41 protein-coding genes, 2 tRNA genes and 1 pseudogene are annotated in these 45,432 nt (G+C 68.0%); 17 read left to right on the top strand and 27 right to left on the bottom strand.

What is annotated here, in order from left to right; genetic code table 11:
* From VKG81_RS07305 to VKG81_RS07290, 4 genes are all read right to left on the bottom strand, one after another.
* A partial coding sequence (locus VKG81_RS07305) for a pyruvate carboxylase (protein WP_324395162.1) occupies positions 1–3,278 on the bottom strand: 3,278 nt, incomplete at its 3' end.
* Positions 3,278–3,919, bottom strand: coding sequence for a vitamin K epoxide reductase family protein (locus tag VKG81_RS07300; protein ID WP_324395161.1), 642 nt, complete (start codon positions 3,917–3,919; stop codon positions 3,278–3,280). The genes VKG81_RS07305 and VKG81_RS07300, both read right to left, overlap by 1 nt.
* Positions 3,916–4,671, bottom strand: a complete 756-nt coding sequence (locus VKG81_RS07295; RefSeq protein ID WP_324395160.1) for a DsbA family protein — start codon at positions 4,669–4,671, stop codon at positions 3,916–3,918. Before VKG81_RS07295 ends, VKG81_RS07300 begins: the two co-directional genes overlap by 4 nt.
* Positions 4,672–4,770: 99 nt before the next feature.
* Positions 4,771–5,844, bottom strand: a complete 1,074-nt coding sequence (locus VKG81_RS07290) for an alpha/beta hydrolase (RefSeq protein WP_324395159.1) — start codon at positions 5,842–5,844, stop codon at positions 4,771–4,773.
* 89 nt (positions 5,845–5,933) lie between these two features.
* Here VKG81_RS07290 and VKG81_RS07285 point away from each other — a divergent pair, with 89 nt between their 5' ends.
* Together VKG81_RS07285 and VKG81_RS07280 are read left to right on the top strand one after the other, a co-directional pair.
* Positions 5,934–6,779 (top strand): aldo/keto reductase, encoded by an 846-nt coding sequence (locus VKG81_RS07285; protein ID WP_324395158.1) that lies wholly within the window; start codon positions 5,934–5,936, stop codon positions 6,777–6,779.
* Between the two features lies 1 nt (position 6,780).
* Positions 6,781–7,632, top strand: coding sequence for an aldo/keto reductase (locus VKG81_RS07280; RefSeq protein WP_324395157.1), 852 nt, complete (start codon positions 6,781–6,783; stop codon positions 7,630–7,632).
* Positions 7,633–7,654: 22 nt separating this feature from the next.
* Here the strand turns inward: VKG81_RS07280 and recG are convergent, their stop codons facing one another.
* Positions 7,655–9,910 (bottom strand): ATP-dependent DNA helicase RecG, encoded by a 2,256-nt coding sequence (gene recG / locus VKG81_RS07275; RefSeq protein ID WP_324395156.1) that lies wholly within the window; start codon positions 9,908–9,910, stop codon positions 7,655–7,657.
* A 2-nt stretch (positions 9,911–9,912) separates the two neighbouring features.
* Positions 9,913–11,559: a DAK2 domain-containing protein gene (locus VKG81_RS07270; RefSeq protein WP_324395155.1), complete on the bottom strand. Its 1,647-nt coding sequence runs from the start codon at positions 11,557–11,559 to the stop codon at positions 9,913–9,915.
* A 201-nt stretch (positions 11,560–11,760) separates the two neighbouring features.
* Between VKG81_RS07270 and rpmB the strand changes: the two genes are divergently transcribed.
* Positions 11,761–11,955, top strand: a complete 195-nt coding sequence (gene rpmB, locus VKG81_RS07265; RefSeq protein WP_324395154.1) for a 50S ribosomal protein L28 — start codon at positions 11,761–11,763, stop codon at positions 11,953–11,955.
* A 21-nt stretch (positions 11,956–11,976) separates the two neighbouring features.
* On the opposite strand, the gene VKG81_RS07260 is transcribed toward rpmB, so the two are convergent.
* Positions 11,977–12,666, bottom strand: a complete 690-nt coding sequence (locus VKG81_RS07260; protein ID WP_324395153.1) for a uracil-DNA glycosylase — start codon at positions 12,664–12,666, stop codon at positions 11,977–11,979.
* Between the two features lie 51 nt (positions 12,667–12,717).
* Positions 12,718–13,677: a thiamine-phosphate kinase gene (locus tag VKG81_RS07255; RefSeq protein WP_324395152.1), complete on the bottom strand. Its 960-nt coding sequence runs from the start codon at positions 13,675–13,677 to the stop codon at positions 12,718–12,720.
* Positions 13,678–13,855: 178 nt separating this feature from the next.
* On the opposite strand from VKG81_RS07255, the gene VKG81_RS07250 reads away from it, so the two are divergent.
* Complete coding sequence (locus VKG81_RS07250; protein WP_324395151.1) at positions 13,856–14,098, top strand: Lrp/AsnC ligand binding domain-containing protein; 243 nt, start codon at positions 13,856–13,858, stop codon at positions 14,096–14,098.
* Positions 14,068–14,625, top strand: coding sequence for a DUF3515 domain-containing protein (locus VKG81_RS07245; protein ID WP_324395167.1), 558 nt, complete (start codon positions 14,068–14,070; stop codon positions 14,623–14,625). The genes VKG81_RS07250 and VKG81_RS07245 overlap by 31 nt, the downstream gene beginning before the upstream one ends.
* On the opposite strand, the gene VKG81_RS07240 is transcribed toward VKG81_RS07245, so the two are convergent.
* Both VKG81_RS07240 and VKG81_RS07235 read right to left on the bottom strand, forming a co-directional pair.
* A complete protein-coding gene (locus VKG81_RS07240) occupies positions 14,622–15,728 on the bottom strand; it encodes a D-alanine--D-alanine ligase family protein (RefSeq protein ID WP_324395150.1) in 1,107 nt (368 codons plus the stop codon). The two genes, VKG81_RS07245 and VKG81_RS07240, sit on opposite strands and share 4 nt — an antisense overlap.
* Positions 15,729–15,981: 253 nt before the next feature.
* Positions 15,982–16,962 (bottom strand): NAD(P)H-dependent glycerol-3-phosphate dehydrogenase, encoded by a 981-nt coding sequence (locus VKG81_RS07235; protein ID WP_324395166.1) that lies wholly within the window; start codon positions 16,960–16,962, stop codon positions 15,982–15,984.
* Positions 16,963–17,024: 62 nt separating this feature from the next.
* Between VKG81_RS07235 and cofC the strand changes: the two genes are divergently transcribed.
* The 3 genes from cofC (at position 17,025) to VKG81_RS07220 (ending at position 20,951) form a co-directional block, all read left to right on the top strand.
* Positions 17,025–17,684, top strand: a complete 660-nt coding sequence (gene cofC / locus VKG81_RS07230) for a 2-phospho-L-lactate guanylyltransferase (RefSeq protein ID WP_324395165.1) — start codon at positions 17,025–17,027, stop codon at positions 17,682–17,684.
* 63 nt (positions 17,685–17,747) lie between these two features.
* Positions 17,748–19,934: an RNA degradosome polyphosphate kinase gene (locus VKG81_RS07225; protein ID WP_414685190.1), complete on the top strand. Its 2,187-nt coding sequence runs from the start codon at positions 17,748–17,750 to the stop codon at positions 19,932–19,934.
* Between the two features lie 132 nt (positions 19,935–20,066).
* Positions 20,067–20,951 (top strand): NUDIX hydrolase, encoded by an 885-nt coding sequence (locus VKG81_RS07220; RefSeq protein ID WP_414685189.1) that lies wholly within the window; start codon positions 20,067–20,069, stop codon positions 20,949–20,951.
* A 38-nt stretch (positions 20,952–20,989) separates the two neighbouring features.
* Here the strand turns inward: VKG81_RS07220 and VKG81_RS07215 are convergent, their stop codons facing one another.
* The 3 genes from VKG81_RS07215 to leuC all read right to left on the bottom strand — a co-directional run bounded on the left by VKG81_RS07215 (position 20,990) and on the right by leuC (position 23,859).
* On the bottom strand, positions 20,990–21,619 hold the full coding sequence (locus tag VKG81_RS07215; protein ID WP_324395147.1) for an HU family DNA-binding protein: 630 nt from the start codon (positions 21,617–21,619) through the stop codon (positions 20,990–20,992).
* Between the two features lie 202 nt (positions 21,620–21,821).
* Positions 21,822–22,418 carry a 3-isopropylmalate dehydratase small subunit gene (leuD, locus tag VKG81_RS07210; RefSeq protein ID WP_324395146.1) on the bottom strand — a complete coding sequence of 199 codons (597 nt, stop codon included), beginning with the start codon at positions 22,416–22,418 and terminating at the stop codon, positions 21,822–21,824.
* A 10-nt stretch (positions 22,419–22,428) separates the two neighbouring features.
* A complete protein-coding gene (gene leuC, locus VKG81_RS07205) occupies positions 22,429–23,859 on the bottom strand; it encodes a 3-isopropylmalate dehydratase large subunit (RefSeq protein WP_324395145.1) in 1,431 nt (476 codons plus the stop codon).
* Positions 23,860–23,898: 39 nt separating this feature from the next.
* Here leuC and VKG81_RS07200 point away from each other — a divergent pair, with 39 nt between their 5' ends.
* On the top strand, positions 23,899–24,600 hold the full coding sequence (locus VKG81_RS07200; protein ID WP_324395144.1) for an IclR family transcriptional regulator: 702 nt from the start codon (positions 23,899–23,901) through the stop codon (positions 24,598–24,600).
* 20 nt (positions 24,601–24,620) lie between these two features.
* Complete coding sequence (locus VKG81_RS07195; RefSeq protein ID WP_324395143.1) at positions 24,621–25,136, top strand: PPOX class F420-dependent oxidoreductase; 516 nt, start codon at positions 24,621–24,623, stop codon at positions 25,134–25,136.
* Here the strand turns inward: VKG81_RS07195 and VKG81_RS07190 are convergent.
* The 4 genes from VKG81_RS07190 to VKG81_RS07175 form a co-directional block, all read right to left on the bottom strand.
* Positions 25,134–25,206 (bottom strand) — tRNA-Glu (locus VKG81_RS07190). The genes VKG81_RS07195 and VKG81_RS07190 overlap by 3 nt on opposite strands.
* Positions 25,207–25,262: 56 nt before the next feature.
* Positions 25,263–25,334 (bottom strand) — tRNA-Gln (locus VKG81_RS07185).
* Between the two features lie 96 nt (positions 25,335–25,430).
* A complete protein-coding gene (gltX, locus tag VKG81_RS07180; protein ID WP_324395142.1) occupies positions 25,431–26,900 on the bottom strand; it encodes a glutamate--tRNA ligase in 1,470 nt (489 codons plus the stop codon).
* Positions 26,897–27,688 carry a fumarylacetoacetate hydrolase family protein gene (locus VKG81_RS07175; protein ID WP_324395141.1) on the bottom strand — a complete coding sequence of 264 codons (792 nt, stop codon included), beginning with the start codon at positions 27,686–27,688 and terminating at the stop codon, positions 26,897–26,899. Before VKG81_RS07175 ends, gltX begins: the two co-directional genes overlap by 4 nt.
* Before the next feature lie 104 nt (positions 27,689–27,792).
* Here VKG81_RS07175 and VKG81_RS07170 point away from each other — a divergent pair, with 104 nt between their 5' ends.
* Positions 27,793–28,980, top strand: a complete 1,188-nt coding sequence (locus tag VKG81_RS07170; protein ID WP_324395140.1) for an MFS transporter — start codon at positions 27,793–27,795, stop codon at positions 28,978–28,980.
* Here the strand turns inward: VKG81_RS07170 and VKG81_RS07165 are convergent.
* Complete coding sequence (locus tag VKG81_RS07165; RefSeq protein WP_324395139.1) at positions 28,977–29,990, bottom strand: 3-isopropylmalate dehydrogenase; 1,014 nt, start codon at positions 29,988–29,990, stop codon at positions 28,977–28,979. The genes VKG81_RS07170 and VKG81_RS07165 overlap by 4 nt on opposite strands.
* Positions 29,987–31,573: a phosphoglycerate dehydrogenase gene (serA, locus tag VKG81_RS07160; protein WP_324395138.1), complete on the bottom strand. Its 1,587-nt coding sequence runs from the start codon at positions 31,571–31,573 to the stop codon at positions 29,987–29,989. The genes VKG81_RS07165 and serA overlap by 4 nt, the downstream gene beginning before the upstream one ends.
* A gap of 30 nt (positions 31,574–31,603) precedes the next feature.
* Between serA and VKG81_RS07155 the strand changes: the two genes are divergently transcribed.
* Positions 31,604–33,037 carry an NAD(P)/FAD-dependent oxidoreductase gene (locus tag VKG81_RS07155; RefSeq protein ID WP_324395164.1) on the top strand — a complete coding sequence of 478 codons (1,434 nt, stop codon included), beginning with the start codon at positions 31,604–31,606 and terminating at the stop codon, positions 33,035–33,037.
* A 134-nt stretch (positions 33,038–33,171) separates the two neighbouring features.
* On the opposite strand, the gene ilvC is transcribed toward VKG81_RS07155, so the two are convergent.
* Genes ilvC through VKG81_RS07140 form a run of 3 tightly spaced genes read right to left on the bottom strand, consistent with a single transcriptional unit; the run spans position 33,172 to position 36,563 of the window.
* Positions 33,172–34,173: a ketol-acid reductoisomerase gene (ilvC, locus tag VKG81_RS07150; protein WP_324395163.1), complete on the bottom strand. Its 1,002-nt coding sequence runs from the start codon at positions 34,171–34,173 to the stop codon at positions 33,172–33,174.
* A gap of 57 nt (positions 34,174–34,230) precedes the next feature.
* Positions 34,231–34,734, bottom strand: coding sequence for an acetolactate synthase small subunit (gene ilvN / locus VKG81_RS07145; RefSeq protein ID WP_324395137.1), 504 nt, complete (start codon positions 34,732–34,734; stop codon positions 34,231–34,233).
* The gene (locus tag VKG81_RS07140; RefSeq protein WP_324395136.1) at positions 34,734–36,563 is read right to left on the bottom strand and encodes an acetolactate synthase large subunit; all 1,830 of its coding nucleotides are present in this window, start codon (positions 36,561–36,563) and stop codon (positions 34,734–34,736) included. The genes ilvN and VKG81_RS07140 overlap by 1 nt, the downstream gene beginning before the upstream one ends.
* A gap of 238 nt (positions 36,564–36,801) precedes the next feature.
* On the opposite strand from VKG81_RS07140, the gene VKG81_RS07135 reads away from it, so the two are divergent.
* Positions 36,802–37,197 (top strand): PH domain-containing protein, encoded by a 396-nt coding sequence (locus VKG81_RS07135; protein WP_324395135.1) that lies wholly within the window; start codon positions 36,802–36,804, stop codon positions 37,195–37,197.
* A gap of 7 nt (positions 37,198–37,204) precedes the next feature.
* Here VKG81_RS07135 and VKG81_RS07130 read toward each other — a convergent pair whose 3' ends face one another.
* The gene (locus VKG81_RS07130; protein ID WP_324395134.1) at positions 37,205–38,020 is read right to left on the bottom strand and encodes a DoxX family protein; all 816 of its coding nucleotides are present in this window, start codon (positions 38,018–38,020) and stop codon (positions 37,205–37,207) included.
* Between the two features lie 148 nt (positions 38,021–38,168).
* On the opposite strand from VKG81_RS07130, the gene VKG81_RS07125 reads away from it, so the two are divergent.
* Positions 38,169–39,290, top strand: coding sequence for a PQQ-dependent sugar dehydrogenase (locus tag VKG81_RS07125; RefSeq protein WP_324395133.1), 1,122 nt, complete (start codon positions 38,169–38,171; stop codon positions 39,288–39,290).
* Positions 39,291–39,352: 62 nt separating this feature from the next.
* Here VKG81_RS07125 and gatB read toward each other — a convergent pair whose 3' ends face one another.
* The 4 genes from gatB to gatC are packed head-to-tail and all read right to left on the bottom strand — an operon-like array spanning position 39,353 to position 43,731.
* Positions 39,353–40,858, bottom strand: coding sequence for an Asp-tRNA(Asn)/Glu-tRNA(Gln) amidotransferase subunit GatB (gatB, locus tag VKG81_RS07120; protein ID WP_324395132.1), 1,506 nt, complete (start codon positions 40,856–40,858; stop codon positions 39,353–39,355).
* Between the two features lie 23 nt (positions 40,859–40,881).
* Entirely contained in the window at positions 40,882–41,913 is a 1,032-nt protein-coding gene (locus VKG81_RS07115) for an ATP-dependent 6-phosphofructokinase (protein ID WP_324395131.1), read from the bottom strand.
* A 43-nt stretch (positions 41,914–41,956) separates the two neighbouring features.
* Positions 41,957–43,435 (bottom strand): Asp-tRNA(Asn)/Glu-tRNA(Gln) amidotransferase subunit GatA, encoded by a 1,479-nt coding sequence (gatA, locus tag VKG81_RS07110; RefSeq protein ID WP_324395130.1) that lies wholly within the window; start codon positions 43,433–43,435, stop codon positions 41,957–41,959.
* Positions 43,432–43,731 carry an Asp-tRNA(Asn)/Glu-tRNA(Gln) amidotransferase subunit GatC gene (gatC, locus tag VKG81_RS07105; protein WP_324395129.1) on the bottom strand — a complete coding sequence of 100 codons (300 nt, stop codon included), beginning with the start codon at positions 43,729–43,731 and terminating at the stop codon, positions 43,432–43,434. The genes gatA and gatC overlap by 4 nt, the downstream gene beginning before the upstream one ends.
* 68 nt (positions 43,732–43,799) lie before the next feature.
* On the opposite strand from gatC, the gene VKG81_RS07100 reads away from it, so the two are divergent.
* From VKG81_RS07100 to VKG81_RS07090, 3 genes and pseudogenes are all read left to right on the top strand, one after another.
* Positions 43,800–44,459, top strand: coding sequence for an amino acid-binding protein (locus VKG81_RS07100; RefSeq protein ID WP_324395128.1), 660 nt, complete (start codon positions 43,800–43,802; stop codon positions 44,457–44,459).
* Between the two features lie 58 nt (positions 44,460–44,517).
* A complete protein-coding gene (locus VKG81_RS07095; RefSeq protein ID WP_324395127.1) occupies positions 44,518–45,159 on the top strand; it encodes a hypothetical protein in 642 nt (213 codons plus the stop codon).
* Positions 45,125–45,432, top strand: a pseudogene (locus VKG81_RS07090) (molecular chaperone); the annotation flags it as partial. The gene VKG81_RS07095 and the pseudogene VKG81_RS07090, both read left to right, overlap by 35 nt.

Below are 45,432 nucleotides of genomic sequence, written 5' to 3'. Positions count from 1 at the left end.
TTCATCGCCTCGATCGTGGCCACGGTCTGACCCGCGGTCACCGTGTCCCCTTCGCCGACGCCGATCGTGACGACACCCGCGAATGGCGCACCGATGTGATCGGGGTTGCTGCGGTCCGCGGTCTCCGCCGCGGGCACGCTGGGTGCGATGCTGCGGTCGCGGACCAGCACTGGCCGTAGTTGGCCGTTGAGGATGCACATCACGGTGCGCATCCCGCGCTCGTCGGGATCCGATATCGCCTCCAGGCCGATGAGCAGCTCAACGCCGCGCTCGAGCGTGACGCGGTGCTCGTCGCCGTGTCGCAACCCGTAGAAGAACTGGTTGGCCGACAGCCGTGAAGTGTCACCGAACTGCTCCCGGTGATCCTCGAATTCCTTTGTGGGAGCAGGGAATAGCAGTCGATTCAGTGTCGCTTGTCGGCGCGGGCCCGCAACGTTCAGCGTCGCCTCGTCCTCGACGGCCAATTCCGTTTGCCGTTTAGCCGGGGGCCTGCCGTGGAGCGCCTTCGTGCGCAACGGCTCCGGCCAGCCGCCCGGGGGGTCGCCGAGTTCACCGCGCAGGAACCCGATCACCGACTCGGGGATGTCCAGCCGTGCAGGGTCGGCGGCGAATTCGTCGGCGGTGATGCCGGCGCCCACCAGCGCGAGTGCGAGGTCACCGACCACCTTTGACGATGGCGTGACCTTGACCAGCCGGCCCAGGATCCGGTCGGCGGCTGCGTAGTTGGTCTCGATTTCCTCGAAACGGTCGGCGAAGCCCAACGCGATGGCCTGCTGTCGCAGATTCGACAGCTGGCCACCCGGGATCTCGTGGCTGTACACCCGCCCGGTGGGGGCGGGCAGCCCGGATTCGAAGGGAGCGTACACCTTTCGCAGTGCCTCCCAATACGGTTCGAGGTCGCAGACCGCCCTGAGCGAAAGCCCGGTTTCGTACTCGGTGTGCGCGGCCGCCGCCACGATCGACGAGAGAGCCGGCTGGCTGGTGGTACCCGCCAGCGGCGCGGCGGCGCCGTCGACGGCGTTGGCGCCCGCCTGCCAGGCCGCCACGTATGTGGCCAGCTGACCGCCGGGTGTGTCGTGGGTGTGCACATGCACCGGGAGGTCGAACCGGCTGCGCAGCGCGCCCACGAGCGCGCTGGCTGCCGGCGGCCGCAGAAGGCCGGCCATGTCCTTGATGGCCAGCACATGCGCGCCCGCGTCGACGATCTGTTCGGCGAGCTTGAGGTAATAGTCCAGCGTGTAGAGGTTTTCGCTCGGGTCGGAGAGATCACCGGTGTAGCTCATCGCGACTTCCGCTATCGCGGTCCCGGTTTGGCGTACAGAGTCGATCGCGGGCCGCATCGATTCGACGTTGTTCAGCGCGTCGAAGATCCGATAGATGTCGATGCCCGTCGCGGTGGCTTCCTCGATGAACGCATTGGTCACGAGGTCCGGGTAGGGGGTGTAGCCGACGGTATTTCGCCCGCGCAGCAGCATCTGCAGGCAGATGTTGGGCACGGCTTCACGGATGGCGGCCAGCCGCTCCCACGGGTCTTCCTTCAAGAAACGCAACGCCACGTCGTAAGTCGCGCCGCCCCAGCATTCGATCGACAGCAGTTGCGGCGTCAACCGGGCGATGTAGGGCGCCACCCCCAGCAGGCCGTTGGTGCGCACCCTGGTCGCCAGCAGCGACTGATGGGCGTCGCGAAATGTGGTGTCGGTGACACCCACTGCCCCCGATTCGCGCAGCCGGCGCGCGAAGCCCTCCGGGCCGAGAGCGGCCAGCCGCTGTTTCGAACCGGGCGGCGGCGGCTCGTCGAGGTCGGCCGGCGGCAGCTTGTCGTGCGGGTACACCGACGAGGGCCGCGGGCCGTGCGGCTGGTTGACGGTGACCTCGGCGAGGTAGTTCAGGATCTTCGTGCCACGGTCGGCCGACGACCTCGCGGTGAGCAGCTGCGGACGGTCGTCGATGAACGACGTGGAGATCCGGGCCGCCAAGAAGTCCGGATCGTCGAGAACGGCCTGCAGGAACGGGATGTTCGTCGACACCCCGCGGATCCTGAACTCGGCGAGGCCCCGGCGGGCGCGGCGCACCGCGGTGGGAAGGTCCCTTCCGCGGCACGTCATCTTGACCAGCATCGAGTCGAAGTGGGCGCTGATCTCCGCACCCAGGTTGGTGCCCCCGTCGAGTCGGATGCCCGCCCCGCCCGGCGTCCGGTACGCGGTGATGCGGCCCGTGTCGGGCCGGAAGCCGTTGGCGGGGTCTTCGGTCGTGATCCGGCATTGCAGCGCGGCGCCGCGTGGGCGCAGCGAATCCTGGCTCAGCCCGAGGTCGTCGAGCGATTCGCCTGCCGCGATGCGCATTTGGCTGGCGACCAGGTCCACGTCGGTGATCTCTTCGGTGACCGTGTGCTCGACCTGGATCCGTGGGTTCATCTCGATGAACACATGGCGCCCGCGCCGGTCCAGCAGGAATTCGACGGTACCGGCGCAGGTGTAACCGATGTGGCGGGCGAACGCGACCGCGTCGGAACAGATTCGGTTGCGCAACTCCTCGGGCAGGTTGGGCGCGGGCGCGAGTTCGATGACCTTCTGGTGGCGGCGCTGCACGCTGCAGTCCCGCTCGAATAGGTGCATCACGTTGCCGTGGGTGTCGGCCAGGACCTGGACCTCGATGTGACGGGGGCCCCGCACGGCCTGCTCGAGGAACACCGCCGGGTCACCGAACGCCGACTCGGCCTCGCGGCTGGCCGCCTCGATCGCGTCGCGAAGCGCGCCGGGTTCGCCGACGCGGCGCATGCCACGCCCGCCACCGCCTGCGACGGCCTTGACGAACAGCGGAAACTCCATCGTCGATGCCGCGGCCACCAGCTCGTCGGTCGACGACGACGGCGTTGACGAGTTCAGCACCGGCAGCCCCGCCTGCCGTGCGGCGGCGATCGCGCGCGCCTTGTTCCCGGTCAGCTCGAGAATGTCGGCGCTGGGTCCGACGAAGGTGATCCCCGCGGCGGCGCAGGCCGCGGCCAGCTCAGGGTTCTCCGACAGGAAGCCGTACCCGGGGTAGACCGCGTCGGCGCCGCACCGCTGCGCGGTGGCAACGATCTCGTCGACCGCCAGATACGCCCGCACCGGGTGGCCGGCCTCGCCGATCTGGTACGACTCGTCGGCCTTGAGTCGGTGCACCGAGTTACGGTCCTCGAACGCATACACCGCAACGGTGCCGATGCCCATCTCGTAGGCGGCGCGGAATGCACGTATCGCGATCTCACCGCGGTTGGCGACCAGGACTTTGGAGATCACTAGACAAGGGTCGACCAGTAGCCCCAGAACTGCACCAGGATCAGCAGAATCAGCGCGGTGAACCACAGCACGACCAGCGACCACCTGAAGCGATGAAGCGTCCGTGTCACTGGATTGCTGGCAAGCGCCTGCAGCGCGATCGACGAGGTGACCACCAGAAGCGGGATCGTGATCGCCCACACGACCATGCAGTACGGGCACAGTGCGTTGATGCGGTAGAGGCTCTGGACGATCAGCCAGTGGATGAACACGACCCCTAACAGGCTGCCGGTGGCCAACCCGGCCCAGTACCAGCGCGGCAGCGGCACCTTGGCCACGGCCAGCACGCCGGTGACCACGACGACGGTGAAGGCGACGATCCCGATCAGCGGGTTGGGGAAGCCGAGCACCTGTGCCTGCCAGTGCGACATCACCGAACCGCAGGACAGCACGGGGTTGAGGCTGCACGTCGGCACATAGTTCGGGTTGGCGAGCAGCTTGACCTTTTCGATCGTCAGAGCCAACGCGGCGGCCAAGCCGAGCACACCCGCGATCAGCACCCACCACGCGCTCGCCCGGCGGACCGCCAAACCGGAGGGCTGCGGGTTTGATCCGGACGGCGGTTCGGCCGGCGCAACGGAGGTGGGCGCGGCGACGGTCATGAGGGCGTGTTGGCCGGGACGCCGGCGGTCAATCCGGGCACGTTGCCGACGATCGACTCGATCTTGTTGATCATGTCCTGTGGAGTGGTCGGGTTGTAGTCCTCGCCGTTGATCCGGATTGTCGGCGTGGCCTGGATCTTCGCCGCCGCGGCGATGCCCTTCACCATCGGGATGTACTTCCCGCTGTTGATGCAGTCTGCGACGTTGCCCCCGGCACCGGCTTGCCGGGCGAGCTCGATCAGCTGGTTGTTGTCCGGGAAGCTGCTGGCGTCTTCCTTGGGCTGGATCTGTGGGCTGTACAGCGCGGCGTGGAAGCGCCGGAACGCGTCGATGGACACGTCGGCCACGCAGTAGGCGGCGTTGCCGGCGCGTGACGAGTAGTTCTGGGTCTGCGGCCGGTCGAGGATGGCGACCATGTGGTAGTCGGCCGCCACCGCGCCGGTGTCGATGAGGTTGTTGACGGTGGACCCGAAGTTCTTCTCGAAGTTCGCGCAGGCCGGGCACAGGAAGTCCTCGTAGAGCGACAGCACCGCTTTGGGCTCGCTCGTGCCTGGCTTGGTGATCAGCTTGCTCGACGTCACCCGGATCGCCTTGTCCTCGCCCGGGCCGGCCTTCTTCTCGTGTGACGTGACGATGTAGAGCACCAGCGCGACCGCGAAGATCACCACCACCGCGGTCAGCCCGCCCTGAATCAGCAGGTTGCGTTTGCGGTCGGCTGCCTTCAGGTCATAGCGCTTCGGTTTGGTGGCCACAGCTGTGCTGATCCCGTTCTCTCGTCATCGGGCGGGGCTCCGGCGGCCGCCGGGCGCCGGAGGTGCGCTACCAGACTACCGACGCCGCCTTGTGACGCTTCACCGATAGCACAGATGCGCCTGCAGCGCCGAGATGACCTCCGCCAGCGCGAGGGCGCTGCCGCCGCCGAGGGGAGCGAGACTGGCGAAGCCGTGAGTCAGCGATGGCATCCGGCGCAGGTCCACGATCACACCTGCCTGGCGCATCGCCTCCGCGTACTGCTCGCCCTCGTCGCGCAGCGGGTCGAAGCCGGCGGTGATCACCAGCGCGCGCGAAAGGCCCGACAGATTCCCGAGCGTCGGCGAAACCCGGGGATCGCTTACATCCAGCCCGGACCCGTCCAGGTAATGGCCCTGGAAAACGTCCATGTCCCTCTGGGTGAGCACGAAGCCGTCGGCGAACAGAGCCCGGGAACGGGTGCCCCCGCGCAGGTCGGTCGCCGGGTAGAGCAGGAACTGCAGCAGCGGCGGGGCGCCGTCGTCGCGGCCACGGTGTGAAACCTCTGTCGACAGGTTGCCGCCCGCGCTGTCCCCGCCCACGGCGACCAGGCCCGGCTCGGTGCCGAAATCGGCGCCGTGCTCGAGCGCCCACCGGTACGCGGCGTAGGCGTCGTCGACGCCCGCGGGCGCGGGATGCTCCGGGGCGAGCCGGTAATCGACCGACAGCACGTTCACACCGGCGCCGCGGCAGATCGTCCGGCACAGCCGGTCGTAGGTGTCGAGGTCTCCGAGCACCCATCCGCCGCCGTGGAAGAAGACCAGCAGCGGGCCGCAATGCTCGCCGTGAGGCCGGTAGTGGCGGGCGGGGATCGGCCCGGCCGGACCGGGGATGGTCAGGTTGGTCACGGCGCCGACCACCACGGGATCACGGTCGAGGATCAACAGGTCCTCTCGGAAAAGCTCACGCGAGATCGCCGGAACGTTGCCGTCCGACAAGCCGGATCGGCCGGCCAGCTTGCGCGCGACCAGAAACAGCCGCAGCGTCGGATCCAGCGTGTTGCCGTCGATCGTCACCGCACGTGCCATCAGCCGTTTGGCCACTTCCGGCACGACGGGCATCACGCCGGCGCCGAGGCGGTTCGCGGCGGTGACGGCGGCATTTTTCAGGCCCGAATGGGTCGCACTGTGACTCACGCTGAAGGACCGTAATTCGATTCCGAGGTCAGTGGAAGCCACCTCTGCCGCCAGGCGGAGGATTCAAGCCGCGCTGGCAGACTGTGCCCATGACCGCTCCTTCGATCAGGCTCAACGACGGCAATACGATTCCCAGCGTTGGCCTGGGGGTGTGGCAGACCCCACCCGAGGCGACCGAAGAAGCCGTCGGTGCGGCGTTGAAGGCCGGCTACCGGCACATCGACACCGCCGCCGGGTATGGCAACGAACAAGAAGTGGGCCGTGCGGTCGCGAAGTCCGGTATTCCGCGTGAGGAGATATTCCTCGTCACCAAGCTCTGGAATGCCGACCAGGGCTACGACAAGACGATGGGCGCGTTCGAGCAGAGCACCGAACGGCTCGGCCTCGACCACCGGGGCGGCTACCTCGACCTCTACCTGATTCACTGGCCGGTGCCCGCGATCGGCGAGTTCGTCGACACCTTCCGGGCGTTCGCTGCGATGCGCGACCTCGGGCGGATCCGCTCGATCGGGGTGTCGAACTTCGAGCCGGAACACCTCAACACCCTGATCGACGCGACCGGGATCGTGCCGGTGGTCAACCAGATCGAGCTGCATCCGCTGCTGACCCAAGGTGAGCTGCGCGACGTGCACGCCAAGCTCGGCATCGCCACCGAGGCATGGAGCCCGCTGGGCCAGGGTAGGTTGCTGGACCACCCGACGATCACCCGCGTCGCCGAGGAGCACGGCAAGACCACGGCGCAGGTGATTATTCGCTGGCATTTACAACTGGGTAACATCGTGATCCCCAAGTCGGTGAACCCCGATCGGATAGTGAGCAACTTCGACGTGTTCGACTTCGAATTGAGCGACGACGACATGGCGTCGATATCCTCGCTCGACAACGGCACCCGGCTGGGTCCCGACCCCCGCACCTTCAACTTCACGGGCAGGTGAGATGACGCCGACCGACTCGTCGAGCCAGACTGTTCCAACCATCACGCTCAACGACGAGCACAGCATCCCTGTCGTCGGCCTTGGCGTCGCCGAGCTGTCGGACGAGGAAACCCAACGCGCGGTCACCACGGCGCTGGAGGCCGGCTACCGCCTGATCGACACGGCCGCCGCATACGGCAACGAGGAAGCCGTGGGTCGCGCGATCGCCGCGTCCGGTATACCGCGTGAAGAATTGTTCGTCACCACCAAGGTGGCCACCCAAGACCAGGGTTACGGCGCCTCCAAGGAGGCGTTCCGGCGCAGCCTGGAGCGGCTCGGTCTCGGCTACGTCGACATGTACATGATTCATTGGCCGGCGGCGCAGCTGGGCAAGTACGTAGACACCTACGGCGCGCTGCAGATCCTGCAGCAGGACGAGCTGATCCGCTCGATCGGGGTGTGCAACTTCCTGGAGGAGCACCTGCGCACCATCGTCGAGCTCACGTACACGTCACCCGCCGTCAACCAGGTCGAACTCCACCCGCTGCTCAATCAGGCCGAACTGCGGCGCTTTCACGCCGACAACGGGATCGTGACGGAGGCTTACAGTCCGTTGGGCGTCGGCAATGTGCTCGACAACCCTACGATCGGATCCATCGCGCAGGCCCACCGCAAGTCGCCGGCGCAGGTCTGCATCCGGTGGAGCATCCAGTTGGGCAACGTGGTGATCCCACGGTCGGCCAACCCGGAACGCATCAAGAGCAACATCGACGTGTTTGACTTCGAGCTGACCGACGACCAGATGAAGGCGGTCAACGGGCTCGACAACGGCACACGTTTCCGTCAGGATCCGGCCACTTATACGGGCACCTGACGAGTCGGCCAGGTGCGCCAAGTCACGACTTGTCCAGGTATTCGATGCGGTCGGTCTCGGTGAAACGCGCCGCGAGGGTTGCTAATCCGCGATGTTGCGTCAGGGCGGGATCCTCGGCGTCGACGAGCTCACAGAATCCGCGCGCCGACTCGAGCAGGTCACGGTGCTCTGCCAGCGACAACAACTTCAGCCCGATGGCACGACCGGACTGGTTGCGGCCCAGCACATCTCCCTCGCGTCGCTCTGCGAGATCGAGATCGGCCAGCTTGAACCCGTCGAGCGTGGCGGACACCGCGGTGAGGCGCTCACCGGCGCGGGACCCGGACGCCATCCGGGTGTGGAGCAGGCAGAGGCTGGGGTGGGTGCCGCGACCGATGCGGCCACGCAGCTGATGCAGCTGGCTGATTCCGAACCGGTCGGCGTCCATCACCAACATCACTGTGGCGTTGGGGACGTCGACACCCACCTCGATCACGGTGGTGCAGACGAGCACGTCGGTCTCGCCGGCGCGGAACGCGTTCATCACCGCGTCCTTCTCGTCTGCGGGCAGCCGGCCATGCATCAGGCCGAGCCGCAGCCCGGCTAGTTCGCGTGAGCGCAGGCGGTCGAACAGTTGCACGACGGTGATCGATGGCGGGACACCCTCGGCGTTACCCGGCTCGTCGGTTTCGTCGATCCGCGGCGCCACGACGTACCCCTGCCGGCCCGCCCGCACTTCGTCGATGATGCGTCGCCAGGCGCGGTCGATCCAGGTGCTGTGCTCGGCGACGAAAATCGTGTTGGTGGTGATCGGTTGTCGTCCGCGTGGCAGCTCGCGAAGTGTCGACGTCTGCAGGTCGCCGTAGAAGGTCAGCGCCAGCGATCGAGGAATCGGCGTCGCTGTCATCACCAGCAGGTGTGGCGTGATACCAACAGGAGCCTTGGCGCGCAATCGATCTCGCTGTTCGACGCCGAATCGGTGTTGTTCGTCCACGACGACCATGCCGAGCCGGTTGAACTCCACCGCTTCTTGCAGCAGCGCGTGCGTGCCGATCACGATGCCCGCTTGGCCGTCGGCCACCTCGGCCCTGACCTCCCGCTTCTGCGCCTGCGACATCGAGCCGGTGAGCAACGCGACCCGTGTCGCGCCGTCGACACCGCCGAGCTGACCGCCCAGCGCCAGTGGGCCCAGGATTTCGCGAATCGAGCGGGCATGCTGGGCGGCCAGAACTTCGGTGGGCGCCATCAGCGCGCACTGGTAGTCGGCGTCGATCAGCTGCATCATCGCCAGCAGCGCCACGATGGTTTTACCGGAGCCCACCTCGCCTTGCAGCAGCCGGTTCATCGGGCGCGTCGCCGCGAGTTCGGCCGACAGCTCCGCCAGCACGCCGCGCTGGCCTTCGGTGAGCTCGAATGGCAATTGCCCCAACAGCGCGTTCATCAATCCGTCGGTTCGCCGCGGCGCAGGGGGCCCGGACTCGGCTTGCTCTCCGTGCCGACGTTGCACGAGCGCCCACTGCAGCCCGACGGCCTCGTCGAAGGTCAGCCGGTCGCGGGCCCGCCTCCGCTCGGCGTCGGTCTCTGCGAGATGTACCGCGCGTAGCGCCTCGTCCTCGGATGTCAGATCGTGTCGGCGCAGCAGGGACTCCGGCAGCGGGTCCGCGACGGGGTCGAGCACGTCGAGGACCTGCCGCACGCAAGCGTAGATATCCCAGCTTTGGACCTTGGCGCAGGCCGGATAGATCGGGAAGTAGGGCCGCTCGAACGCCGACAGCTGCACCTCACCATGTGTCCGCTTGGACGCGTCGGCGATGATGGCCAACGACTTGGTGCCGACGTTCTTGGCGCGGGTAGGGTCGAGAATCAAGAACGCCGGATGGGTTAATTGCATTTTCCCCCTGAAGAATTCAACTTCCCCGGACAACATGACGCGAGTGCCCCTGGTCAAATCCTTCTTGAGCAACTTCGCGTGGAAAAACGTGGCAGTCACCGGCGGCCGCTGCTTGCCCAGCGTGATCCTCAGCCATTCGTTGTTGTGATTCTTCTTCTTGGAGTTCTTCTGGGCGGCCCGCTGCCGCATCGGGCCGGACTCGGTCTCGGTGATCACGCCGACGAGCGTGATGTGCTCTCCCGCCTGGGGCAGCTCGTCGTACATCCCGCGCACCGTCATGCCCTCGTCGTAGCCGCGGGGATAGTGGCGTAGCAGGTCGTCGACCGTGCGCATGCCGAAATACTCGTCGAGCTGTTGGGCCGCCTTGCGACCGAGCACGCGGTCCAGCCGGTCGTCGAGCGTCGCCACCGCTACTCCACTCCGATCAGAAGCGCATCCCCGCGGTGGCCGGTGCGATACGTCACCAGTTCGGTGCCGAGGTGATGGCGACGCACATGCGCCTCGAGTTTGGTGCCGACCCGTTGGTCGACGCCCTCACCGAGCAGGACGGTGACCAGCTCGCCGCCGGCCGCCAACAACAGGTCGAGCAGCCGGCGGGCCGTCGCACCGACATCTCGGCGAACGACCAGCACCTCGTCACCGGCGATACCGAGCCCGTCGCCCGGCTCGCAGGGTCCCGCGAAGGTCAATGCCCGCTCGGTGGCGACCCGCACCGACGCGTGCCGGGTTCCGCCGGCGGCGCGGGCCATGGAGTAGCCGTCGTCGACTGCCGGCCGATCGGGCTCGTGTACGGCCAGGGCGGCGAGGCCCTGCACCATGGAGCCAGTCGGCACCGGCACCACGTCGATGCCCCAGCCGTTGGCCGCTGTGCAGCCGGCGACGAGCTCCTCGACCGCGACGTAGCCATTGGGCAGCACCATGATCTGTCTGGCACCGGTGTCGATCACGGCCTGTAGCAGCTCTTTGGCGGTAACCGCCGCCGCTGGGTCGGGGCTGCCCGGATCGGGCCGAAGCACATGGGCGCCCTCGCCGGAGAAGAGTTGTTCCGCGCCGTCGCCGTCGACGACGGCCAGCACGGCGCGGCGCCGGGTCCAGCGGCCCCGCGCGGGGCCGGTCCCCAGGGCGGTGATCTGGATCTGGCTCGGCATGCCGTAGCGCAGGGCCGCCTCTACCGCCGCGCCGGCCTCGTCGGCGTGCACGTGAACGGAATGGCAGTCGGCACGGTCGCCGGCGATCGCCACCGAGTCGCCGAGCGCCTCGAGTCGCTCCCGCAATGCCTCGAGGTCCTCGGCGTCGCAGCCGGTCAGGAGGTACATGACCTCGAACTGCGGCGGCGGTCGGTCACCGGTGCTTGCAGCCGCGCCGCCCCGCTCGGGATGCGGCACGTACTCCTGGCGGCCGGGCGCGTGGCCGGTCAACGTCGCGGCCAGCGCGTCGAGCAGAACCAGCAGACCCCGGCCGCCGGCGTCGACCACACCGGCGTCGGCAAGCACGTCGAGCTGCTCCGGCGTCTTGTCCAGCGCGGTGACCGCGGCGTCCGCGGCGCTCAGCACCGTGATGGCCAGGTCGTCACCGTCGGCCGCGGACCGTTCCGTTGCGCCGGCGGCGGCCTGCAGCACCGACACGATGGTGCCCGGCACCGCCTCACCCATCGCTGTGACGACGAGGCCGACCGCGTGGCGCAACGCGGCGCCGAACAGCGTCGCGTCGATGTCGGCGAGCCTCCCCTCCGTGTCGGCCGCGGCAGAGGCGGTGACGTCGGCCAGCGCGCGCAGGATCTGCGACAGGATCACCCCGGAGTTGCCGCGAGCGCCGTGCAACCCGCCCCGTGCGAGGTCGGCGGCCACCTGCTCGATGTCGTCGTGGCCACGCTGCGCGGGCTGATTGACCTCCTCCAGCGCTGAACGCATCGTGAACAGCATGTTCGTGCCGGTATCGGCGTCGGCGACCGGGAACACATTCAGCCGGTTGATCTCCTCGGCGCGGACCACCAACCCGCCGACCGCGGCGTGTGCCCAGTCACGCAAGGCAGACGCGTCCAATCGACGAGCCGTCATCCCACCTCCTCGCCTGAGCGCCCGGCTGCGAGCCTAGTCAGTGACCAGGACAAGCCCCGCGCGCTTACACCCGCAGCGCGTCGATGACCTGCGAGGGGTCTGTTTTTGCGTTCACCGTGACGGCCGGTATCCTGGAGCGGTTGTCGGGTCACCCGGCTTTCGGTTGCTGGCCCACCTGATCCGATCTCGAGGAGTTTGACCATGGCTGCCGTCTGCGATATCTGCGGGAAGGGGCCCGGCTTCGGCAAGTCGGTGTCGCACTCGCACCGCCGGACCAGCCGTCGCTGGGATCCCAACATTCAGACCGTGCACGCGGTGACGCGTCCGGGCGGGAACAAGAAGCGCCTGAATGTCTGCACGTCCTGCCTGAAGGCCGGCAGGGTCCAGCGCGGGTGATTGTCTCGGCCCGCCGGACCGTCACGGCAGCCGCCAGTCGATCGGCTCGGCGCCCATTTGCGCAAGCAGCGCGTTCGTCCGGCTGAACGGCCGCGACCCGAAGAACCCCCGCTGCGCTGACAGCGGGGATGGATGAGCCGAATCTATGGTGGCGACGTGGGAGTTGCCGTCGGCCAGCATCGGCTTGAGGGTCCCCGCGTCGCGTCCCCACAGCACCGCCACCAGCGGCCGTGGGCGCGCGGCCAGCGCCCTGATGGCGCACTCGGTCACCGCTTCCCAGCCCTTGCCGCGGTGCGACGCCGGGTTGCCGGGCCTCACCGTCAGCACCCTGTTGAGCAGCAGCACCCCGCGTTGCGCCCACGGCGTGAGGTCGCCGTTCGATGGTGTCGGATAGCCCAGGTCAGAACAGTATTCGACGAAGATGTTGTCCAGGCTGCGCGGCAGCGGCCGCACGTCGGCACCCACCGAGAAGCTCAGCCCCACCGCGTGCCCGGGCGTCGGGTACGGATCCTGACCGACGATCAGCACCCGCACTTGGTCGAATGGAAACGTGAAGGCCCGCAACACATTCGGGCCAGCGGGCAGATACCGGCGGCCCGCCGCGATCTCGGCGCGCAGGAACGCGCCCATCCCGGCGACCTGGCCCGCGACGGGTTCCAGCGCCGGCACCCAGCCTTCCTCGACGAGCTCTGAGAGCGCACGGGCAGCCACGGGCGAAAACCTAGTGGAACACCTCCGCCGCGTCAGCACGTTTCACCGTGCTCACCCGAAGGACTGCCAACCCTCGTATCCCGCCCACTTGTCGCCGTCGAGAAGCACCCGCGCCGGCCCGTCGAGCACAACACCGATCCTCCGCCAGCCCTCCGGCACCGCCGCCGGGAACGTCGCGACCAGTGCGTGGTCCTCGCCGCCGCCGAGCACCCACGACCACGGGTCGGCGACGACCGCCGCCGCCGCGTCGACCAGTGCGTCGTGGTCGGCGGCCAGGGCCATTGAGGCGAGGTCGATGCCGACGTCGGACGCCTGCGCGATGTGCCGCGCGTCGGCGATCAGGCCGTCGGATACATCGATCATGGCGCCGGCGCCGGCCGCCGCCGCCGCCATCCCCTGCCCGTATGGCGGCTGCGGCACAAGGTGACGGCGCCGCAGTGGCTCGAAGTCGTCGATCCCGTGGCGCCACAGCGCATATCCGGCCGCGGACCGACCCAGCTCACCGCGGACCGCGACCGTTGAACCCCGGGTCGCGCCGCTCCGCGTCACCGGACTGCGGCCGCCCAGGTCACCCAGCGCTGTCACCGACACCACCCACTGCGGGCTCGCGACGAGGTCACCGCCGACGATTCCGGCGCCGACCCGCTGGGCCTCGTCCCACATTCCCTCGGCCAGCGCGTCGATCCGGCGCGCGGGCGTATCGGATGGTGCGCCGACGGCGACCACGAAGCCGGTCACGGACGCCCCCATCGCCTCGATGTCAGCGGCGTTCTGCGCGATCGCTTTTCGGCCGACGTCATGGGGATTCGCCCAGTCGAGGCGAAAATGTCGGCCTTCGACCAGCATGTCGGTGGTGACCACCACCCTTCCGTCGGGCGCGGCCAGCACCGCCGCGTCGTCGCCTGGGCCCAGCACGACCCCTCGGCCCTGTCGCCGCCCGGCCACAAGCCGATCGATGACACCGAATTCCCCCACGTCGGCCAGCGTCGCCCGGTCCTCGTCGTCGCTCATCGCTTTGCTCCTGCCGCCAATCCGTGGTGCTGAACACCCGCCCGACCTGCGGTACGTTTGGTCCCTGCCGACGAGAGCAAAGGTCAGTGTATGCGGGGCACGGGTTCCAAGAGTTCCACGGCGCTGATGAGCGCTTGCGCGAAGAAGAGACACCCCGGGCGAGACGAGGAGTAACCGGGTGGTCGAGGCGTTCATGCTGATCCAGACCGAGGTGGGCCGTGCCGAAGTCGTCGCCAAACAACTCGCCGCGCTGCCCGGGGTGCTGACGTCGGAATACGTGACCGGGCCTTATGACGTCGTGATCCGTATCGAGGCCGAGACCCTCGAGGCGTTGAAGGCCGACGTCGTGCCCAGCGTGCAGCACATCCCCGGCATCACCCGGACCTTGACCTGCCCGATCGCCAGCAAGGCACAGGCCTGAGCGAGGGCCCGCCACGCTGGCTGCTGATCGCCGGGACCGCCGTGGCGACGGCGGCGGTCGTGGTGGTGCTGATCGTGGCGGCGGTACACCGCACGCCGCGGAGCCGGCCGCCGGTGATTCCGTCGATGCCCGCGCCGCAGGCCGCAAGCCCGCAGTGCCGGGCGCTGATGGCTGCGCTGCCCCAACGGCTCGGTGATTACCAGCGCGCGGCGGCCGCCGAGCCGGTGCCACCGGCCACCGCGGCCTGGCAGGGCGGCGCCGGGGCCGGGCCGGTGGTGCTGCGCTGTGGGCTCGACCGCCCCGCCGACTTCGTCGTCGGGGCGCCGATCCAGGTGGTCGACGCGGTGCAGTGGTTTCGCGTGGCCGACATCAGCGCTGACCTCACCACCTGGTTCACGGTCGACCGGCCTGTCTACATCGCGCTGACGCTGCCCCAGGGCTCGGGACCAACACCGATCCAGCAGCTATCCGACGTGATCGCCGCGACGATTCCCTCGGTTCCGATCCGCCCTGGCCCGGTCCCCTAGCGCGGCCCGGTGCCCCGGGCGATGGCCGTCTCGACCATCGTCGCGAGCAGTGTCGGGTAGTCCACGCCGCTGGCCGCCCACATCCTGGGGTACATCGAGATGGTGGTGAAACCGGGCATTGTGTTGATCTCGTTGACGATCGGGCCGCTGTCCGTCAGGAAGAAGTCCACCCGGGCCAGGCCCTGGCAGTCGATGGCCTTGAACGCGCGGATCGCCAGCTGCCGAACGGCATCGCTCACGTCGTCGTCGATCTTGGCCGGCACATCGAGTTCGGCCACGTCGTCCAAATACTTCGTCGCGAAGTCGTAGAAGCCGTCCTCCCGGCCCTTCACACCTTCGACGCGAATCTCCCCGACGGTGCTGGCCTCGATCGAGCCGTCGGGGAATTCGAGGACGCCACACTCCAGTTCGCGGCCGGGGACGGCGGCTTCGACGATCACCTTCGGGTCGTGCCGGCGTGCGCTGGCGATCGCCGCGGGCAGCTCCGCCCAGGCCGACACCCGGCTCACCCCGATCGACGATCCGCCGCGCGCAGGTTTGACGAACACCGGCAGGCCGAGCCGTTGGCGTTCCTCGGGATCGAGTGTGTGCCGGCGCGGCCGCAGCACGACGTGGTCACCGACCGGCAGGCCGTCGGCGGCCATCAGCTTCTTCGTGAACTCCTTGTCCATCCCTGCGGCGCTGGCCAGCACACCGGCACCGACGTACGGCACGCCCGCCAGTTCGAGCAGACCCTGGACGGTCCCGTCCTCCCCGTACGGGCCGTGCAGAACCGGGAAAACCACATCGACGGACGTCAGGACCTCCCCTGCGCGCGGCCCGAGCGACACCACTTCCCCTTGGCGGCGCGGGTCCGCGGGCAACGCCAGCTCGGTGCCCGATGACCCGGTCACCCGGGGCAGCCGCCCCGCGCGGATCGCGAGCACATCAGGGTCGGCGTCGGTCAGCACCCAGGCGCCCTCCGGCGTGATCCCGATCGCCACCACTGCGAAGCGCTGCGGGTCCAGGTTGCGAAGGATGCTGCCCGCCGAAACACACGAGATCGCGTGTTCGTTGCTGCGGCCGCCGTAGATGACGGCGACACGGGTCCGGCGGGCTGTCACAACCTAGAGAGGCTACCGTCAAGCTGGTCCGAGGGCCCGCTCGACGTCGCCGAGCAGGTCATCGGTGTCTTCGGCGCCGAGCGGGATCCGTGCGAAACCGTCGGCGACCGGATCCGCCCAGCGTGCTCGGCCTCGTCCTCCGACAGGTCATGCGTGGCCGCTGGAACCGGCACCGGTCTGTCCTGAAATAGGCCGCGATCGAACGACTTTCACATATCGGGTGGAATCTCCGTACGAATCGGACACCCGTCGCTCACTCCGGCTTGGTGCTGCGCCCCAGCAGCAGCGCGATCGCGTCCCCCACCGACAGCCCGCGATGGCAGACCCGGAAGACCGCATCGGTGAGCGGCATCTCGACGTCGTAGCTTTGGGCAAGCGCCAGCACGGACTGGCTGGACGTGACCCCCTCGGCGACGTGGCCGCCGGCGGCCTGCATCGCCGACTCCAGTGTGCCGCCCTTGCCGAGCCGCTCTCCGAATGAGCGGTTGCGGGAATACGGGGACGTGCAGGTGGCTACCAAGTCGCCAACGCCGGCGAGGCCGGCCAGCGTTGCGGTCTTGGCGCCCAGGGCGATGCCGAGCCGGATGATCTCGGCCAGGCCGCGGGTGATGATCGCCGCGGCGGTGTTTTCGCCTAGCCCGATCCCGGCAGCCACCCCGCAGGCGAGGGCGATCACGTTCTTGCACGCGCCGCCGATCTCCACACCGATCACGTCGGAATTCGTGTACGGCCTGAAGTAGCCGGCACTCAGCGCTCGTTGCAGCGCAACCGCGCGTCCCGAGTCGGTGCATGCGATCACCGTGGCGGCGGGCTGGCGCTGCGCGATCTCGGTGGCCAGATTCGGTCCGGACAGCACCGCGACGCGCGACGGATCGGCACCGGTCACCTGCGCGACCACCTGGCTCATCCGCATCAGCGTGCCGATTTCGATGCCCTTGGCGAGGCTGACCAGCGTGGCGTCCGCGTCGAACAGCCCTTTCCACTGCACGAGGTTTTCGCGCATTACCTGTGCGGGAACCGCCAGGAACACGGTGGTGACGCCGGACAGCGTCTTGGCCGGGTTGGGCGTGGCCCGAATCTCCGCTGGCAATGGCGTGTCCGGCAGATAGACGGCGTTGCAGTGTGTGGTGTTGATCTCGTCGGCCATCTCCGGCCGCCGCGCCCACAACGTCACCGAATTGCCGGCCTCGGCGAGCACCTTGGCCAATGCCGTGCCCCACGCTCCGGCGCCCATCACCGCCGCCTCCGCCACCGCCTCACCCTATCCCCCGCTTCCGCCCTGGCAGGATGACCACCATGAGCGGCGCACAGAGCGGCTCCGGCGACGTGGCGCTGATCATCGCCGTCAAGCGCCTCGCCGCCGCCAAGACCAGGTTGGCCCCCGTGTTTTCGGCGGCCACCCGCGAGCGGGTGGTGCTGGCCATGCTCGTCGATACGCTCAGGGCCGCCACCGGGGTCGTATCGCTGCGCGGCGTTACGGTCGTCACCCCGGATGACGGCGCCGCCGACGCCGCCAGACAGCTTGGCGCGGCGGTGCTGGCGGACCCCACCCCTGAAGACCATCCCGACCCGCTCAACAACGCGATCACCGCAGCGGAGACCCTGATCGCCTCCGCACCCGGCGCGCCCCCCAATATCGTTGTGCTGCAAGGTGATCTGCCCGCATTGCAGCCGCGCGAGCTAGGCGAGGCGGTGATTGCGGCGCGCGCCCACTCCCGCAGTTTTGTCACCGACCGGCACGGCAGCGGGACCGCCGCGTTGTTTGCGTTCGGAACGGCTCTGCAGCCCGCCTTCGGCCCCGATTCGGCTCGGCGGCATCGACATTCGGGCGCGGTCGAACTCACTGGGCCGTGGCCGGGCTTGCGCTGTGACATCGACACGCCCGACGACCTGCGCGCCGCGCTGCGGCTCGGTGTCGGCGCTGCCACCGCCCGGGCGGTGGCCCGCAGAGGATGAACGGTCGGGCAACATCGCGTAGCGTGTGCCCCCGAGTTCCCGCGTAGGTAGCACGTCAGCGCGATAATGGGCCATGATCGTCTGGTGACCGAAACTGAGGCCGAGGTCAGGCCGACCGACACGGAGCTGGCGACTGACGATGATGCGGCGCCGGAGGCGCCGCCGGCGGCCACTCCTGACGAGGTCATCGACGCACTCCCCGACGACCGCTACCTCAACCGCGAGCTGAGTTGGCTGGACTTCAATGCGCGCGTGCTGGCATTGGCGGCCGACCCCTCGCTGCCGTTGCTCGAACGCGCCAAGTTTCTGGCGATCTTCGCGTCGAACCTCGACGAGTTCTACATGGTCCGCGTGGCCGGCCTCAAGCGCCGCGATGAGATGGGTCTGTCGGTGCGCTCGGCCGACGGTCTCACGCCGCGCGAACAGTTGCGGATGATCGGGGAACGCACACAGCAGATCGCGCGGCGGCACGCGCAAGTATTCCTCGACTCGGTGCGACCCGCACTGGCCGAGGAGGGCATTCACATCGTGACATGGGCCGATCTCGATGATGGCGAGCGGTCGCAGTTATCGGCCTACTTCCACGATCAGGTCTTTCCGGTGTTGACACCGCTGGCTGTCGACCCCGCGCACCCGTTCCCGTTCGTCAGCGGGCTGAGCCTGAACCTCGCGATCACGGTCAAGCAGCCCGAGGATGGCGGGCAGCACTTCGCCAGGGTCAAGGTGCCCGACAATTTCGACCGCTTCGTGCAGCTCGCCGCCCGCGACGGTGATGATCCACGCGTCGTTCGGTTCCTGCCGATGGAGGAGCTCATCGCTGCGTTCCTGCCGGTGCTGTTCCCCGGACTGGAGATCGTCGAGCATCACGCATTCCGGATCACCCGCAACGCCGACATGGAAGTCGAAGAGGATCGCGACGAGGATCTCTTGCAGGCTTTGGAACGCGAGCTGGCGCGACGGCGGTTCGGCTCGCCCGTGCGGCTCGAGGTCGCCGACGACATGACCGAGCACATGCTCGAGCTGCTGCTGCGCGAGCTCGACGTGGATCCCGGCGACGTCATCGAGGTGCCCGGTCTGCTCGACTTGTCATCGTTGTGGCAGATCTACAGCCTGGACCGCCCCGACCTGAAGGATCCGCCGTTCGTGCCTGCCACCCCGCCGGCATTCGGTGAACGGGAGACGCCGAAGAGCATCGTCGCCACATTGCGCGACGGCGATGTGTTGGTACACCACCCGTACGACTCGTTCTCGACCACGGTGCAACGCTTCATTGAACAGGCGGCCGCCGACCCGAACGTGCTGGCCATCAAACAGACGCTCTACCGCACCTCGGGCGACTCCCCGATCGTCAACGCGCTCATCGATGCCGCCGAAGCCGGAAAGCAGGTAGTGGCGCTGGTGGAGCTCAAGGCGCGATTCGACGAACAGGCCAACATCAAATGGGCACGTGCGTTGGAAGACGCGGGCGTGCACGTGGTGTACGGGCTGATCGGGCTGAAGACGCACTGCAAGACCGCCCTCGTGGTGCGAAGAGAAGGGTCGATGATCAGGCGGTACTGCCACATCGGCACGGGAAACTACAACCCGAAAACGGCTCGTCTGTATGAAGACGTCGGCCTGTTGACCGCCTCGCCCGACATCGGTGCCGACCTCACCGATTTGTTCAACTCCCTCACCGGCTATTCGCGAAAGGTGACCTACCGGAATCTTCTCGTCGCCCCTCACGGTGTGCGCAAGGGCATCATCGAACGCATCGAGCGAGAGGTCGACGCAGCCCGCGCCGGGGCCGAAGGCCTAATCCGGCTGAAGGCCAATGCTCTTGTCGACGAGCAGGTGATCGACGCGCTCTACCGCGCGTCGCAGGCCGGGGTCCGAGTCGAGGTGGTGGTCCGCGGAATCTGCGCGCTGCGGCCGGGCGTGCACGGTTATTCGGAAAACATCAGCGTGCGCTCGATCCTCGGCCGATTCCTCGAGCACTCGCGCATCATCCACTTCCACGCGATCGACGAATACTGGATTGGCAGCGCCGATATGATGCATCGCAACCTCGATCGGCGTGTCGAAGTCATGGCCAGGGTCGAGGATCCGAAGCTCACCGCTCAGCTCAGTGATATCTTCGAGTCGGCGCTCGACCCGGCCACCCGCTGCTGGGAATTGCAGTCCGACGGACACTGGGCCGCGTCGCCGCAAGACGGTCACAATGTCCGCGATCACCAGGTCTGGTTGATGGAACGCCACCGGCACCCCTGACCCCCCACGCCGGCGGTACCGTGGCACGCGCGAGAAGAGTGCAATTGATCTGCAGGAGCCGAGGTGTCGGAGACAACATCGTCGACGGGCGACTCTGCGAAATCCAGCCCATCCAAGCCGGCGGCCAAGCTTATTCCCGCTGCGGGGGCCGTGCTGTGGCGCTCCGTCCCCGGGTCGTCGGAGTACGAGGTGGCGATCATTCACCGACCGCGCTACGACGACTGGTCGCTTCCGAAGGGCAAGCTCGATCCCGGCGAGACCGAGCCCGTCGCCGCGGTCCGCGAAGTGCTCGAGGAGACCGGCTACCGTTCGGTGCTCGGCAGGCGGCTGGCCACGGTGCGCTATCCGGTCGAGCAGGACGTCAAGCAGGTTCGGTATTGGACGGCACGGGCGTTCGACGGCGAGTTCAGCGCGACCCGCGAAGTCGATGATGTGGCGTGGCTGCAAGTCAAGGACGCGATGGCCGAGCTCGTCTATCCGCACGACCGGAAGGTGTTGCGGCGGTTTGACAAGCTCAGCGTCGACACTCACACAGTCCTGTTGGTCCGGCACGCCCGCGCGGGCAGCAAGGGGCGCTACAAGGGCGACGACCGCAACCGACCGCTGGACAAGTACGGTCGCGCCCAGGCCGAGGCACTGGTAGGCCAGCTGATGGCCTTCGGCGCTTCGTCGTTGTACGCCGCCGACCGTGTGCGCTGCTTTCAGACGCTCGAGCCGCTGGCCCAGGAACTCGGCGCCGACATCCACGCCGAGCCGGTGCTGACCGAGGAAGCCTACTGGGCTGACCCCAAGCCGGCGCGGCGGCGTGCGCTGGAGATCGCGGCGACCGATGGAACGCCGGTGATCTGCACCCAGGGCAAGGTGATTCCGGATCTCCTTCAGTGGTGGTCTGACCGCGACGGCGTGCGGCCGGACAGGTCACGCAACCGCAAGGGCAGCACATGGGTGCTCTCGTTGCTCGACGGCCAGCTCGTCGCTGCCGACCACATCGGTAACGCGTTGCCGCCGAGCAAGTGAGCACCCGGCGGCCCGCGTCGATCTGAGGTCGCCCTAACTTACCTGCGGCCCTTCTTGGCTGGCGCCTTCTTCGCCGGAGCCTTGGATGCCGCCCGCTTGGCCGGAGCCTTCTTCGCGGCGGCCTTCTTGGCCGGAGCCTTGGCGGCGGCCTTCTTGACGGTGGTCTTCTTGACGGGGGCCTTGGTGACGGCCTTCTTGGCCGGGGCCTTCCTGACCGGGGTCTTGCTGGCGGCCTTCTTGGCCGGGGCCTTCGATGCCGCCTTCTTGGCCACTGCTTTCTTCACCGCAGCTCTCCTCACAGCTTTCTTGGCAGCTTTCTTGGCAGCCGCCTTCTTGACGGGGCCGGCTCCGACGCCACGCTTCACCGCGGGCCCCTCAGCCGGAAGACGCTGCGACCCAGCCACAACCGCCTTGAATTGCGCGCCCGGGCGGAAGGCTGGGACCGAGGTCGGCTTTACTTTGACGGTCTCGCCGGTGCGCGGATTACGCGCAACACGGGCCGCCCGACGACGCTGCTCGAAAACACCGAAGCCGGTGATCGTGACGCTGTCACCCCGATGCACCGCACGCACGATGGTGTCGACGACGTTCTCCACCGCAGCTGTCGCTTGTCGCCGATCGCTGCCCAATTTTTGGGTGAGTACGTCGATCAGCTCTGCTTTGTTCATGCAAAACCTCCGAAGCCAGTGGTCCGCTCTGGACCGACTAGATACACACGGTAAACCCTCGCCCTGCTGATTTCCAAGAGCCACGCGCAATTTCGCCCGGCTGCTGGCGAACTTTTAGCAATCCGGTTGCCGCGCTTGGACGGTGGCCGGAGGGTCCCAAAACCCTCTCTGGAAGGCGCCGATTTCGGTGATCTTGATGGGATCAGGAGCCTGTCAAAGTAGATGGTTTCCAGTCCGGCCGAGCTGCCTCGAAGGCCTCGATTTCAGACAGTTTCCGCAGCGTAAGGCCTATATCGTCCAGTCCCTCGAGCAATCGCCAGGCGGTGTAGTCGTCAATCGTGAACGGCACCACCACGGTTCCCGCGGACACGGTTCGATCTTGAAGATTGACAGTGATTTCCAACCCCGGATTCGCCTCGATCAGCTTCCAGAGCAGTTCGACATCCGGCTGGGCGACCTCGGCGGCCAACAGTCCCGCCTTTCCCGCGTTGCCGCGAAAAATGTCGGCGAATCGTGACGAGATCACCACACGGAACCCATAGTCCATGAGCGCCCAGACCGCGTGTTCGCGTGACGACCCCGTGCCGAAATCCGGCCCCGCGACCAATACCGACCCCTTGTCGAACGGCGACAGATTGAGAATGAAAGACGGGTCGGTCCGCCATGCCGCGAACAACCCGTCCTCGAATCCCGTTCGTGTGACCCGCTTCAAAAAGACGGCCGGAATGATCTGGTCGGTGTCGACATTCGACCGGCGCAGCGGCACGCCGATTCCTGTGTGGGTCTGGAAGGCTTCCATCGCGGTTCTCCTAATTCAGGTCGGCCGGAGCGGACAGCGTGCCACGCACGGCGGTCGCGGCGGCCACGGCCGGCGACGCCAGATGCGTGCGGCCGCCCTTGCCCTGGCGGCCCTCGAAGTTGCGGTTCGAAGTCGACGCACAGCGCTGGCCGGGTGAGAGCTGGTCCGGATTCATGCCTAGACACATCGAGCAGCCGGCCTGCCGCCACTGTGCTCCGGCGGCGGTGAATATCTCACCCAGTCCCTCGGATTCGGCCTGGGCGCGCACCCGCATGGAGCCGGGGACGATGAGCATCCGCACCCCGTCGGCCACCCTGCGGCCATGAAGGACGTCGGCGACAACGCGCAAATCCTCGATCCGGCCGTTGGTGCACGAGCCGACGAACACGGTGTCGACGGCGATGTCACGCATCGGCGTGCCGGGTCGAAGGTTCATGTACGCCAATGCCTTCTCCGCGTCACGCCGCGCCCCCTCGTCGGTGATCAACTCGGGGTCGGGCACCGAGGCCGAAAGCGGCACCCCCTGGCCTGGGTTGGTGCCCCACGTGACGAACGGGCTCAGCGTCGTCGCATTGAGATAGAACTCGGTGTCGAATTCGGCACCGTCGTCGGTGCGCAGGCGGTCCCAAGCGGTGACCGCGGCATCCCACTTGGCGCCGGACGGCGCGTGAGCGCGTCCGCGAAGGTACGCGTATGTCGTATCGTCGGGCGCAATCATCCCGGCGCGGGCACCGGCTTCGATGCTCATGTTGCAGATCGTCATCCGGCCCTCCATCGACAGCGACTCGATCGTGCTGCCGCGGTATTCGATGACGTGGCCCTGCCCGCCGCCGGTCCCGATCTCGGCGATCACCGCCAGAATGATGTCTTTGGCCGTCACGCCGGGCGGCAACTCGCCGTCCACGTTCACCGCCATCGTCCGAAACGGCTGCAGCGGCAACGTCTGCGTGGCGAGCACGTGCTCGACCTCCGACGTGCCGATGCCCATCGCCAGCGCGCCGAACGCGCCGTGGGTGGAGGTATGGCTGTCGCCACACACGATCGTCATGCCCGGTTGCGTCAGCCCCAGTTGCGGACCGATGATGTGGACGATGCCTTGCTCGGCGTCACCCATCGGATGCGACCGGATGCCGAATTCGGCACAGTTGCGCCTCAGCGTTTCGACCTGAGTGCGCGACACCGGGTCCGCGATCGGCTTGTCGATGTCGATGGTCGGCACATTGTGGTCTTCGGTGGCGATGGTCAGATCAGCCCGGCGGACCGGGCGCCCTGCCAATCGCAGCCCGTCGAACGCCTGCGGGCTGGTGACCTCGTGCACCAGATGAAGGTCGATGTAGATCAGGTCGGGTTCACGAGACGCGCCGCTGCCACTGCCGCGCGCTACCACGTGCGAGTCCCACACCTTTTCTGCCATCGTGCGCGGCTGACCGGAACTGACCATGGCTGGCATTCTCACATTCTGGGACGTTAGTATCTCTCTATGAGACAGGATAGCGGCATCGGCGTGCTGGACAAAGCCGTGGGCGTGCTGCACACGGTGGCCGAGGCGCCGTGTGGTCTGGCCGAGTTGTGCGAGCGGACCGGGCTTCCCCGCGCGACCGCACACCGACTCGCGGCGGGATTGGAGACGCATCGGCTGCTGGCCCGCGACGGCCAGGGGCGCTGGCGGCTCGGCCCCGCGGTCAGCGAATTGGCCGGGCACGTCCACGATCCGCTGCTGGCCGCCGGCGCGGCGGTGCTGCCCCGGCTGCGCGAAATCACCGGCGAGAGCGTGCAACTGTACCGACGTGAGGGCACCTTGCGGGTATGTGTCGCTGCAATGGAACCACCTGCGGGACTTCGGGATACGGTGCCGGTCGGGACCCGGTTGCCGATGACCGCGGGCTCGGGCGCCAAGGTGCTGCTGGCCTACAGCGACCCCGCGACTCAGCAGGCCGTGCTGCCCACTGCGAAATTCACCGATCGCACGCTGGCGGAGGTGCGCCGCCGTGGTTGGGCCCAAAGCGCCGCCGAGCGCGAGCCGGGGGTGGCGAGCGTGTCTGCGCCCGTGCGCGACGGACGCGGCAATGTGATCGCGGCGGTGTCCGTGTCCGGGCCGATTGACCGAATGGGCCGCCGCCCCGGCGCTCGGTGGGCGGCGGACCTGCTCGCCGCGTCAGAGGCCCTGACACGTCGGCTGTAGAGGCCTGACAGACTCACCGCATGGGCACCAAGCAACGCGCACAGATCGTGATGACAGACGCCGAGATCGTCGACTTCGTCGCCTCCAGTCGCGCCGGCACCCTCGCCACGATCGGCCGCGACGGCCAACCCCACCTCACGGCGATGTGGTACGCCGTTGTCGACGGCGAGATCTGGTTCGAGACCAAGGCGAAGTCACAGAAGGCGGTCAACCTGGGCCGCGACCCGCGCATCACCTTCCTGCTCGAGGACGGCCAGACCTATGACACGCTGCGCGGCGTCTCGTTCGAGGGCACCGCGCAGATCGTCGAGGATCCCCGGGCCGTGTTCCGGGTTGGGGTCAGCGTGTGGGAGCGCTACACCGGGCCCTATACCGAGGACCAGCGGCAGGCCGTCGAGATGATGATGCACAAGCGCGTTGCGGTGCGCCTGGTGGTCAAACGCGTCAGGTCGTGGGATCACCGCAAGCTGGGCCTACCCGCCATGCCGCTGGCCGGATCGACCGCGCCGGCCAACAGGCCGGCGCTCAAAAAGTAGCCCCGATGGGATTCGAACCCACGCTACCGCCGTGAGAGGGCGGCGTCCTAGGCCGCTAGACGACGGGGCCGGAACCGAGTTGTCAGCATAGCCGAAGGCGAACCACCCGCCGCAATCGGCTCATCGCTGGGGTACCAGGACTCGAACCTAGAATGGCTGAACCAGAATCAGCTGTGTTGCCAATTACACCATACCCCACCGGGAACCCAGAACCGCTGGTCAGAGGCGTTTATTCCGCTGCCACCGGCCCACGCGGGCCGACGTGCAGACTACCAAAGATTCCGCCGCGAGATTTCACGCCTCCGAAGTCGCGAGCCGGCGAGCGTTACCTAACCGCGCCAGCGTGCGGTCGCGGCCCAGCAGTTCCAGCGACTCGAAGAGCGGCGGGCTGATCGTTGACCCCGTGGCCGCCACCCGGATCGGGCCGAATGCCTTGCGCGGCTTGAGGCCCATGTCGTCCAGCAGCGCCGTTTTGAGCGCGGTCTCGATCTCGGGGGCCGACCAGTCAGCCAGTCCTTGCAGTGCCGCCAACGCGGCCTCGAGGACTTCTCCGGCGTCCGGACCGAGTTCTTTGACCGCGGCCCCTTCCTCGATGACGTAGGCGTTGTCGTCGAAGAACTTCAGCAGCCCCCACGCGTCGCCGAGCACCACGATCCGCGTCTGGACCAGGCGCGCTGCCTCAGCGAACTGCTCGTCGCTCAGCCCGGTGTCATGACCGTGGGCGGTCAGATATTCCCGCAGCCGGGCGGCGAAATCGTCGGGGTCGAGCAGCCGGATGTGCTCGGCGTTGATCGCGTAGGCTTTCTGCTGGTCGAACCGTGCGGGATTCGGGTTGACGTCGGTCACGTCGAACGCGGCCACCATCTCCGGCAGGCTGAACACGTCACGGTCGGGCGCGATCGACCAACCCAACAGGGCAAGGTAATTCAGCAGGCCCTCCGGGATGAAGCCGCGCTCGCGATGCCCGAACAGGTTGGACTGTGGGTCACGCTTTGACAGCTTCTTTGTTCCTTCGCCCAAGACCGTTGGCAAATGTCCAAATTCGGGAACGCGGTTGGCGATTCCCAGCCGGATCAGCGCCCGGTACAGCGCGATCTGGCGCGGCGTGGACGGCAGCAGGTCTTCGCCGCGCAGCACGTGCGTGATCTCCATCAGTGCGTCGTCGACCGGGTTAACCAAGGTGTACAACGGATCTCCGGTGGCACGTGTCAGCGCGAAGTCCGGCACCGTGCCCGCCGTGAACGTGGTCTCGCCGCGCACCATGTCATGCCAACGCAAGTCCTCGTCCGGCATCCGCAGCCGCACCACCGGACGGCGGCCGTCGGCGTGATAGGCCGCGCGCTGCGCGGCGGTGAGCTTGCGGTCGTAGTTGTCGTACCCCAGCTTCGGATTTCGGCCCGCGGCCAGATGACGCGCCTCGACCTCCTCGGGAGTTGAGTAGGCTTCGTATGCCTCCCCCGCGTCGAGCAGTCGCTGCACGACGTCGCGATATATCTCGCTGCGCTCCGACTGCCGGTACGGGCCGTACGGGCCACCGACCTCGGGACCCTCATCCCAGTCCAGCCCCAGCCAGCGCAGCGCATCGAGCAGCGCGAGGTAGCTTTCCTCGCTGTCGCGGGCAACGTCGGTGTCCTCGATGCGGAACACGAAGTCGCCGTCGCAGTGCCGCGCATAGGCCCAGTTGAAAAGCGCGGTGCGGATCAACCCGACGTGCGGCGTGCCGGTAGGCGATGGGCAGAACCTGACGCGGACCCTGTCGGTCATGACCTTCCCTTGCGGACAACAGGATTCGCCATAGTGCCGATGCCCTCGATTGTGATGCTCACGGCGTCGCCGTGCTCGATCGGTCCTACTCCCTCCGGGGTGCCGGTCAGGATCAGATCGCCGGGCAGCAACGTCATCACCGCCGAGACGAACTCGACGATCGCGCCCACGTCGTGGATCATCAGCGACGTCCGGCTGTGCTGGCGCAGTTCGCCGTTCACCTCGGTGCGCAGGTCGAGATCAGACGGGTCGACGTCGGTGACGATCCACGGACCGACCGGGCAGAACGTGTCGTGCCCTTTGGCGCGTGTCCACTGCCCGTCCTTGCGCTGCTCGTCGCGCGCCGTCACGTCGTTGGCGATCGTGTACCCGAGGATGTTCTCCGCGACACGCGCGGCAGGGACGTCCTTGCACGGCCGGCCGATCACGGCCGCCAGTTCACCCTCGTGATGCACCGGATTGGTGGCGGGCGGCAGCACGATCGGCGCATTCGGCCCCACGATCGCGGTATTGGGCTTGAGGAATATCACCGGATCCTCGAACTTTTCGCCGCCCATCTCGGTGATGTGCGCGGCGTAGTTCTTGCCGATGCAGACCACCTTGCTCGCAAGGATGGGGGCCAGCAGCCGCACGTCGGCCAGCGGCCACTGCCGCCCAGTGAACGCCGGTGTGCCGAACGGATGCTCGGCGATTTCGCGTGCCGTCTGATCCCCCGGGCCGTCACCCGGCTCGCCTTCGATGCTGACGAAGGCCACTCCGTCCGGGCTGGCGATTCGACCAATGCGCATCATCGAAGCCTAGCCGCCCACCGATGACGCGCCGACACTGGCTCGCGTCCATATCATGAGATGCTGATTCAGCATCTTGAGAACGCCTGTGCGACGATCGGGTCGTGCCCGTCGACGACATCAGCACGGTGCGCCGCTGGTCGATGCTGGCGATCGCGCTGGCGTCGACGATGTTCGCCAACGTGTTCATCAACGGCGCCGCATTCCTGATTCCCACGTTGCACACCGAGCACGGCCTGAATCTCGCGCATGCGGGCCTGCTGTCGTCTACGCCCAGCCTCGGCATGGTGGTGACGCTGATCGCATGGGGCTATGTTGTCGACCGAGTCGGCGAGCGCATCGTGTTGGCGCTGGGGTCGGCGCTCACCGCTGCGGCGGCCTTCGCGGCGGCGGCCGCGGATTCGCTGCTGCTGGTCGGCGCGTTCCTGCTTCTTGGCGGCATGGCCGCGGCCAGCAGCAACTCTGCCAGCGGCCGGCTGGTGGTCGGCTGGTTCCCACCGCGGCAACGTGGGCTGGCGATGGGCATCAGGCAGACCGCCCAGCCGCTCGGCGTGGGCCTCGGGGCGCTGGTGATCCCGCGGCTGGCGCAGAGCCACGGCATCGGTGCGGCGCTCCTTTTCCCCGCGGTGGTGTGCGTTGCGTCGGCGGTGGTCAGCGCGATCGGCGTGATCGATCCCCCGCGGCCGCCCCGGGAGCAGGCACCAGAGGAACACCTGATGAACCCGTATCGCGGCTCGGGTCTGCTGTGGCGGATCCATGCCGTGTCGGTGCTGCTGGTGGTGCCGCAGGTCGTCGTGTGGACGTTCACCTTGGTGTGGCTGATCTCTGACCGTGGCTGGTCGGCAGGCGCGGCAGGCGCGCTTGTGACCGCCGCCCAGGTCCTCGGGGCAATGGGCCGGGTGGCGGCGGGCCGGTGGTCGGACCGCGTCGGGTCCCGGCTGCGACCGATCCGCACGATCGCGATCGCTGCGGCCCTTGCGATGGGGCTGCTCGCGGTGACCGACCTGCTGCATTCCCCGGTCAGCGTCGCGGTGATGATCGCGGCGTCGGTGATCACCGTCAGCGACAACGGGCTGGCCTTCACCGCGATCGCCGAGATTGCGGGCCCGTTCTGGAGCGGCCGCGCGCTGGGCACCCAGAACACCAGCCAACTGCTGACCGCTGGCATCGCGCCGCCGCTGTTCGGCGGCTTGATCAGCGCCGCGGGCTACCCGTTGGCGTTCGCCGCGTGCGCGCTGTTCCCGGTGATCGCGCTGCCGCTCGTGCCGGTCCGCGCGAGCATCGATGTTTAGAGCCGGGCCACGATCCGGTCGCCGATCTCGCCGGTCGAGAAGTGCGCCTCGCCGCGGGTGGCCAGATGGGCCTCCACCGCCTTGTCCACCCGGGCCGCGGCGTCCTCCTCGCCCACGTGCGACAACAACAGCGCAACGGACATGATCGCCGCGGTCGGGTCGGCGATGCCCTTGCCGGCGATGTCGGGTGCGCTGCCGTGCACCGGCTCGAACATCGACGGGTTCACCCGCGTGGCGTCGATGTTGCCGCTGGCGGCTAACCCGATCCCCCCGCACACCGCGGCGGCCAGGTCGGTGATGATGTCGCCGAACAGGTTGTCGGTGACGATCACGTCGAACCGGCCCGGGTCGGTCACCATGTGGATCGTGGCCGCGTCGATGTGCTGATAGGCGACCTCGACCTGCGGATACTCCTGCGCGACCTCCTGCACGGTCCGCCACCAGAGCCCACCGGCGTAGGTCAGTACGTTGTTCTTGTGCACCAGCGTCAGGTGCCTGCGGCGCTGCAGCGCCCGCTGGAACGCGTCCTGGACCACGCGGCGCACGCCGTAGGCGGTGTTGACGCTGACCTCGGTCGCGACCTCGTGGGGTGTGCCAACGCGGATCGCACCACCGGTGCCGGTGTAGGGGCCTTCGGTGCCCTCACGGACCACGACGAAGTCGATGTCCTTCACTCCGGCGAGCGGGCTCGCCACGCCTGGGTACAGCCGCGACGGTCGCAGATTGATGTGGTGGTCGAGGGCGAACCGCGCTTTGAGCAGCAGGCCCCGCTCCAGCACGCCGCTGGGCACCGACGGGTCGCCGATCGCGCCCAGCAGGATCGCGTCGTGGGCCCGTAGCTCCTCGAGCACCGAGTCGGGCAGCACTTCGCCGGTCGCGTGATAGCGCCGCGCACCCAGGTCGTAGCTGGTCTTCTCGACGTCGTCGGGCAGCACCGCGTCGAGCACCTTCACCGCCTCGCTGATGACCTCCGGGCCGATGCCGTCGCCGGCGATGATCGCCAGTTTCACGACAAGTCCACGACTTCCAGGAGCCCCGCGTCGACGGCCGGACGGATCGCTGCCAGTACGTCGTCTGGCGGGCGCTGGTCCAGCCGCAGCAGGATCGTCGCGCCGGGGCCGTGCGCGTCCTCGCTGAGCTGGGCGGCGTGGATGTTCACGTCGGCGGATCCGAGCAGCGTGCCGATCTTGCCCAGCGCCCCGGGCTGATCGATGTAATTGATGATCAAGTTGATGCCTTCGGCACGCAGGTCGAAGTTGCGGCCGTTGATCTGGACGATCTTCTGTACCAGCGCTGGGCCCGACAGCGTGCCGGCCACGTTGGTCACCGAACCGTCGGCACCCACCGCGCGCACGTCGACGACGCTGCGGTGGTTCGGGCTCTCCGACGCCGTGCTGATGCTGGCTTCGACGCCACGCTCCGCGGCCAGCGCGGGCGCGTTGACGAATGTCACCTGGTCCTCGATCACCGCCGAGAACAGTCCGCGCAGCGCCGAGAGGCGAAGCACACCCACATCTTCGGACGCCAGTTCACCGCGGACCTGCACCGACAGCGAAGTCGGCAATTCTGTGGAAAGCGCGCCCACCAGCACCCCCAGCTTGCGCACCAGATCGAGCCAGGGCGCGACTTCTTCACCGACCACACCGCCGCCGATGTTGACCGCGTCCGGCACGAACTCCCCGGCCAGGGCCAGCCTGACGCTGGCCGCGACGTCGGTGCCCGCCCGGTCCTGCGCCTCGGCGGTCGACGCCCCGAGGTGCGGCGTGACGACGACTTGCGGCAGGTTCAAGAGCGGGCTGGCGGTGGCCGGCTCCTTGGAGAACACGTCGATGCCTGCGGCGCGAACGTGTCCGCTGCGCACCGCCTCGGCGAGCGCCTCCTCGTCGATCAGGCCGCCACGGGCGGCGTTGACGATGATCACGCCCGGCTTGGTCTTGGCCAGCGCCTCCTTGTCGATGAGGCCGGCCGTCTCGGGGGTCTTCGGCAGGTGTACGGAGATGAAGTCCGAGCGGTTCAGCAGCTCGTCGAGGGAGAGCAACTCGATGCCGAGCTGCGCCGCGCGGGCGGAGGACACATACGGGTCGTACGCGACCACCTCGGTGCCGAACGCGGCGAGCCGCTGCGCCACCAGTTGGCCGATGCGGCCCAGCCCGACGACTCCGACCGTCTTGCCGAAGATTTCGGTGCCCGAGAACGACGAGCGCTTCCAGGTGTGCTCGCGCAGCGACGCGTCGGCGGCCGGGATCTCGCGGGCCGCGGCCAGAAGCAGCGCGATCGCGTGCTCGGCGGCGCTGTGGATGTTCGACGTCGGCGCATTGACGACGAGCACGCCGCGGGACGTCGCGGCGTCGACATCGACGTTGTCGAGGCCGACCCCGGCGCGCGCGACGATCTTGAGCTTCGGTGCGGCCGCGAGCACGTCGGCGTCGACGGTGGTCGCCGAGCGGACTAGCAGCGCGTCGGCCTCGGGCACCGCGGCCAGCAGCTTGTCCCGGTTCGGGCCCTCGACCCAGCGGACTTCGACCTGGTCACCCAGCGCCGCGACAGTGGATTCCGCGAGTTTGTCTGCGATCAACACAACGGGCAGGCTCACCCGGCCAGCCTAATGCGGTTGACTGAGCGGGTGGACGTCACCGTGGTCGGCAGCGGCCCCAACGGCCTCGCGGCCGCCGTGGTATGCGCCCGGGCCGGGCTGTCGGTGCAGGTATTGGAGGCGCAACCGACGCTGGGAGGCGGGTCGCGCACGGCCGCCGACCCGGACCATCCCGGCGTCACACACGACGTGTGCTCGGCCGTTCACCCGCTGGCGCTGGCCTCCCCGTTCTTCGCGGAGTTCGACCTGGCCGCCCGCGGTGTGACGCTGGTGGTGCCCGACATCTCCTACGCCAATCCGTTCGAGGGTCGCCGGGCGGCGATCGCGTACCGCGACCTGGACCGTACGTGCGACGGCCTCGACGACGGCAAGTCCTGGCGGCGGCTTCTGGGTCCGCTGGTCTCCCACGACGACACCGTCACCGGCTTCCTGCTCGGTGACAAACGGTCGCTGCCCACCGATCTGCTGACGATGGCGCGCCTCGGCCTACGCATGCTCGGGCAGGGCACCCCGGCGTGGAACATGTCGCTGACGGGAGATGACGCCGAGGCGCTGTTCACCGGTGTCGCGGCACACACGATTTCACGGCTTCCGTCGCTGACGTCTGCGGGCGCGGGGATGCTCTTGGCCACCTTGGCGCACACCGTGGGCTGGCCCATACCGGTTGGCGGCAGCCAGGTGATCGCCGACGCGCTGATCGCCGACCTGCGCTCGCACGGGGGGGAATTGCACTGCGGCGTGCAGGTCACCGAACCTTTGGACGGTGTGGCGCTGTTCGACACCGCGCCCACCGCGCTGCTTTCCGCCTACGGAGAGGCATTGCCGTCTGACTACGCAAACCGGCTGCGGCGCTACCGATTCGGTGCGGGTGTGGCCAAGGTCGATTTCGTGCTGTCAGGCGACGTGCCGTGGAGCGACCCCCGCCTGGCCGACGCGGTGACGTTTCACCTCGGCGGGACCCGCGCTCAGATGGCCGAGGCTGAGGCCGCCGTAGCGGCCGGCCGGCATGCCGACCGGCCGATGGTATTGGCCGCACTGCCGCACATCGCCGACCCCGGCCGCGTCGACCCGAAGGGTCTGCGGCCCTTCTGGACCTACGCACATGTGCCGCCGGGTTCGCCGGTTGACCAGACCGAGGCCGTCACCGCGACGATCGAGCGATTCGCCCCCGGCTTTCGCGACGTCGTCGTCGCGGCCCGCAGCGTGCCGGCGGCGCGGATGGCCGAACACAACGCCAACTACGTCGGCGGCGACATCGCGGTAGGCGGCAACGACGCATGGCGTGCGCTTGCCGGCCCGACGCCGCGGCTCAACCCCTGGTCCACCCCGCTTCGTGGCGTCTACCTGTGTTCGTCGGCCACACCACCGGGAGCCGGAGTGCACGGCATGGCCGGCTATTACGCGGCGCGGTCGATGTTGCGCCGCGAGTTCGGCGTTGACCGGCCACCTGGCCTGACACCGTGACAAAGCTTGCGAGCCTGGACGGTGAACTATTACGCCACCAAGGACCGACCCGATTCTGCTCGCCGTCATCGCAATTCAGAACGGTCATCGACTCGCTCGGCGGCCTGTGGGCCCAGGGGCCAACCGCGTGAAACTCAGGCGGTTTCGGTGATCGGGCGGTCCACCCAGCTCATCAGGCCGCGCAGTTTCTTGCCGGTGACCTCGATCGGGTGCTCGGCGTTGCGCTTGCGCAGTTCTTCGAGCTCCCTGTTGCCGCCCTCGACATTGGCCACCAGCTTCTTGACGAAGGTGCCGTCCTGAATCTCACTCAGGATCTGCTCCATGCGCTCCTTGGTTCCTGCGTCGATGATGCGTGGCCCCGACAGGTATCCGCCGAATTCCGCGGTGTCGGAGACCGAGTAGTTCATCCGCGCGATCCCGCCCTCGTACATCAGGTCGACGATGAGCTTGAGCTCGTGCAGCACCTCGAAATAGGCCAGCTCGGGCGCATAGCCGGCCTCCACCATCACGTCGAACCCGGTCTTCACCAATTCCTCGGTGCCGCCGCACAACACGGCCTGCTCACCGAACAAGTCGGTCTCGGTCTCGTCCTTGAACGTGGTCTTGATGACGCCGGCGCGGGTGCCGCCGATGCCCTTGGCGTACGACAACGCCAGCGCCAGACCCTCGCCCGTCGGATCCTGTTCGACCGCAACCAGGCACGGAACACCTTTGCCGTCGACGAACTGACGGCGTACCAGGTGGCCGGGCCCCTTGGGGGCCACCATCCCGACCGTGACATCGGCGGGCGGCTTGATCAGCCCGAAGTGGATGTTGAGGCCGTGGCCGAAGAACAGCGCATTGCCCGGTTCCAGGTGCGGCTCGATCTCGTTCTTGAAGATGTCAGCCTGCGCGGTGTCGGGCGCCAGCAGCATGATCAAGTCAGCCCACTTGGCGACCTCCGCCGGCGTGTCGACCTCCAGGCCCTGCTCGGCGACCTTCTCGCGTGACCTCGATCCCTCGCGCAGGCCAACCTTCACCTGCACGCCCGAGTCCCGCAGGCTGAGCGAATGAGCGTGCCCCTGGCTGCCGTAACCGATCACACCCACCCTGCGTCCCTGGATGATCGAAAGGTCGGCGTCATCGTCATAGAACATCTCAACTGCCACAGTCTTTCCTCTGTCTAGGTTGGCGCTTTTCGGAGTCCTTCAGCTTTACCTACCCGTGATGGCGCGCGGACCGCGCGACATCGACACCAGTCCGGATTGGACGATCTCGCGGATGCCATAGGGCTCGAGTACCCGCAGCAGCGCCTCGATCTTGGCAGGCGTGCCGGTGGTCTCGATGACCAATGACTCCGTAGATACGTCGATCACCTTGGCCCGGAACAAGTTCGCGGCTTCGATCACCTGGCCGCGGGTGCCGGCGTCGGCGCGGACCTTGATCAGCACCAGCTCACGGGCCACCGAGTTGTCCTCGTCCTGCTCCACGACCTTGATCACGTTGATCAACTTGTGGAGCTGCTTGCTCACCTGTTCGAGCGGCAGGTCCTCGACCGTGACGACGATCGTCATCCGCGACATGTTCTTCTGTTCGGTGGCACCAACCGCCAACGACTGAATGTTGAAGCCGCGCCGCGAGAACAGCGACGCGACACGGGCCAGCACGCCGGGTTTGTCCTCGACGAGCACCGACAGCGTGTGCGTGGAGATCGTCACTAGACCAGATCCTCGTCGTCGAACAGCGGACGGATGCCGCGGGCGGCCTGGATCTCGTCGTTGCCGGTGCCCGCCGCGACCATGGGCCATACCTGCGCGTCGGCGCCGACGATGAAGTCGATGACCACCGGGCGGTCGTTGATAGCCCGAGCCTGATTGATCACATCGACGACGTCTTCCTCACGCTCGCAACGCAATCCGACGCACCCCAGCGCCTCGGCCAGCTTGACGAAGTCCGGTATCCGGTGCGAGTGGGTGGCCAGGTTGGTCTGCGAGTACCGCTCCTCATAGAACAGTGTCTGCCATTGCCGCACCATGCCAAGGTTGCCGTTGTTGATGACGGCGACCTTGATCGGCGCACCCTCGATTGCGCACGTGGCCAGCTCCTGGTTGGTCATCTGGAAGCAGCCGTCACCGTCGATGGCCCACACCTCGGCCTCGGGTCGCGCGAGCTTGGCCCCCATCGCGGCAGGGATCGCGAAGCCCATCGTGCCGAGGCCGCCGGAGTTGATCCACGTGCGCGGGTTCTCATAAGAGATGAACTGCGCTGCCCACATCTGGTGCTGACCGACGCCTGCGACATACACCGCATCCGGCCCGGCGAGCTTGCCGATCGACTGGATCACGTATTCCGGGCTGAGGCTGCCGTCGCTCTGCGGGCCATAGCTCAGCGGATAGGTGTTCTGCACGCCGCGCAGGTACTGCCACCAGCTGTCCAGGTTGGCGGCGACGTTGCTCGTCGTGCGTAGCGCCTCGATCAGCTCGGTGATCACGGCCTTCACGTCGCCGACGATCGGCACGTCGGCGTTGCGGTTCTTGCCGATCTCGGCCGGGTCGATGTCGGCGTGGATCACCTTGGCCTCGGGGGCGAAGGAATCCAGCTTGCCGGTCACCCGGTCATCGAAGCGCGCGCCGAGCGCGATGATCAGGTCGCTGCGTTGCAGCGCCGCGACCGCCGCGACGGTGCCGTGCATGCCGGGCATGCCGAGGTTCTGCGGGTGGCTGTCGGGGAACGCGCCACGCGCCATCAGCGTGGTCACGACGGGAATGCCGGTCAGTTCGGCCAGATCGAGCAGCTCCGCGCTGGCGTCGCCGCGAATCGCGCCTCCGCCGACGTACAGCACCGGCTTGCGCGCCGCGGGGATCAGCTTCGCCGCCGCCCGAATCTGCTTGGTGTGCGGCTTGGTGGTCGGCCGGTAGCCGGGCAGCTCCAGTCGGGGCGGCCAGCTGAACGTGCACACGCCCTGCAGCACGTCCTTCGGGATGTCGACCAGGACCGCACCGGGCCGGCCGCTGGAGGCGATGTGGAAGGCCTCGGCGATGACCTGCGGGATGTCGTCGCCGCTGCGCACCAGGAAGTTGTGCTTGGTGATCGGCATCGTGATACCGGAGATGTCGGCTTCCTGGAACGCGTCGGTGCCGATCAGCGCCCGGCCGACCTGACCCGTGATGGCCACCACCGGAACCGAATCCATCTGCGCGTCGGCGAGCGGGGTGACCAGGTTGGTCGCGCCCGGCCCGGAGGTCGCCATGCACACGCCGACACGGCCGGTCGCGTGTGCGTAGCCGCTGGCCGCGTGACCGGCGCCCTGCTCATGGCGGACGAGCACGTGGCGCAGCTGTTGTGAGTCGAACAGCGGGTCGTACACCGGAAGCACTGCGCCGCCGGGGATACCGAAGATCACCTCGACGCCAAGCTCCTCCAGTGACCGGATTACCGCGTGAGCGCCGGTAAGCTGTTGCGGCGCAACTCGTTTGACCTGATCCGACCCGTTTCCGGGCGGCGCCGGGGCGGTCCGGTCCGGTGGTCGCGTGGTGGGTGCCCTCACGGTGTCCTCTTTGTTCTCGTGTTCATGGTGTGATCGTTCGTGGTACTCGGACAACAAAAAACCCCCGGCAGCGTCTGCCGCTGCACGAGGGTTGCGCGTCGGTGGTTGCTGGCTAGGCCGGGCTACACACCAACGCGCCGACCAATTACTACGAGCAATCCGCTTGCCTGCATAGCACCCGACGGTAGTCGCCGCACTGGTCAAAGGTCAAATTCGTCACCAGTGGAATGATGCTGGTATGGCCAGCGAACCCTCCACCGCGCCCGCGCCGGTCGTGATCAGGATTTCCCCGATCGCGCACATTGCGGTCGGCTTCTTCACGCTGGGTCTGCTGGTGCCCGTGCTCACCTGGCCGGTGACCGCGCCGCTGCTGGCGATCCCGGTGCTGCTCTCGGCGTTGATCGTGCGGCTGAGGACGGTGGCCGACCCACACTCGGTCACGGTCCGCACGCTGCTCGGCAGCCGCACCGTCGCCTGGGGCGACATCGAGGGATTGCGGTTCGTCAAAGGCTCGTGGGCGCGCGCGCAGCTGAAAGCCGGCAAGGAATTGCGATTGCCCGCCGTCACGTTCGCCACGTTGCCGGAACTGGCGGAGGTCAGTGGTGGCCGGGTGCCCAACCCGTACGCGCGCTGACGCCGGCTCAGCTCAGCGGGTTGTGGCCGTTGAGCAGCACCCATGCCGCGACGCCGCCGCCGATGCCCAGCAGTAGCGCAACGAACGATCCGATGAATGGCCGGCGCGCCCAGCCCCGTCCCGCGTCAAAGCCGTAGCGCCCGGGCCCCACCAGGATGATCGCGGCCAGCGCGACGATCATCAGCACCTGGTACGCGTTGGCGTTCGGCAGGAAGAACGCGAAGTACCCTCCGTCGTGCTGGGCGGCGATGCTGGCCAGCACGCCATTGAGCAGGTAGGCCAGCGCCGCCGCACCGGCCACCGGGGTCAACAGCCCCAGCACGAGCAGCACCCCGGCCGCAATCTGGGTGCCTGCGCCCAGATACGTCAGGATGTCGGCGTGCTGGTAGCCCAAGTCCGACAGCGAGTTCCTGAACCCGGCCAGCCCCTGCCCACCCCACCAGCCGAACGCCTTCTGCAGGCCGTGCGCGACGAGGATCACCCCGACACCGACGCGCAGCAGCAGCAGACCCAGGTCCTGAGTGCCGCGGCGGCCGGCCGCGCGCACCCGGTCGTCGATGTACTCGTCATGCATGACCTCGGCCGGTGCGGGTGCCGCGTGCCGCCCGGCCGTATCCGGCTGGACGTACGGCAGCGGCTCAGGGTCACTCAACAACCCCAGCCCGCGGCGGCTGGGAACCGGGTTGTCGGCGTTGTAATGCGGAATGGTGGTGGTCTCGAAATCGCCCCCGTACGTCGCGGAGGGCAGGTCGTCTTCAGGGTCGACCAGGCTTGCCGAACTGGGCCGTTGCCAGGCGCTGGGGTCATGCGGGTGACTGGTCACGGTGTCAGCGTAAGTGCAACGAAGGCCCGAATCGCGGATTTAGACCGCGCCGTCACCTCACCTTTACCTCCCCGGTATCCGGAACTGCACAAGAGTCACGGAGAGTCAACGTGGCGTGCGCAGCGGAACTGTCCGTAACCTGGCGGGCATGCGGGTGCGCGGGCCGGTCAAGGGTGCGCTGGTGGCGCTGTGCGCCGCGGGGCTGCTGGCGACCGGCTGCGCCAGGTTCGACAATGCCCAATCGGCCCCGTTCACCACCGCGCCGGAGCTCAAACCGGCGCCGTCGTCGACGCCGCCACCCCCGCCGCCGCTGCCACCGCAGCCCTTCCCGAAGCAGTGCCCCGCCCCCGGCGTGATGCAGGGCTGCCTGGACAGCACCAGCGGCCTGATCATGGGCCCGAACAGCAAGTCGGCGCTGGTCGCCGAACGCACCACGGGCGCCGTCAAAGAGGTGTCGGTCAGCGCCGAACCCAAGGTCAAGACCGTTATCCCCGTCGACCCGTCCGGCGACGGCGGCCTCATGGACATCGTGCTGTCGCCGACCTACTCGCAGGACCGGCTGATGTACGCCTACGTGAGCACGCCCACCGACAATCGGGTGATCCGCATCGCCGACGACGACATCCCCAAGGACATCCTCACCGGCATTCCCAAGGGCCCGACCGGCAACAGGGGTGCGCTGATCTTCACCAGCCCGACGACCCTCGACGTACTCACTGGCGACACCGGCAACCCGGCGCTGGCGGCGGATCCCAAGTCGCCGGCCGGAAAGCTGATCCGGATCGAGCAGCCGACAACCGTCAACCAGGCCCCGGTGACCACGGCGATGAGCGGCATGGGCTCAGCCGGTGGCCTGTGCACCGACCCCGCCGACGGCTCGCTGTACATCACCGACCGCACCCCCACCGCCGACCGGCTGCAGCGGATCACCGCTGACTCCAAGCAGTCGACGGTCTGGACATGGCCAGACAAGCCCGGGGTGGCGGGTTGCGCCGCGCTGGATGGCACGGTGCTGGTGAACCTGATCAACACGAAGCAGACCGTCGCTGTGCGACTGGCGCCCGGCACGGGTGCGGTCACCGGGCAGCCGGAGGTGGTGCGCCAGGACCAGCACGGTCACGCCTGGGCGCTCGAGGTGGCGCCCGACGGCAACGTATGGGGCGCGACGGTCAACAAGACGTTCGGCGACGCCGAGAAACTCGACGACGTGGTGTTCCCGTTGTTCCCGCAGGGCGGCGGCTTCCCGCGCAGCAACGACGACATCGTCTAGCCTGCGCCGCCGCCCGGTCAGTACCTGACGGCTGACGTCCCGGTGCTCTCAGCCGGCCCAAGTCAGCTACAGGCCGCCAACACCAATTCGCGCACACGGGCGGCGTCGGCCTGGCCCTTGGTGGCTTTCATCACCGCGCCGACGATCGCACCGGCCGCCTGCACCTTGCCGCCGCGGATCTTCTCGACGATGTCCGGATTGGCGGCCAGCGCCTCGTCCACCGCGGCCTGGATCAGCGAGTCGTCTCGCACGAGTTCCAGCCCGCGCGCAACCATCACCTGCTCGGGCTCCCCCTCCCCGGCCAACACACCCTCGACGACTTGGCGGGCCAGCTTGTTCGACAGCTTGCCCTCGTCGGTAAGGCGCACCACCGCGGCCACCTGCCCCGGCGTGATCCGCAGTTGGCCCAATTCGACGTCGGCCTCATTGGCCTTCTGCACCAGGAAGTTTCCCCACCACGCGCGGGCTGCCTCGCTGGAGGCGCCACGTTCGACGGTGGCCGCCACCAGCTCGACCGCTCCGGCGTTGACGAGGTCGCGCATCACCTCGTCGGACACGGCCCATTGCTGCTGAATGCGCTTGCGCCGCAGCCACGGCAGCTCGGGGAGCGTGTGGGCCAGCTGGTCCACCAGCTCGGCGCCGGGAGCGACCGGCTCCAGGTCGGGTTCTGGGAAGTAGCGGTAGTCCTGCGCGGATTCCTTGCTGCGTCCTGGCGAGGTGTACCCATCCTCGTGGAAGTGGCGGGTTTCCTGCGTGACTCGACCGCCGTTGGTCAAAACTGCGGCCTGCCGGCGCATCTCGTAGCGGACGGCGACCTCGACGCTCTTGAGCGAGTTGACGTTCTTGGTCTCCGTGCGGATTCCGAATTCCGTTGTTCCGGTGGGCATCAGCGACACGTTAGCGTCGCATCGCATCGAACCCTGGTCCATCCGCACGTCGGATACTCCCAGCGCGAGCAAGAGCTCCCGCAATGCCGTCACATATGCGCGCGCGGTCTCGGGCGCGCGCGCACCAGCGCCGACGATCGGCTTGGTGACGATCTCGATCAGCGGCACGCCGGCCCGGTTGTAGTCGAGCAGCGACATCGTCGCCCCCGCGATGCGACCGGTCTCGCTGCCCAGATGGGTCAGCTTGCCGGTGTCTTCTTCCATGTGCGCACGCTCGATCTCCACCCGGAACGTGCTGCCCTCGTCCAGCGGCACGTCGAGGTACCCGTTGACCGCGATCGGCTCGTCGTACTGCGAAATCTGGTAATTCTTCGGCATGTCCGGGTAGAAGTAGTTCTTCCGGGCGAACCGGCACCACGGCACGATCTGGCAGTTCAGCGCGAGCCCGATCCGGATCGCCGACTCCACCGCGGCGGCGTTGAGCACCGGCAGCGATCCCGGCAACCCCAGGCATACCGGGCACACGTTGGTGTTGGGTTCGCCACCGAAAGCGTTCACGCACCCGCAGAACATCTTGGTTGCGGTCGACAACTCGACATGAACCTCGAGGCCGAGTACCGGGTCGAATTGCGCGATGACGTAGTCGTAGTCGAGGAGTTCGGCCGCGCGAGCGATGGTCATAGTCGCAATTTTAGTAACCGGGCTCAGCCGAAGAACGCCGCGGCGTCGTCGTAGCGGCTCTGCGGCACCAGCTTGAGCTGTCGAGTTGCGTCGGCCAACGGCACCCTGCCGATGTCCTGGCCGCGCAGCGAGACCATCATCCCGTACTCGCCGGCATGGGCCGCGTCGGCGGCGTTCACGCCGAACCGGGTCGCGAGCACGCGGTCATACGCGGTGGGCGTTCCGCCGCGCTGCACGTGGCCCAGCACCGTGGTCCGCACCTCTTTCTTGATGCGCTTTTCGACCTCGATCGCCAGCTGTGCGGCGACCCCGGTGAACCGCTCGTGCCCGAACTCGTCGAGGCCGCCCTCCCGCAGCTGCATCGAGCCCCTGGCGGGTTTGGCGCCTTCGGCCACCACGCAGATGAAGTGCGAGTCGCCCCGCTGGAAGCGGCCCTTGACCAGTCGGCAGACTTCCTCGATGTCGAACGGCACCTCGGGGATCAGGGTCATGTGCGCGCCCGAGGCCAGCCCCGCATTCAACGCGATCCAGCCGGCGTGGCGGCCCATCACCTCGACCAGCATCACGCGTTGGTGCGACTCAGCCGTGCTGTGCAGCCGGTCGATCGCCTCGGTCGCGATTGTCAGCGCGGTGTCGTGGCCGAAAGTCACGTCGGTGCAATCGATGTCGTTGTCGATGGTCTTGGGCACCCCGATCACGGGGACATTCTCTTCGGAGAGCCAGTGCGCGGCAGTCAGCGTCCCCTCGCCGCCGATCGGGATCAGCACGTCGATGCCGTTGTCGTCCAGTGTCTGCTTGATCTGGTCGAGCCCGGTCCGCAATTTCTCCGGGTGCACCCGGGCGGTGCCGAGCACCGTGCCGCCCTTGGCCAGCAGCCTGTCGTTGCGGTCGTCGTTCTTGAGCTGGATGCGACGGTTCTCCAGCAGCCCGCGCCAGCCGTCCTGAAACCCGACGACCGACGAGCCGTAGCGCGCGTCGCAGGTGCGCACGACCGCTCGGATCACCGCGTTCAGCCCGGGACAATCCCCTCCACCGGTCAGGATTCCGATCCGCATGCCGCCATCTTCCCCCCTGCCCGTGGCGCGGGCAGCGCGATCGTCAGATGGCCGTCGGCAACGGACCCCGGGCGGCTTCGTACGCTGCGCCGACTCGGTAGAGCCGGTCGTCGGCCAGCGCCGGGGCCATGATCTGCAGGCCCACCGGCAGCGAGTCGTCGGGCGAAAGGCCCGACGGCACCGACATTCCGCTGTGGCCGGCCAGGTTCAGCGGCAACGTGCACAGATCGAACAGGTACATCGCCAGTGGATCATCGACCTTCTCGCCGAGCCGGAACGCGGTCGTCGGTGTGGCCGGCGATACCAGCACGTCCACGCGCTGGTACGCCTCATCGAGGTCGCGGGCGATGAGTGTGCGGACCTTCTGCGCCCGGTTGTAATACGCCTCGTAATAGCCCGCCGACAGCGCGTAACTTCCGATCATGATGCGGCGCTTGACCTCCGGGCCGAAGCCGGCCGCGCGGGTCAGGGCCATCACCTCTTCCGCGCTGTGGGAGCCGTCGTCGCCGACGCGCAGCCCGTAACGCATCCCGTCGAAGCGGGCCAGGTTCGACGACACCTCCGACGGCAGGATCAGGTAGTAGGCCGCCAGCGCGTGGTCGAAATGCGGACAGGACACCTCGCTGACCTCGGCACCGAGCGCTTTGAGCTGCTCGACGGCTGCGTTGAACGATTCGAGCACACCGGCCTGGTAGCCGTCGCCCCGTAGCTGGCTGACCACCCCGATGCGCACACCGCGTAGATCGCCGCGGGCGCCCGCGCGGGCCGCGGCGACGACGTCAGGAACCTGGGCGTCGATGGAGGTGGAGTCTTTCGCGTCGTGCCCGGCGATCACCGCGTGCAGCAGCGCGGTGTCGAGCACCGTGCGTGCACACGGTCCGCCCTGGTCCAGCGACGACGCGCAGGCCACCAGTCCGTAGCGCGACACCGTGCCGTAGGTCGGTTTGACGCCGACGGTCGCGGTCAGCGCTGCTGGCTGCCGGATCGACCCCCCGGTATCGGAGCCGATCGCCAGCGGCGCCTGGAACGCGGCCAGTGCCGCCGCGCTGCCGCCGCCCGAGCCGCCGGGCACCCGGTCGACGTTCCACGGGTTGCGGGTCGGGCCGTATGCGGAGTTCTCCGTCGACGAGCCCATCGCGAACTCGTCCATGTTGGTCTTGCCGAGGATCGGGATACCGGCGGCTCGCAGCCGTAGCGTGACGGTTGCGTCGTAAGGCGGGTGCCAGCCTTCGAGGATCCTGGAGCCGCAGGTGGTCGGCATGTCGGTGGTGGTGAACACGTCCTTGAGCGCCAGCGGGACCCCGGCCAGCGGGGCCACGTCCTCCCCGGCGGCGACCGCGGCGTCGACTCGTGCGGCGTCGGCCAGCGCCTGATCGGCGGCCACATGCAAAAACGCTCGGTACTGGTCGTCGGTGGCCTCGATCTGGTCCAGGCAGGCCCGCGTCACCTCGACCGACGACAATTCGCGCCGCGCGATCTTGTCGGCCAGGGTCGCGGCGTCGAGCCTGATGATGTCGCTCATTCGGGCTCTCCGAGGATCCGCGGGACCGCGAATCGGCCGTCGACCGCCTCAGGCGCGTCGGCCAGCACCTGCTCCCGCGGCAGCGACGGTTCGACCACGTCTGGGCGCATCACGTTGACGGCCTTGAGCGGATTGTCCGTCGGTTCCACGCCAGACACGTCGACGGACTGGATCTGGCTGACGTAACCCAGGATCGCGTCGAGCTGTCCGGCAAAACTGTCCAATTCGGCGTCGGTCAGCGCCAGGCGGGCGAGCCTGGCCAGATGAGCCACCTCATCGCGGGAGATCTGGGACACGAGCGCCAAGCCTATCGGGCCGCGCTCGCCGGAATGCTGAGCAGACCGGGCTGTGCGACAGTGTGCGCGTGCCTTCGTATCTGCTGCGGATCCAGCTGGTCGATCGACCGGGCAGCCTCGGTTCACTGGCCGTGGCTCTCGGGTCGGTAGGTGCCGACATCCTGTCGCTGGACGTGGTGGAGAGGATGTCGGGATGCGCGATCGATGACCTGGTGGTCGACCTGCCGCCCGGGGGGATGCCGGACATGCTGATAACCGCGGCGGAGGCGCTCAACGGTGTGCGGGTGGACAGCATCCGCCCGCACACCGGCCTGCTGGAGGCGCACCGCGAACTCGAGTTGATCGACCACATCGCGGCAGGCGGCGACCGGATGGCCAAGCTGCAGGTGCTCGCCGACGAAGCGCCCCGGGTGCTGCGCGTGGGCTGGTGCACTGTGCTGCGGCTCAATGACGGGGGACTTGATCGGGTCGTCGGCAGCCCCGGCGCACCGGAGACGCTGGCCGCTTCGGCGCCGTGGCTGCCCCTCGACCACGCCGCCGCGTTGGACGGCACCGCCGACTGGGTGCCGCAGGTGTGGCGGGATATGGATACGACGCTGGCGGCGGCGCCGCTCGGCGAGCCGCGCACCGCGGTGATGCTCGGCCGTCCCGGCGGCCCAGACTTTCGTCCGTCGGAGGTGGCGCGGCTCGGCTACCTGGCCGGCATCGTCGCGACGATTTTGCGGTAGCGCACAGCGGTCGTCACGGCGTAATAGCCGACAGCTCTTCGCCGTTAGACGTGTTGACATGACAGAGCGGATCGGCCTGTCGATCGGGGCCACCAATTTTGCAGCCGTCGCTTCGCGTGGCGCGACCGCGACGCGGCGTTCGGTGCTGACGCTGTACCGCCATCGGCCACCGGAGCTGGGCGTGCCCTTCCAGAACCCCGATATCGACCGGCGTGGGCAGGTGCTCACCGACTTCGTCGACCGCGTCGGCAACCCGGTGCGGCTCGTGGCTTCCGACGGCTCCGCGCACCGCGCCGACGCGCTGGTGGCCGACGCGTTGTGCGCGCTGATGTACGCGATCGCCGATGGGCTGCCGCCGGCGCAGCCCGCGACCGTCGCGTTCCCTGCGCACTGGTCGGCGACCGCGGTTGCGGCGCTCCGCCGCGCGTTGGCCGCGCTGCCGGAGTGGTCGGCGGCCGCCGGTGCGGTCCCGCTGATGCCGGACGCAGCGGCCGGGCTCAACGCGCTGGCACACCAGCCCGGCCTTCCGGCGCGGGGGGTGGTCGCGCTGTGCGACTTCGCAGGCACAGGCACAAGTGTCACGTTGGCCGACGCCGGAGACGGTTTACGCCCGATCGGGCCGACCGCGCCGCACCGACCTCTCCGGCGATCTGATCGACCACGCGTTGCTCAAACACGTTCTCGCCGACGTTCCCGATGACGCGGGGTTCTCAGGTACCGCGGCACTCGGTTCGCTGGCGCAGCTGCGGGCGGAATGCCGCGGCGCGAAAGAGCGGCTGTCGGCAACCCCAGTCACGACGTTGCTAGCCGACCTGCCGGGATTCGGCGGCACCGTCCGCCTCACCCGCGCCGAGCTCGAGGACGAGATCCGCGGTCCATTGGCGGAATTCATGAGCGTCGTGCATGAGACGTTGGCCCGCAACGGGGTTCGGCCGTCGGATCTCGCCGCGGTCGCGTCCGTGGGCGGCGGCGC

It is taken from the genome of Mycobacterium sp., assembly GCF_035314905.1.
Lineage (GTDB): Bacteria > Actinomycetota > Actinomycetes > Mycobacteriales > Mycobacteriaceae > Mycobacterium.
Note: the sequence above shows the minus strand (reverse complement) of the source record. Positions and strands in the feature narration are given on the sequence as shown.

Bases quoted from the DNA above. Each gene is read 5' to 3' on its own strand.
- VKG81_RS07255 (WP_324395152.1), bottom strand. From the start codon at position 13,677: ATGAGCGACGACGAGGACCGGGCGACGCTGGCCGACGTGGGGGAATTC.
- VKG81_RS07215 (WP_324395147.1), bottom strand. From the start codon at position 21,619: ATGAACAAAGCAGAGCTGATCGACGTACTCACCCAAAAATTGGGCAGC.
- VKG81_RS07175 (WP_324395141.1), bottom strand. From the start codon at position 27,688: ATGCGCATTGGTCGAATCGCCAGCCCGGACGGAGTGGCCTTCGTCAGC.
- VKG81_RS07300 (WP_324395161.1), bottom strand. From the start codon at position 3,919: ATGACCGTCGCCGCGCCCACCTCCGTTGCGCCGGCCGAACCGCCGTCC.
- VKG81_RS07270 (WP_324395155.1), bottom strand. From the start codon at position 11,559: ATGACGGCTCGTCGATTGGACGCGTCTGCCTTGCGTGACTGGGCACAC.
- VKG81_RS07200 (WP_324395144.1), top strand. From the start codon at position 23,899: ATGAGACAGGATAGCGGCATCGGCGTGCTGGACAAAGCCGTGGGCGTG.
- VKG81_RS07095 (WP_324395127.1), top strand. From the start codon at position 44,518: ATGACAGAGCGGATCGGCCTGTCGATCGGGGCCACCAATTTTGCAGCC.
- VKG81_RS07135 (WP_324395135.1), top strand. From the start codon at position 36,802: ATGGCCAGCGAACCCTCCACCGCGCCCGCGCCGGTCGTGATCAGGATT.
- VKG81_RS07285 (WP_324395158.1), top strand. From the start codon at position 5,934: ATGACCGCTCCTTCGATCAGGCTCAACGACGGCAATACGATTCCCAGC.
- gatA (WP_324395130.1), bottom strand. From the start codon at position 43,435: ATGAGCGACATCATCAGGCTCGACGCCGCGACCCTGGCCGACAAGATC.
- VKG81_RS07125 (WP_324395133.1), top strand. From the start codon at position 38,169: ATGCGGGTGCGCGGGCCGGTCAAGGGTGCGCTGGTGGCGCTGTGCGCC.
- rpmB (WP_324395154.1), top strand. From the start codon at position 11,761: ATGGCTGCCGTCTGCGATATCTGCGGGAAGGGGCCCGGCTTCGGCAAG.
- ilvC (WP_324395163.1), bottom strand. From the start codon at position 34,173: ATGTTCTATGACGATGACGCCGACCTTTCGATCATCCAGGGACGCAGG.
- VKG81_RS07115 (WP_324395131.1), bottom strand. From the start codon at position 41,913: ATGCGGATCGGAATCCTGACCGGTGGAGGGGATTGTCCCGGGCTGAAC.
- VKG81_RS07195 (WP_324395143.1), top strand. From the start codon at position 24,621: ATGGGCACCAAGCAACGCGCACAGATCGTGATGACAGACGCCGAGATC.
- gltX (WP_324395142.1), bottom strand. From the start codon at position 26,900: ATGACCGACAGGGTCCGCGTCAGGTTCTGCCCATCGCCTACCGGCACG.
- leuC (WP_324395145.1), bottom strand. From the start codon at position 23,859: ATGGTCAGTTCCGGTCAGCCGCGCACGATGGCAGAAAAGGTGTGGGAC.
- gatB (WP_324395132.1), bottom strand. From the start codon at position 40,858: ATGACCATCGCTCGCGCGGCCGAACTCCTCGACTACGACTACGTCATC.
- VKG81_RS07280 (WP_324395157.1), top strand. From the start codon at position 6,781: ATGACGCCGACCGACTCGTCGAGCCAGACTGTTCCAACCATCACGCTC.
- cofC (WP_324395165.1), top strand. From the start codon at position 17,025: ATGAGCGGCGCACAGAGCGGCTCCGGCGACGTGGCGCTGATCATCGCC.
- leuD (WP_324395146.1), bottom strand. From the start codon at position 22,418: ATGGAAGCCTTCCAGACCCACACAGGAATCGGCGTGCCGCTGCGCCGG.
- VKG81_RS07235 (WP_324395166.1), bottom strand. From the start codon at position 16,962: ATGGGCGCCGGAGCGTGGGGCACGGCATTGGCCAAGGTGCTCGCCGAG.